This window comes from Curtobacterium sp. NPDC086286, assembly GCF_044746255.1.
In the GTDB taxonomy this organism is placed as follows: Bacteria; Actinomycetota; Actinomycetes; order Actinomycetales; family Microbacteriaceae; genus Curtobacterium.
Window position 1 is genome coordinate 90593 of record NZ_JBIVBW010000006.1, and the last position, 57671, is coordinate 148263.

Here is a 57671-nt window from a genome sequence, read left to right on the forward strand (position 1 = left end):
GCGCGCGCCTCGCGGCGCCCCCCGCCCCTCCCGGGGGCTGTTCTGCGAGCGCGCCCCCCCCCCGCCCGCGCCCGCCCCCGCCCCCGCCCCCCCCCCCCCCCGCCTCCTGGCACGCGTCGCGGACCTAGCCCCGGCGGCGGCGACCCTCGACGACGGGCGTCGCGGTGGTCTGCACCTTCGACCCCGAGTAGATGTGCTCGACGTCGGCAGCGAAGTCCTTCAGGACGACCGCGCGCTTGATCGTCAGCTTCGGCGTGAGGTGCCCCGATGCCTCGGTGAGGTCGGTGTCGAGCACCGTGAACGACCGGACCGACTCGGCACGTGACACGCGCTGGTTGGCGGCGTCGATCGCCTCCTGCACGGCCTGGTGGACCCGCTCGTCGTAGGCGGCTTCGTGCGCGGTGAGCGCCGGGGTGATCCCGCGCGTCTCGCACCATCCGGCGAGCATGTCCCGGTCGAGCGTGACGAGGGCGGCGACGAAGGGCTTGCCCTCGCCGACGACGACGACCTGGCCGATGAGCGGGTGCTCGCGGATGCCGTCCTCGAGCGGTGCCGGTGCGACGTTCTTGCCGCTGGCGGTGACGATGAGCTCCTTGGCGCGGCCGGTCACGGTGAGGACGCCGTCGGTGTCGAGCCGGCCGAGGTCGCCGGTCCGGAACCAGCCGTCGACGAGGGCCTTCGCGGTGGCCTCGTCGTTCCGCCAGTAGCGGTCGAAGACGTCGACGCCGCGGATGAGGATCTCGTCGTCCTCGGCGATCCGGATCTCGACGCCCGGGAGCGCACGGCCGACACTGCCGATCCGGAGCTCCCCGGCTCGGTTCACGGTCGCGGGGGCGGTCGTCTCGGTGAGGCCGTACCCCTCGAGGATGAGCACCCCGATCGACCGGAAGAAGTGCGACAGCCGCGGGGAGAGCGGTGCCGAGCCGCTCACGGCGTAGCGGACGCGGCCGCCCATCGCGTCGCGGAGCTTGGCGTAGACGAGCCGGTCGAAGAGCTTGAACCGGAGGGCGAGTCCGAGCGGGACCTTCCCGCTCGCGAGGGCCTCGGAGTGCGCGACCGCGGTCTTCGCGGCGGCGCGGAAGATCCGACCCTTGCCCCCGAGGTCGGCCTTCTGCTCGGCGGAGTTGTAGATCTTCTCGAACACGCGCGGGACGGCGAGCAGGAACGACGGCTTGAACGTCGACACCGCGTGCATGAGGTCCTTCGTGTCCGGCTCGTGGCCGACGAGGACGCCCGCGGAGACGGACATCACCGCGATGAACCGGGCGAAGACGTGGGCCATCGGGATGAACAGCAGCGTCGAGGCGTCGTCGGCGACGACCTCGGGCATCGCCTCCGACGCGCCCTCCACGGTGGCGGTGAAGTTGTCGTGCCGGAGCACGCAGCCCTTCGGCCGGCCCGTCGTCCCCGAGGTGTAGATGATCGTGGCGTCGTCGTGGCCGTGCACGTCGACGGTGCGGGCGTCGAGCTCGGCGTCGGTGACGTCCTCGCCGAGGCGGACGAGGTCGTCGAGCCCGCCGCCGTCGATCGTCCAGTGCTGGCCGAGGTGCGGCAGGTCCGGTGCGATCGACGCGACACGGCGGGCGTGCTCCTCCTGCTCGACGACGATCGCGACGGCCTCGGAGTCGGAGAGGATCCAGCGCACCTGGTCGGGGGAGCTGGTCTCGTAGACCGGGATCGACACGAGGCCGGCGGTCCACACGGCGAAGTCGACGAGCGTCCACTCGAGGCGGGTGCGCGACAGGATCGCCACGTGCGCGCCGGGCTCGAGGCCCGCGGCGACGAAGCCCTTCGCGATCCCGCGGACCCGACGTTCGACGTCGGCCGCGCTGATCGGGGTCCAGGTGTCGCCGCGGCGCTCGGCGAGGATCGGACGGTCCGGTGTCGCCCGCGCCCGCTCGGAGAGCAGTCGGGCAGCCGAACCGTGGTCGGGTGCGGTGATCGGGGTTGGGTGCCGCTGATCGTTCACGGTGACTCCCTTGTCGGCCGGTTCGATTCGAGTGCGCCTCATCGTCGAGGCGACACCGCCAGCATAGGGCGCGGTGTCGAGCGTTCCGTGTGGACGCAGGGAACCGGTAGGCTCGTTCCTCGTGCACGCCATCGGAATCGACATCGGGGGCACCAAGATCGCGGGAGCGGTCGTCACGGAACTGGGCGAGATCGTCGCCGAGGACCGGGTGGCCACCAACGCTGCGGACCCGGACGCCATGCTCGACGACGTGGTCGCGATGGTCTCGCGACTGCGCGCCGCGAACGAGGTCAGCGCGGTGGGCGTCGCCGCGCCGGGCTTCATCGACGCCTCGCAGTCGATCGTCTACTACACGCCGAACATCCGGTGGCGGAACGAGCCGCTGCGCCAGAAGCTGCAGCAGCGCATCGGTGACCTGCACATCACCGTCGACAACGACGCCAACGCGGCGGGCTGGGCGGAGTTCCGCTTCGGTGCCGGTCGGCTCGTGTCCGACATGACCATGCTCACGATCGGGACCGGCGTCGGCGGTGCGATCGTCACCGAGGACCGCCTCTTCCGCGGGGGCTTCGGCACCGGTGGCGAGATCGGCCACCTCCGGATCGTGCCGAACGGCCTCCCGTGCGGCTGCGGCGCCCGCGGCTGCATCGAGCAGTACGGCTCCGGTCGTGCCCTGCAGCGCATGGCGAACGACGTCGCGGACGCCGGCGGTATCGGTTCCGCCCTCGCCGACGCCCGTGCGGCCAACGGCGGGGAGCTCGACGGGCACATCGTCGGCGACCTGATCCTGGCCGACGACCCGGGTGCCCTCGCGGCCCTGCGGCGGCTCGGTCGGCACCTCGGCGAGGCCTGCGCCTCGCTGTCCGCCGTGCTCGACCCGCAGCTCTTCGTCTTCGGCGGCGGCGTCGCGAGCGCGGGGGACCGGCTGCTCGACCCGATCAAGCAGGCCTACCTCAACAACCTGCCGGCCCGGGGCTACCACCCGGAGCCGGACTTCGTGATCGCCGAGCTCGTCAACGACGCCGGTGTCGTCGGCGCGGCCGACCTCGCTCGGATCCACGCCCGCACGGCGTAGGGTCGCACCACCCCACCGTCTCGGAGTCGACGATGACCTACTGGCTGCTGAAGAACTTCCTGCTCGGGCCGCTCATCCTCACGCTCTTCCGGCCGTGGGTCGTCGGTCGTGAGCACGTCCCCGCGAAGGGACCGGTGATCTTCGCGTCCAACCACATCTCGTTCATCGACTCGGTGATCCTGCCGGCCGTGCTCGACCGCCGGCTGTCGTTCCTGGCGAAGAGCGACTACTTCACGGGTCGTGGGCTCAAGGGCTGGGCGACGAAGACGTTCTTCAACGCCATCGGCCAGCTCCCCATCGACCGCTCCGGCGGCAAGGCGTCCGAGGCGTCGCTCCGGACCGGCCTGCAGGTCCTCGCCCGGGGTGAGCAGCTCGGCATCTACCCCGAGGGCACCCGCAGCCCGGACGGCAAGCTCTACCGGGGCCGCACCGGCATCGCCCGCATGATCCTCGAGGGGCGCGTCACCGTCGTCCCGGTCGCAATGGTCGGCACGCGCGAGGTGCAGCAGATCGGGCAGCGCTTCCCGAAGTTCAAGCGCGTGGGCGTCGTCTTCGGCAAGCCCCTCGACTTCTCCCGCTTCGAGGGCTTCGAGACCGACCGCTTCATCCTCCGCAGCGTCACCGACGAGGTCATGCACGAGCTCGCCGGGCTGAGCCGCCAGGAGTACGTCGACGTCTACGCGACGAGTGTCAAGGAGCGTGCGAGCACGGCGCGCGAGCAGGTCCTCCGCGGCAAGGTCACGCGGAATGGGCGGGGCACCTCGGCACGTTAGGATTCGATGGTTCCGGCATCCGCCCGGACGGCCATCCCTTCGAGAGGTACCACCCTTGTTCGAGTCGACCGACTTCGTCGCCCTGCAGGATCCGGACGTGATCGAGGGCCTCGACTATTGGCGGACGCTCCCGATCAAGCAGCAGCCCACGTGGCCGGACGCCAGCGCGGCCGAGGCCGCCTCGGCCGAGATCGCCACGCTGCCCCCGCTCGTCTTCGCGGGCGAGGTCGACAAGCTGCGTGAACGGCTCGCGTCGGCGGCCCAGGGCAAGGCGTTCCTGCTGCAGGGCGGCGATTGCGCCGAGACGTTCGCCGGTGCCACGGCGGACTCGATCCGCGACCGTGTGAAGACCATCCTCCAGATGGCCGTCGTGCTCACCTACGGTGCGTCGATGCCCGTCATCAAGATGGGCCGCATGGCCGGGCAGTTCGCCAAGCCGCGCTCGAGCGACTTCGAGACCCGCGGCGACGTCACGCTGCCCGCCTACCGCGGCGACATCGTGAACGGCTACGACTTCACGCCGGAGAGCCGCCAGGCCGACCCCCGACGCCTCGTGCAGGGCTACCACACCGCTGCGTCGACCCTGAACCTCGTCCGCGCCTTCACGCAGGGCGGGTTCGCCGACCTGCGCCAGGTGCACTCGTGGAACAAGGGCTTCGCGTCGAACCCGGCGAACGCCCGGTACGAGCACCTCGCGAAGGAGATCGACCGCGCGATCCGCTTCATGGACGCCTGCGGTGCGGACTTCGACGAGCTGAAGCACGTCGAGTTCTACGCCTCGCACGAGGGGCTGCTCATGGACTACGAGCGCCCGATGACCCGGATCGACTCGCGGTCCGGGCTCGCCTACGACACCTCCGGACACTTCATCTGGATCGGTGAGCGCACCCGCGACCTCGACGGCGCCCACGTGGACTTCCTGTCCCGCGTGCGGAACCCGATCGGCGTCAAGCTCGGCCCGACGACCTCGGTCGACGACATGAAGGCCCTGGTCGACAAGCTCGACCCGAACCGCGAGCCGGGGCGCCTGACGTTCATCACCCGCATGGGCGCCGGCAAGATCCGCGACGAGCTGCCGAAGCTGCTCGAGGCGATCAAGGGCATGGACGCCAACCCGCTGTGGGTGACGGACCCGATGCACGGCAACGGCCTGACGACGCCGACCGGGTACAAGACCCGCCGGTTCGACGACGTCGTGGACGAGGTCCTCGGCTTCTTCGAGGCCCACCGCGAGGTCGGCACGTACCCGGGCGGCATGCACGTCGAGCTCACCGGTGACGACGTCACGGAGTGCCTGGGTGGCTCGGAGCAGATCGACGAGGCCACCCTCGCGACCCGCTACGAGTCCCTGTGCGACCCGCGACTGAACCACATGCAGTCGCTCGAGCTGGCGTTCCTGGTCGCCGAGGAGCTCGGCGCCCACCCGCACGTGCGCGCGTAGCGCGGTCGCGATCCGCGAAAGCGACAGGGTCCTGCGGAGTCTCCGCGGGACCCTGTCGCTTCGGCGGCACGGGCTGCGTCGCGATGCGCACGTCCGTCGCTTCCGCGCAGTGGTAGCCACGACCGTGGGACGGGAGGCGCGGTGCCAGCCCGCACCGTGCCTCCCGTCCGTCGCGCGCTCGTGACACCGTCGTGCGGGCCGAGTCTCGCAGCGCCGCCGACGGCCGCGGCGTGCGAAAGCGACAGGGTCCTGCGGAATCTCCGCGGGACCCTGTCGCCTCGGCGGCACGGGCCGCATCGCGTCGCGCGAGCCTGTCGCTTTCGCGCCGTGGTCGCCACGACCGACGGACGGGAGGCGCGGTGCCAGCCCGCTCCGCGCCTCCCGTCCGTCACGCGCTTGCGGCCTGGCCCGAGACTCGGCCCGGCGGGCAGTGCGGGCCGTAGGAGGGCGCGGAACTGTCCGCGGGGCCGAGACTCGCCGCCGCGCGGTGCGCCTACTGCTTGTAGGCGAGCGTGATCGTGTCGCCGCGGTGCACGGTCGTGCCCGCCGCCGGGTCTGTGGACTCGACGGGGAGCGAGGCCTTCCAGTCGTAGAAGCCGCACAGGATGTTCGTGCAGTCCGGCACCGAGACCTTGAGCCCGAGCGCGTCGAGCGTCGAGGTGGCGTCGTTGATCGTCTTCCCGTGGACGTCCGGCAGCGTGATGGGCGCCGGACCCTTGGAGACGACGACGTCGATCGCGGAGCCGCGCACGACGGGGTCGTCCTGGGCCTTCGCGGACATGATCTGTCCCTCGGGCACGTCGTCGCTGAACTGGCCGTCCTGCGAGCCGAGCGTGAGCCCCACCGTGTCGAGCGTCGCCGTGGCGTCGCTCACGGACTTGCCGACCACGTCCGGGACCGCGCCGAGGGAGACCGTGAGCGTCACCGGGCCGCGTTCGCCGTAGGTCTCGACCGTCGAGAGGTCGATCGTCTGGCCGTCGGTGCCGAGACCCGTCGCGGCGATGACGGTGTCCTTCGGGGCGTCGGCGGAGAACTGGTACTGGTCGTCCTGCAGCTGGAAGTCGTCGTCGAGCGCCGCGGTGACGGTGGAGAGCGGCTGCCCGACGATGGCCGGCAGGGCGATCATCTTCGGCCCGTTCGACACGACGATCTGCACCGAGGTGCCCTTGCGGACCTCGCGCTCGGCGGCGGGCTTGGTCGTGGACACCTGGCCCTTCGCGACGACGGCGTCGAAGCGGGTCGCGGTCGACGACGCCGTGTGGAGGCCCTGCGCCTCGAGGAGCTGTCGTGCCTGCGAGACGGACTTGCCGGTGACCTCGGGGATGCGGACGTTGCCCCACGGCCCGGGGCCGAGCGCCCAGCCGATCGAGCCGCCGATCGCCATGAGCACGAGGACGACGACGAGGATGATCCACCCGCGCTTGCGACGCTTGGTCGACTTGTCGGCGAGCCGCTGTCCGGCGGGGGAGAGGGCTCCTGGCTGCGACCCGGTCCGGCGGGGACCCGGAGCGTTCCGGCCACCGCGGCCACCGGGCTGCTGGGCCGACGAGCGCTGGGCCGGTTCGAGGATGGTGGTGGCGTCACCCGAGTCCGCCGAGGTCGGCGTCGCGGACCCGGCGGGGATGATCGCGGTCGCGTTCTCGGGCCGCAGCACGGCGGTGCGGTACTGACCGGTGGCGCGCTGCTGGTCGCCCGACATGTGGTCGAGCATCTCGCGGGCGTCGCGCGGCCGGTCGTCCGGGTTGCGGGCGGTGGACCAGGCGACGAGGTCGTCGAGCTCCGGCGGGACCCCGGCGACGGCGGCGCTCGGCGCGGGGACCGAGTCGTTGGCGTGCTGGTAGGCGATCTGCATCGGCTGCTCGCCCTTGTAGGGCTGCTCGCCGGTGAGCATCTCGTAGAGCATGATGCCGAGCGCGTAGATGTCGCTGCGGGAGTCGGCGGCGCCGCGCGTGACGAGCTCGGGGGAGAGGTACGCGATCGTCCCGAGCAGGGCCGCTCCGGTCGCGGTGTTCGCCGTGGTCGCACGGGCGAGACCGAAGTCTCCGAGCTTGATGCGGCCGTCGTCGGCGAGCAGGACGTTCTCGGGCTTGAGGTCGCGGTGGACGATGCCGGCGCGGTGGGCCGAGGCGAGCCCGGCGAGGACGGCCCGGAGGATGTCGGTCGCCTGCTCCGGCGTCAGTGCGTGGTGTTCCTGCAGGAGGTCGCGGAGCGTGATCCCCGGGATGTACTCCATGACGATGTACGCCGTGTCGTCCTCGGCGCCCTGGTCGTACACGCCGACGAGGTTCGGGTGGGAGAGCCGGGCGGCTGACCGGGCCTCTTGGATGAAGCGCTCCCGGAAGGCCTGGTCGTCCGCCAGGTGGCCGTGCATGATCTTGATCGCGACGCGCCGCTCGAGCCGCACGTCGGTCGCCAGGTACACGGTCGCCATGCCCCCGCGCGCGATGCGGGAGCGTACGCGGTACCGGTGATCGATCATGCGACCGATCATCGGATCCGTGGCGGCGTTGGTGGTCATCGGCGGCATTCTACGAATCGGGACTGCACGGACCCGCACTGACGCTCCGGTCGTGACCGAATCTCGATCTTGCGGATGACTCGGTTCCGCCGAGCGGCCAGGCGTGCGAGCGCGCGTGACGGCCCGGCGGACGGGCGTGCGAGCGCGCGCGACGGCCCGATGGACGGGCGTGCGAGCGCGCGCGACGGCCCGGCGGCCAGGCTCAGAGCGACGCCAGCAGGCTCTGCGCGGTCTTCTCCCACTGCGCGTACGCCTTCGGGTACGCCGACACCTGCACGGCCTGCGCCGCCGTCGTGACGTTCATCGACGACCAGCCGGCGATGTCGAGCAGCCCGCGGGTGTGCCCGGGGTTGCCCGTGAAGAACCGCTTCGCCGCCGTCGCCGGGTCCTGGAGGGCCGCAGCGGACCCCCAGCCCTGGCTCGGCCGCTGCTGGAACAGCCCGACCGAGTCGCGGTCCCCGTGGGAGAGGTTGCGCAGGCTCGACTCCTGCATCGCCGCGGCGAGGGCGATGACGATCCCGTGGTCGGACACCCCGAGGGACCGGCCGACCGCCACGATCGTCGCCGCGTTGCCCCGCTGCTCGACGGAGAGCGAGGGGCCCGACGACGGCAGGACGAGCGTCTTGCCGGCGTAGATCGTGCTCGTGTAGGTGAGTCCGTTCGCCGAGAGGAGCGCCGAGACCGTCACGCCGTGCGAGGCCGCGATCGAGGCGATGGTGTCACCCGTCCCGATCTTCACGCTGCCGGCCCGGGCCGACGACGCACTGCCGGAGGTGGAGGCCGGAGCGGACGTGACCGCCGCCACCGGCGCTGCCGTCGCACCCGCGGTCGGCACCCGCAGCGTCTGCCCGGGGTAGATCACCGAGCGCTGGGAGAGCCTGTTCGCACTGAGGAGCGCCGTGGTCGACACACCGACGCGCGAGGCGATGCCGGACACCGTGTCGCCCTGCTTGACGTGGTAGCTGCCCGTGGCCGAGGTCGTCGCCGACGCCGTGCTGACCGCCGGCGTCGAGGAGAGGTGCAGGGTCTGCCCGGGGTGGATGATCGTGTTCCAGCCGAGGCCGTTGCGCACGAGGACCTCCTGCGCGGACAGGCCGTAGCGGGCGGCGATGCCCGACACGGTGTCGCCCTGACGGACGGTGTAGGTGGTGGGCGCCTTCGTCGAGACGGCGGCGACCGTGGTCACGGTGGTCTGCGACGGACGGGCGACCGCGGTCTCGAAGACCGGTCGATCGGTCACCGTGCGGTCCTCGTCGACGTGCCGCTTGTTGCGGTTGTCGTCGTCGTGGCGCGGTTCGGCGTGGGCGACCGGGCCGGTGAGTCCGGCGGTCACCGCGATCGTCCCCGCGAGGACGATGGGCATGGTCGCGAACCGGGCGGATCGTGCGCGCCGGGCGTCTTCGTCTGCAGCGTTGTCCACGGTGTCTCCTGTTCGAGCGGTGAGCCGGTGCACGTGCGTGCGCACTCACAGGTGTTCCCACGCTGGCATGGCGTGATTCCCAAGTCAACCAGAGAGTCGGATGTTGCGTGTGTGACGAATGTGACGAACGAGTCGGTGTGACGCCCCGTCGCACTCTGGCAACATGGGGCCTGTGAGTGCTGCACCCATCGACGACACGACCCTTTCCGAGCGATGGCTGACCGTCCCCGACCTGGTGGACCTGCTCGGGGTGAGCCCCGGACGCGTCCACCGGCTCTTCGAGCAGAAGACGCTGCTGGCCGCGCGCATCGACGGTGTCCTGCGTGTGCCGAGCGAGTTCCTCGACGACACCGAGCCCCTGCCGGAACTGCGCGGGACGCTCATCGTCCTGTCCGACAACGGCTTCACCGATGACGAAGCCGTCCGCTGGATGCTCTCCGTCGACGACGCGATGGGCACCTCGCCGATCGCCGCGCTGCGCGCCGGCCGCAAGGCCGAGGTGCGTCGCGTCGCCCAGTCGCTGCTCTAGCGGTTCCCACCTCGGGTCCAGGAGGCGCGGTGCCAGCCGGCACCGTCCCTCCTGGCATGCAGGTGGGGGCGTCTACGCGGAGCGGCGGCTGACCGTGTCGGCCAGCGCGACGAGCTGCTCGCGCGCCGACGGGGTCAGCGGTGCCGCCTCGATCGCGGCCTTCGCGCGCTGCACGTGCCGCTCGATCGACCGCTCGACGGCGGCGACCGCACCGGACTCGGTGAGCGTCGCGCGGAGCATCTGCACCTGCGCCTCGTCGAGGTCCGGGTCGCCCAGGAGCTCGTCGAGCAACTGCCGGGGACCACTCGGCAACGCCTTGCGGGCCGAGGCGATGAGGACGGTGCGCTTGCCCTCGCGCAGGTCGTCGCCGGCGGGCTTGCCGGTGACCTCGGGGTCGCCGAAGACGCCGAGCATGTCGTCGCGGAGCTGGTACGCCACGCCGAGGGGGAGGCCGAACGCCCGGAGCCCCTCGAGCTGCGCGTCCGACGCCCCGGCCACGAGGGCACCGATCACGAGCGGGGCCTCGATCGAGTACTTCGCGGACTTGAAGACGATGACGCGCTGGGCCCGGACGAGGTGTTCGTCCTCGTCGATGGTCGGCCAGGCGGTCTCCTCGTGCACGTCGAGGTACTGCCCCGCCGTGACGTCGAGGCGCATGGTGTGGAACTCCTGGCGGACGATGCGGCCCCGCGCGGGGTCGAGCAGGGCGAGCCCCTCGTCGAAGACCGAGTCGCTCAGGGAGAGCAGGAGGTCGCCGAGCAGCAGGGCCGAGTTCGTGCCGTAGAGCGCCCGGTCGCCGACCCAGCCCGACTCCTCGTGGAGGGACTCGAACCGGCGGTGCGCTGCCGGACGCCCGCGGCGGGTGTCCGAGCGGTCCATGATGTCGTCGTGGACGAGCGCCGCAGCGTGGAAGATCTCGAGCGCGGCCGCGACCGTGACGATCGCCTCGGCCGTGGTCTGCCGGGACCCCTCGCCGAGCGGGTCGAACGAGCCCGACCGCCCCGCGACGGACTGCCAGCCCCAGTAGCAGAACAGGGCCCGGAACCGCTTGCCCCCGGAGAGCAGATCCCGCGCGTACTGGTCGAACGGAGCCAGGTCCGGACTGATCGCGGCGAGCCGTTCCCGTTGGTCGTCCAGCGCCCGATCGATCCGCGCCGACACGAGGTCCACTAATCGCGTACTCTCAGCCACACTCCCTACCCTAGTGGAGCGGTCGAGTCGTAGACTCGGTCCACCTCAACCACGCGTCGATCCCAGGAACAGAGGGAACAAAGATGCCACTCTCGGAGCAAGAGCAGCGCCTCCTCGAAGAGATGGAGCGCAGCCTCTACCAGAATGACTCCGACTTCGTCGCGCGTGTCACGCGTCGCCAGGGTCGTCCGACGTACACGTCGATCACGCTCGGGGTGCTCGGAGCACTCGCAGGCGTCGCCATCGTCATCGTCGGGTTGGTCATGCGCCAGCCGCTCATCGGGATCCTCGGCTTCGTTGTGATGCTGGCCGGAGTCCTCTTCGCGCTGCGTCCCGGTATGCGAGCCCCCAAGGCGAAGGCGCCACGGGCCGGCAAGCCGTCGACGGGCGGAGCCTCGCGGCCGAGTCAGGGCGGCGGCGGGTCCTTCATGGACCGGATGAACGACCGCTGGGACAAGCGGAACGACAACCAGGGCTAGCGGCCCTCCACACTCCTCCACGGGGTCGGTCCTTCGGGGCCGGCCCCGTTTCGTGCGTCCGGGGTGGGTCGGGGTGCGCCGGGTCGGCGGGCGCCGCGCCGACTGTGCGGAACACGCCGCGACCCGTTCGGCGACCGGGCGAAATCGGTCCCGCTCAAGCCGGCGCAGCGGCCGATCGTGCCCGCTCGGCGGTCCGCATGCGGCGGGTAGCGACCGCTCGGTGAGCGGGTGAAACACGTCCCACTCGAGGCCGCGCAGCGGCCGATCGTGCCCGCTCGGGGGTCCGCGCGCGGCGGGTCGTGACCGCTGGGGCGAGGCGGTGCGTGCCATCGGACGGGAGGCGCGGGTCGGCGCCGCACCGCGCCTCCCGTCCCGCAGGTGCCGGCTCAACGGGCGCAACACGCCGCCGGCCAGTCGCCGAGCGGGCGCGAAACGGCCCGCTCGGCGCCGCCGAGCAACCGGTTCCGCCCGCTCGACGACCGGCACGGGCCACGGGAGCCGCCGCCGCGCCGCGGGAGTGCGCCCCGGAGCTGTGGAAGTCCTCCACTTCCCTCCACGCGCTCCACATCCCTCCACCGGGTCCTCGATCCCCGTGGATTCGGGCCTCTCCGCGCTCGAGCGCGCCGGAACTGAGCCTCCATCGACCCCAAAACAGGGCACGACGGCGATTTCGGGAATGATTTCCGCACCGTGGGGAGGGGAGTGGAGTAAAGTGGGGGACACAACGGTCCGGTGGAGCGGAGGGGAGGCCCGACGTGCTGCTCGGTACCCATGCCCCGAAGCTCGACGAGAAGGGTCGCGTGATCCTCCCCGCCAAGTTCCGGGACGAACTGTCCGGGGGCCTCGTGATGACCCGCGGGCAGGAGCGCTGCGTCGTCGTCTTCAGCGCGGACACGTTCGAGCAACTGCACGAGCGCATCCGCACCGCACCGATGACCTCGAAGCGCACCCGGGACTACATGCGCCTGTTCCTCTCCGGAGCGAGCGCGGAACAGCCCGACAAGCAGAACCGCGTCACCATCCCGCAGAACCTCCGCGAGTACGCGGGGCTCGAGCGGGACCTGACGGTCATCGGCTCCGGTGACCGTGCCGAGATCTGGTCGACCCCCGCGTGGGAGGCCTACTACGCAGAAGTCGAAGAGGGCTTCGCCGACAACGACGAGGAGGTGATCCCGGGGATCTTCTGATCCGTGGATCGGGACTCCCAGCCGTGCATCCCTGACACCCCTTCCCCGGTGTCAGGTCGCATGGATGGGGATCCGGACCCGCGGCCCGGAGGACGAGGGGCTGCACATGGCCGAGAACGAGACGGGCGCACAGCGCTTCCCCCACACCCCGGTGATGCTCGAGCGCATCGTCGACCTCTTCACGCCCACCCTCGAGGGGCCGGGCAAGGTCGTGGTCGACGCGACGCTCGGCATGGGCGGCCACTCCGAGGGGCTGCTCGAGCGCTTCCCGGAGCTGACGCTCATCGGCCTCGACCGCGACACCGACGCGCTCGGCATCGCGGGGGAGCGGCTCGCCCGCTTCGGTGACCGCGTCCGCCTGGTGCACACGGTCTACGACGGCATCGTCGACGCGATCGAGGGCGAGGGCTTCGACGAGGTCGACGGCGTCCTGTTCGACCTCGGTGTCAGCTCCCTGCAGCTCGACCGGGCCGAGCGTGGCTTCGCGTACAGCCAGGACGCACCGCTCGACATGCGGATGGACCGGACCGAGGGGCAGACCGCCGCCGACGTCCTCGCCACCTACGACGAGGGCGAGCTGCGCCGGATCTTCCAGCGCTACGGCGAGGAGAAGCTCGCCGGTCGCTACGCCCGGGCGATCGTCGAGCGACGGGTGACCGCCCCGTTCGAGATGTCCGGCGACCTCGTGCAGGTCCTGCACGACGCGACCCCGGTGGCCATCCAGCGCCAGGGACACCCCGCGAAGCGCGTGTTCCAGGCGCTGCGCATCGAGGTGAACGCCGAACTGAGCGTCCTCGAACGGGCGATCCCGGCAGCGCTCGACGCCATCGCGGTCGGTGGCCGCATCGTCGTCGAGTCGTACCAGTCGCTCGAGGACCGCATCGTCAAGCGGGCGCTGACCGCACGGACGAAGTCGAGCGCACCCGCCGGCCTGCCGGTCGAACTGCCCGAGCACCGGCCGACGTACGAACTGGTCGTCAAGGGCGCCGAGCAGGCCGACGAGGCCGAACGCGCCGCCAACCCACGAGCAACGCCCGTGCGCCTGCGCGCGGCCGAGCGGATCCGGAAGTGACATGAGCACGAACCTCGCACTCGTCGACCCCGCCGTCGTCCCGTCCCGCGCCCCGCGTCCGACGCGGCAGAACCGGCCGGAGCTCGTCGAGGTCACCCCGACGAAGGCCCAGCGCCGTGCCCGCCCGCGCATCGCGTACGCCGTGGTGGCGGTGGCCGCCCTCGGCATCCTGCTCCTCGCGCAGCTCGGCATCAGCATGGTGCTCAGCCAGGGCGCGTACACGCTGAACTCCCTCAGCGCGGAGCAGACGAACCTCTCCCGCACGCAGCAGTCGCTGTCCGAGGAGCTGCGGGTCCTCGACTCGCCGCAGAACCTGGCCCGCAACGCGCAGGCACTCGGCATGATCGCGAACTCGACGCCGGTGTACCTCGACCCGAAGACCGGCCGGGTGTACGGCACGCCGACCCCGGCGGTCGCGGACCAGGCCACGGCGGCGACCTCGAACCAGGTCCCGAACTCGCTGCTGGACGAGGTGCCGCTCGCCGCGAAGCAGGGCGACACCTCCACCAGCAAGGAGAGCGGGCCCACGGCGGGCAGCGACGCCGCCGCGGCGGACGCTGGGAAGACCGCAGGCGCCAGCGCGTCGGCCGGGGCTTCCTCGACGGCCGACGTAGAGTCCGACCCGAACCAGCTCCAGGCCCCGTCCACGCGGTGACCTGCGGGCCGGGGGCCCTGCCGCACGACCGCTCCACCCCGGGAAGGACCGCACCGCGTGACGAAGACGATCCGCAGCCGACGACTCCGCTACAGCGTCGTGATGATCGCCGTGATCGCCCTCGTGGCGGTCTTCGTGATCCGCCTCGTCGACATCCAGGTGGTCCAGGCCGCCGCGCTCAACGAGCTGTCGAAGGAGAAGCGGAGCATCCCCGTCACGATCTACGGCACCCGCGGGTCGATCGTGGACCGCAACGGGACCGAGCTCGCCGACAGCGTCACCCGGTACAACATCACGACCGCGCCACGGCTGGTCAAGAAGTTCGAGGGCAAGCTCGGCGGCACGCGGGTGAAGGACGTCTCGGTCGACCAGGCACTGACGGCACTGGCGAAGGCGTCGGGCGGTGACGTCGCCACCATGCAGAAGAACATCGCGGCCAACCCGCGGTCCGACTTCGCCTACCTCGTCAAGGGCCTCGACGTGAAGCACTACGAGGCGGTGACCGCGCTCGACATCCCCTGGATCTACAAGGAGCAGCAGGCGTCACGGGTGTACCCGACGGGTGCGACGGCCGGCAACATCACCGGCTTCATGGGCACCGACGGCGCCCAGGCCGGCCTCGAGTACGCCTACGACAAGTGCCTGGCCGGGTCGAACGGCTCCGAGACGTACGAGCGCGGGTCCGACGGTGTCCAGCTCCCGGGCAGCACCGTGACCACGAAGGAAGCCAAGGACGGCGGGACCGTCGAGACCACGATCGACAGCGACCTGCAGTACATGGCCGAGCAGACGATCGCGTCCGCTGCGAAGTCCCTGCAGGCCGAGTCGGCGACGGCGACCGTCACGAGCGTGAAGACCGGCGAACTCCTGGCCGTCGCGGACTACCCGACGGTCGACCCGAACAACGTCGACGGCACGACCGACAAGGGCGCGTTCGGCTCCCGGGCCCTCACGGCCACGTACGAGCCCGGGTCAACGATCAAGGCCGCCATCGCCGCCGCCCTCATCGACCAGGGCAAGTCGAGTCCGACCGACCAGGCCGTCGTGCCGTACACGCGCTCGTTCCCGTGGGGCGGGTCGATCCACGACTCCGAGTTCCACGACACCGAGAACCTCACGCTCACGGGGATCCTCCAGAACTCCTCGAACGTCGGGATCACCGAGCTCGGCGAGCGACTGACCGCCCAGCAGCGGTACGACTACATGCAGAAGTTCGGCCTGTTCGAGCCCGAGTCGGCGATCGACTACCCGGGCCAACCGTCGATGGACTACGGCACGAGCCCGAACTGGGACCAGCAGACGAACATCAACTCGATGTTCGGCCAGGGCATCTCGACGACCGCGATCCAGGTCGCGAGCATCTTCCAGACCCTGGCGAACGACGGCGTCCGGATCCCGCTGCACCTCGTCAAGGGCTGCGAGACCGCCGACGGCAAGACGATCGACGCGCCCGACGTGCAGCCGACGCGCGTCGTGTCCGCGAACGCCGCGACGCAGGTCACGGACATGCTGCAGAGCGTGGTCACCGGCGGCACCCTCGTGGGGATGAAGCCGATCTCCGGCTACAACATCGCCGCGAAGACCGGTACCGCCGAGGTCGCCGAGGGGTCGAAGGGCTACGGCGGCCAGCGCATCACCTCGGTGGCCGGAATGGCACCCGCCGAGGACCCCCAGTATGTTGTCACGGTGACGTTCACGAAGCCGCAGGCCAACAAGTGGTCCAGCGGAGCGGCTCCGGCGTTCCGAACTCTCATGTCCCAGGTGCTCGAGAAGTACCGAGTAGCCCCCTCCACGACGCCGGCGAAGACCTACCCGACCACGTGGTGAGGAAGAAGGAGCACTTGTCCGCACGGATCCCCCCGGTCCTCCGACCCGAACACCCGACCCCGAGGGCCGTGGCCGAACTCGCGAACGCGTTCGGTCTGCGAGTCGTCGGCTCGGTCGACGCCGTCGAGACGACCGGCGTCACCCTGAGCGCCGCCGAGGTGCAGCCGGGTGACCTCTTCGTCGGCGTGCACGGTGCGAACCGGCACGGCGCGGAGTTCTCCGCCGAGGCCGCCGAGCGCGGCGCGGTCGCGGTCCTGACCGACGACGCCGGCGTGGAGCACGCCCAGGCGGCCGGTCTGCCGGTGCTCGTCGTCGACGACCCCCGTGCGGCCCTCGGCGACGTGTCGGCGTGGGTGTACCGCACCCACCCGGACGAGGCCACCGACCTGCCGCAGCTGTTCGCCGTCACCGGCACGAACGGCAAGACGAGCACGTCCTACATCCTCGAGGGGATCCTCAAGCAGCTCGGCCTCGTCACGGGCCTCAGCTCCACCGCCGAGCGGCACATCGGCGCGCTCAGCGTCACGAGCCGCCTCACCACGCCCGAGGCGAGCGAGATGCACGCCCTGCTCGCCCGGATGCGCGAGAGCGAGGTCCGCGCGGTCGCCGTCGAGGTGAGCGCCCAGGCCCTCAGCCGCCACCGCGTCGACGGCATCGTCTTCGACGTCGCGGCGTTCACGAACCTGTCGCACGACCACCTCGACGACTACGCCGACATGGAGGAGTACTACCAGGCGAAGCTCCCGCTGTTCCAGCCCGAACACGCCCGTCGCGGCGTCGTCTCGCTGGACACGGACTGGGGCCACCGCGTGGTGCAGGACTCCCGGATCCCGGTCACGACCATCACGGTCCACCCCGACGTCGAGGCCGAGTGGCACGTCGACATCGTCGAGGCGCACGCCGCCTACACCGAGTTCCGACTGACCGGTCCCGAGGGCCGTGCGCTCACCACCCGTGTGCCGCTGATCGGCTGGCACATGGCCGCGAACGCCGCGCTGGCGATCGTGATGCTGGTCGAGGGCGGGTTCGAGCTCGGCGCCATCGCGCACGCGCTCGAGACGAACCACCGCCGCTACCCGGACGAGGACGAGCGCGAGCAGCGCGGCGAGCGGACGAGCGCCATCGAGTGCTACCTGCCCGGCCGGACCGAGCGCGTCTCGGGCGACCGCGGCCCGAGCGTCTACGTCGACTTCGGCCACAGCGCCGACGCCTTCGAGAACACCCTCGCGGCCGTCCGGCAGTTCACCCCCGGCAAGGTCCTCATGCTCTTCGGCGCCGACGGCGACCGCGACAAGACCAAGCGCGGCGACATGGCCCGCGTGGCTGCTGCGGGGAGCGACATCCTCGTCGTCACCGACCACCACCCGCGCTTCGAGGACGCCGCATCGATCCGGAAGACCCTCGTCGACGCCGCGCGCGAGGCGTTCCCCGAGCACGAGCTCCACGAGGTCAGCCCGCCCGAGGCCGCGATCCGCACCGCGGTGGGCCTCGTCGGCGAGGGGGACTCGATCCTCTGGGCCGGCCCCGGCCACCAGGACTACCGCGACATCCAGGGCGTCCGCACGCCGTACTCGGCACGCGACGAAGCCCGCCAGGCCCTCCGCGAGGCCGGTTGGGAACCGAACTCCGGCCCCACCGAGGAACTCCGATGATCGCCATGACCCTCGCCGAGATCGCGACAGCGGTCGACGGCGAGCTGATCCCGGGTGCCCAGGCGACCGACGTCGCCGACCAGGGCGACCTGGTCGTCGACGGCACCGTCGAGACCGACTCCCGCCTCGTGACGCCGGGCAGCGTGTTCTTCGCACTCCCGGGCGAGGTCACTGACGGACGACGCTTCGTCCCCGCGGCGACCGAGGCCGGCGCCGCGCTCGTCATCACGCCCGAGCGCGTCGAGACCACGGCACCGCAGATCGTCGTGACGGATGGCTACGACGCCCTCGCCGCGCTCGCGCACGAGGTCGTCACGCGCGTCCGGATGGCGACCGCCGACCGCGTCGACGCCGACGGACGCCCGGCGCCGCTCAAGGTCGTCGGGATCACCGGCTCGAACGGCAAGACGAGCACGAAGAACATGCTCCGCACGATCCTCGAGCAGCACGGCGAGACCGTCGCGCCCGAGGGGTCGTTCAACAACCACGTCGGTGCGCCGATCTCGATGCTCCGCATCACCGAGGACACCCGGTACCTGGTCGTCGAGATGGGCGCGAGCGGCATCGGCCACATCGCCAAGCTCGTCGCGATCGCCGAGCCGGACGTCGGCGTCGTCCTCAAGGTGGGCCTCGCGCACGCCGGCGAGTTCGGCGGGATCGAGGCGACCCAGCGCGCCAAGTCCGAGATGGTCACCGACCTGCCCGGGAGCGCGACTGCGCTCCTCAACGTCGACGACGACCGTGTCGCGTCGATGCGCGCCCTGACGGCCGCCCACGTCGTCGGCTTCGGCACGTCCGACGACGCCGACTACCGCATCACCGGCATCGAGACGGACCGCAACGGCACCCGTTTCACGCTCACCGCGCCTCCCGTCCGCCAGGAAGGCGACCCGTCTGCGGACGGACGGCCAGGAGGCACGGATCGCGTCGACGTGCAGCTCGCGATCCTGGGTGAGCACCACGCCATGAACGCGTCCGCCGCGCTCACGGTCGCCCACCTGTGGGGCGTCCCGCTCGCCGCCGGCGCCGCCGCGCTCGCGTCGATGACGCGCGCCGAGCGCTGGCGCATGGAGCTCCTCCCCGGCGGCCCCGACGGCGTCACCGTGATCAACGACGCCTACAACGCGTCGCCCGACTCGACCGCAGCGGCGCTGCGGACCCTGGCGCAGATCGTGCGCCCGGGGGAGCGGACCGTCGCCGTGCTCGGCGAGATGGCCGAGCTCGGCGAGTTCTCGACGGAGGAGCACGACCGCATCGGTCGGCTCGTCGTCCGTCTCGGCATCGGACAGCTCGTGGTCGTCGGCCGCGGCGCGATGCCCATCCACCAGGCCGCCACCCTCGAGGGATCGTGGGACGGCGAGTCCGTGTTCATCGAGGACGTCGACGACGCCGTCCACTCACTGCAGGACATGCTCCGCCCCGGCGACGTCGTCCTCGTCAAGTCCTCGAAGTCCGCCGAACTGCGATTCCTCGGCGACCGCCTCGGAGGTGTCACCGAATGATCGCCCTCCTGATCGCCGGCGCCGTGTCGCTGGTGTTCACACTGCTGCTCACGCCGCTGTTCATCAAGCTGTTCCACCGCCTCGGCTGGGGACAGTTCATCCGCGACGACGGCCCGCAGTCGCACCACACCAAGCGCGGCACGGCGACGATGGGCGGCATCGTCCTCATCATCGGCGCGGTGCTCGGCTACTTCGTCGGACACCTGGTCGGCCGAGACTCGGTCACGCTGTCCGGCCTGCTCGTGCTGTTCCTCATGGTCGGCCTCGGGTTCGTCGGGTTCATCGACGACTTCCTCAAGGTCCGTCGTCAGCGCAGTCTCGGGCTCGGCGGCTGGGCGAAGGTCCTCGGGCAGGTCATCGTCGGCGTCATCTTCGCGACCGTGGCGCTCGTCGTCCCGTCCGGCAACGGCAAGCCGCCGGCGTCGACGATGGTGTCGGCCATCCGGGACATCCCGTGGCTCGACTTCATGGCGCTCGGTACCGTGATCGGCACCGTGCTGTTCCTGGCGTGGATCGTCCTGCTGACGGTCTCGACGTCGAACGGCGTGAACGTGGCGGACGGGCTCGACGGTCTCGCGACCGGCTCGAGCATCCTGGCCATCGGCTCGTACGTGATCATCGGCTTCTGGCAGTCGAACCAGATCTGCGGCGGTGCCCGGCTCGACGCCAGCACCGAGCACGCCTGCTACACCGTGACCAACCCGCTGGACCTCGCGGTCGTGGCGGCAGCGGTCTGCGGCGGCCTGATCGGCTTCCTCTGGTACAACACGTCGCCGGCGCAGATCTTCCTCGGCGACACCGGTTCGCTCGGGCTCGGCGGCGCACTGGCCGGCCTCGCGATCCTCAGCCGCACGGAGCTCCTGCTCATCCTCATCGGTGGCCTGTTCTTCATCGTCACCGGTTCGGTCATCCTGCAGCGGGCGTACTTCAAGATCACGCACGGCAAGCGCATCTTCCGGATGAGTCCGCTGCACCACCACTTCGAGTTGAAGGGGTGGGCCGAGGTGACCGTCGTCGTCCGGTTCTGGATCATCGCGGGACTCTGCGTCGCCGCGGGTGTCGGACTCTTCTACCTCGAATGGATCGCACGAGTTGGTTGACGCCGTGTCCTCGTCCCGCCTGGAGTCCCTGGACAGCTGGTACGCCGAGGGCTGGACGGGGCTGAACGTCGCCGTGCTCGGCCTCGGCGCCACCGGGTTCTCGGTCGCCGACACCCTCGTCGAGCTCGGCAGCGCGGTGACGGTCTACTCGACCGACGCCCCGTCGGACAGCGTGGAGCTGCTCGACGTGATCGGTGCGCAGTTCGTGCAGGTGCCCCTCGACTCGGTCCCCGCCGCCCTCGAGGCCCAGGCGCCGGACGTCGTCGTCGTGTCGCCGGGCCTGCCGCCGCACAACGCGACCGTGCAGTGGGCCGTGGCGAACAGCGTCGTGTGGGGTGACATCGAGCTCGCCTGGCGTGTCCGTGACAAGGTCGTGCGCGGCCCCATCGCTGCGCCCTGGGTGACCATCACGGGCACGAACGGCAAGACCACCACGACGCAGCTCGCGACCGCGATGTTCGAGGCCGGCGGGCTCCGCGCGGTGGCGTGCGGCAACATCGGCGTGCCCGTCCTCGACGTCGTGCGCGATCCTGACGGCTACGACGTCCTCGTCGTCGAACTCTCCAGCCACCAGCTGCACTACATGCCGACGACCGGCGACGGTGCCGTGGTGCCCCTCGCCAGCGCCTGCCTGAACATCGCGGACGACCACCTCGAGTGGCACGGCTCCGCCGAGGCCTACCGGGCCGCGAAGGCCAAGGTCTACGAGCGCACGGTCCTCGCCTGCGTGTACAACACCACGGACGACGTCACCCGGCACATGGTCGAGGACGCCGACGTCGTCGAGGGGTGCCGTGCCGTGGGCTTCGGCCCGGGGATCCCCGCGCCCGGCGACGTCGGGGTGGTCGAGGACGTCCTCTGCGACCGGGCCTTCACCGACGACCGACGGAACAGCGCGCTCGAGCTCGCGACCGTCGCCGACCTCGAGGCCGCCGGGCTCGCCAGCCCGCACATGACGATGAACGTCCTCGCCGCGGCCGCACTCGCCCGTGCGGCCTCCGTGCAGCCGAGCGCGATCCGCACCGCCGTGCAGGGCTTCCGCGCCGACCACCACCGCACCGAGCTGGTGGCCTCCGCCGAGGGCGTCACCTGGGTGGACGACTCGAAGGCGACGAACCCGCACGCAGCCACGGCGTCGCTCGCGGCGTTCGACAAGGTGGTCTGGATCGTCGGGGGCCTGTTCAAGGGCGTCGACATCGACGGACTCGTCGAGCGCTTCGGGCCGGACGTCCGCGGCGTCGTCGTGATCGGGACCGATCGCGGTCCCGTGCTCGAGGCATTCGCGCGACACGCGCCCGGGGTGCCGGTGCTGCAGGTCGAGGCAGCGGACACTGATCAGGTCATGCCCGAGGCGGTCCGGCATGCCGCATCGGTCGCGAGGCCGGGCGACACGGTCCTCCTCGCCCCGGCTGCGGCGTCGTTCGACCAGTTCGGCTCCTACGCGGACCGGGGGCGTCGATTCGCGGCGGCGGTCCACGAGCACCTGGGAGGAAACGCCGATGGCGACGACGGATCTCCCGAGCGGCCGTAGCGGCGGAGCGGCCCCCGGCCGACCGCACGCACCCGCACGCCGCCACAACGGGGCGGTCGTCGCCGTCAAGAACGTCTTCGTCGCCGAGTCGAGCACCTTCTACACGATCCTGGGCGTCACGCTCTTCCTCGTCGTCTTCGGCGTGGTCATGGTGCTGTCCTCGTCGAGCGTGGAGCAGTACGCCGCGACGCACGACTTCTTCGGCGCGGCCTCCCGCCAGGGCCTCTACGCCGTGCTCGGTGTCCCGCTCATGCTCATCGCCTCCCGCCTGCCCGCGCGGTTCTGGCGGAAGTGGGCGATGTGGATCGTCGGGGTCGGCCTCGTCGTGCAGGCGCTCGTCGTCCTGACCCCGCTCGGCTACTCGATCCAGGGCAACCGGAACTGGATCCGCCTCGGGTCGTTCACCGCGCAGCCGTCCGAGATCCTCAAGCTCGCGCTCGTGCTGGGCATCGGCGCGATCATGTACGTCAAGCGGGAGAAGCTCGACGACTGGAAAGAGGTCTTCATCCCGATCGGCATCGCGTCGCTCGGGTCGATCGGCCTCGTCCTCGTCGGCGGCGACCAGGGCACCGCGATGATCATGCTCATCCTGGTGTTCGGCGCGCTCTACGTCGGCGGCGCCCGGGCGAAGCACCTGCTCGTCGGGGTGCTCGGCCTGGCCGTGCTGCTGCCGTTCGTCACGATGGCGTCGAGCTCCCGGTCGCACCGCATCAGCGCTTGGCTCTCCGGCTGCACCGACACGAGCCAGTACCAGGACCTCTGCTGGCAGCCGACCCACGGCATGTGGGCGCTGGCCTCCGGCGGCGTCTTCGGGGTGGGTCTCGGCAACTCCAAGGCGAAGTGGTCGTGGCTCCCGGAGGCCGACAACGACTACATCTTCGCGATCATCGGCGAGGAGCTCGGGCTCGTCGGCGCCGTCGTCGTGCTCGCCCTGTTCGTGGTCCTCGCGGTCGGCATGATCAAGATCATCCGCCAGTCGAACGACCCCTTCGTGAAGACCGTCACCGGTGGCGTGCTCGCGTGGATCATCGGCCAGGCGCTCGTCAACATCGCCGTGGTCCTCGGCCTCCTGCCGGTCCTCGGCGTCCCCCTCCCACTCATCTCGGCCGGTGGCTCCGCGCTGATCATGACCCTCGTCGCCATCGGCGTCGTCCTGTCCTTCGCGCGCGACCTCCCGGGCAAGAGCGACCTCCCGGGCAGGAACAGCGTCGGCCGCACCACCACGAACGGAACCCTCCGGTGAACACGTACCTCTTCGCGGGCGGCGGCACCGCCGGCCACGTGAACCCGCTGCTCGCGGTCGCCGACCGGCTGACCGAGCGCGAGCCCGACGCCGAGGTCCTCGTCCTCGGCACCGCAGAGGGCCTCGAGTCCCGGCTCGTCCCGATGCGCGGGTACGAGCTGCTGACGATCCCGCGCCTGCCGTTCCCGCGCAAGCCGAACGCCGCCGCGCTGCGCTTCCCCGGCGGGTTCCTCGGCGCCGTCCGTCGGGTCGAGCAGATCATCCGCGAGCGCGAGGTCGACGTCGTCCTCGGTGTCGGGGGCTACGCGGCCGCACCGGCGTACATCGCCGCACGCCGTACCGGCACCCCGATCGTCGTGCACGAGCAGAACGCCAAGCCCGGCCTGGCGAACCGCCTGGCAGCGTTCCTCACCGACCACGTGGGCGTGACCTTCTCGAACACGCGGCTCCGCCACGGCCGGGTCGTCGGCATGCCGCTCCGGCGCGAGATCGAGTCGCTCGACCGTCGTGCGAGCCGCGCAGAGGGCCTCGCCGAGTTCGGGCTCGACCCCGCGCGACCGGTCCTGCTCGTCACGGGCGGGTCCTCCGGCGCGCGGAGCATCAACCGCACCGTGAACCGGAGCGCCGCGACGATCGTCGGTGCCGGCTGGCAGGTCCTGCACGTCGTCGGCGGGAAGTCCGACATCGGCCCGAGCGACCTCGACGGCTACCACGTGCTGCCCTACTGCGACCGGATGGACCTGGCGTACGCCGCGAGCGACTTCGTGGTCTCGCGCGCGGGCGCCGGCATGGTCTGCGAGCTGACCGCCGTCGGGCTGCCGAGCGTCCTCGTGCCGTACCCTGTCGGCAACGGCGAGCAGCGGCACAACGCGAAGGACGTCGTCGACGCCGGGGGAGCGGTCCTCGTGGCCGACGCGGAATTCGACGAGGACTGGGTGACGTTCCAGCTGCTGAACACCCTGCAGGACCGGGCCCGCATCGCCGACATGACCGTCCGTGCCGGCAGCGTCGGACACCGCGACGGCGCCGACCGCATGACGGACCTCGTCCTCGACGCCGCGAAGCGCGCGACCGATGCGACGCGCGACGCGCACGACAGCACCACGGAGGAACGATGACCATCAAGCCGGACCTGACGCAGCCGATCCCCGATGACCTCGGCACGGTCCACTTCGTCGGCATCGGCGGCTCCGGCATGAGCGGCATCGCCCGGCTCTTCCTCGCCGCCGGCCACCGCGTGACCGGCAGCGACTCCCGCGAGACCGCCACCACCGGCACCATGCGTGACCTCGGTGCCGAGGTGCACATCGGCCACGACGCCGCGAACGTCGGCGACGCGGACACCATCGTCGTCACGAGCGCGCTCTGGCCGGACAACCCGGAACTCCTCGAGGCCCAGCGCCGCGGCCTGCCGGTCCTGCACCGGTCGCAGGCCCTCGCCGCCCTCATCGCCGAGCACCGCCTCGTCGCGGTCGCCGGCGCGCACGGCAAGACCACCTCGACCGGCATGATCGTCACCGCGCTCGTCGAGCTCGGCCTGGACCCGAGCTTCGTCAACGGCGGGGTCATCCAGTCCCTCGGCACGAGCTCGGCGCCCGGCTCGAGCGACCTGTTCGTCGTCGAGGCCGACGAGTCCGACGGCTCGTTCCTGCTCTACGACGTCGCGGTCGCCCTCATCACGAACGTCGACGCCGACCACCTCGACCACTACGGCAGCGAGGAGGCCTTCACCGAGGCCTTCGTCGAGTTCGCCGCGAAGGCGAGCGAGCGCGTCGTGATCTCGAGCGACGACGCCGGCGCGAAGGCGGTCACGGCCGGGATCCGTGCCCGCGAGGACGCCCCCGAGATCGTCACCTTCGGCGAGGCCGTCGACGCCGACGTCCGGATCGAGGGGATCACCGAGTCCGCCGGGGTCGAGGTCGACTTCCGCGCCTCGGGCGAGGCGCACCACCTGACGCTCCGGGTCCCCGGCCGCCACAACGCGATCAACGCGGTCGGCGCCTTCGCCGTCCTGACCGGACTCGGCGTCGCCGCCGAGGACGCGATCCGTGGCATCGAGGCCTTCGGCGGGACCCAGCGGCGCTTCGAGCTGCACGGCGTCGAGCGCGGGGTCTCGGTCTACGACGACTACGCGCACCACCCGACCGAGGTGGCGGCGGCGCTCAAGGCCGCACGGAACGTCGTGGGCGACGGCCGGATCATCGCGATCCACCAGCCGCACCTGTACTCGCGGACGCGCCTGATGGCCGGTGACTTCGCCAAGGTCTACGAGGAGCTCGCCGACCACACCGTCGTCCTCGACGTCTACGGCGCCCGCGAGGACCCGGAGCCCGGCGTCACCGGCGCCCTCGTGCAGGAGCGCTTCGCCGACCAGTCCCGCGTCGAGTTCCTGCCCGACTGGGACGAGGCCTCGGCGCGCGCGGCCGCGGTCGCGCGCGACGGCGACATCATCATGACCCTGAGCTGCGGCGACGTGTACCGCATCATCCCGCAGGTGCTCAGCGCCCTCCACGACGACGGGGCGCTGTCCCGGTGAAGCGTCCCGAGGGGTTCGACGAGCGGCCGGCCCGTCCGGACGCACCTGCCGACGGCGCGGGCGCGCCCCGGCAGCGTCGTGCCCCGCTGATCCCGCGGCGTCCGTCCCGCGAGCCCGAGCCGGTGGTCCAGGAGGCGCGGCTCGAGTCAGCCGCCGAGGAACCGGTCGTCGAGACGGCAGACCCCACCGCCGCCGACACGTCGAACGGGTCGGCTCGCGACCGCGCTGGTGCCCTCGCCGGCGCCGCCGGCCGTCGCCTCGGCGCCGGACTGTCGTCCGTCGCCGGCCGGCTGCGCGAGTACACCCCCGACGAGGACCACCACGACCCCGAGGCCGAGCGCCTCGCCCGGGAGCGGCAGGAGACCGAGCGCCGCGACGCCGAGCGGCTCGCCCACCTGACCGACCTGCACGGCCCGGACGAGGACGGCCACCAGCGCCCGATCGGCGCCGGCGTCCGCGCTGCCGAGACCGCGCGGGAGGCCCGGGTGGCCAAGCGCCGTCGTCGCCTCCTCGAGCGCGCCGAGGTCCGCCGCTTCACCCGACGCAGCCGGCACCGCCGCGCCGCCTGGATCACCGCCGCGAGCATCGTCCTCGTGTTCGGGATCTCGATCCTCGTCGCGGTGTTCTCGCCGTTGATGGCGCTCCAGACCATCGAGGTCAAGGGGACGAACCGCGTCGACGAGACCCAGCTCCGCCAGGCGCTCTCCGACCAGATCGGCACCCCGCTGGCCCGGCTCGACTTCGACGCCATCAAGAAGGACATCGCCGGCTTCCCGCTCATCGAGAGCTACGTGACGGAGGAGGCCCCGCCGCACACCCTCGTGGTCACCGTGACCGAGCGCACCCCGGTCGTCGCGGTGCGGTCGGGGAAGTCCTTCGACCTGGTCGACCCGGCCGGCATCGTCGTGCAGTCGTCGCCGAAGCAGCCCGCGAACATGCCCGTCGCCGACATCGGCAACGCGAAGCTCGGCTCGTCGGAGTTCCGCACGATGACCGAGGTCGTGCTCGCGCTCCCGTCGACCGTCCGTCAGCAGGTGACGAGCGTGAAGGGCTCGACCGCCGACGACGTCACGCTCACCCTCAAGGACGGCTCGAGCGTCGTCTGGGGGAACCCGGAGCAGTCGGACGCGAAGGCGGCCCTGCTCGCGGCCCTCGTGAAGGACCACGCGGCGCGGAACCCCGGCGTCGTCGTCGAGTACGACGTCAGCGCTCCGGACAACGGCATCATCCGCGCGAAGAAGTAGCGGAAGTCGTCGCGGAATCGCGCGACACGCGGCGTGGCGGGGCGACAGTGCCCGGAGCGCACCCGTAGCGTCGAAGCCAGCACCACATCTACCAGCAATGCCCCTGAACTTCAAGTAGAGGTTGAGGGTTCGACCGGAGGCCTGACTGACGTGACCACGAACCACAACTACCTCGCCGTCATCAAGGTCGTCGGCGTCGGCGGCGGCGGCGTGAACGCCGTCAACCGGATGATCGAGCTCGGCCTCCGCGGGGTGGAGTTCATCGCGATCAACACCGACGCGCAGGCGCTGCTCCTGAGCGACGCCGACGTCAAGCTCGACGTGGGCCGCGAGATCACCCGCGGCCTCGGCGCCGGAGCGGACCCCGAGGTCGGCCGTCGTGCCGCCGAGGACCACGCCGAGGAGATCGAAGAGGCCCTCGCCGGTGCCGACATGGTCTTCGTCACCGCCGGTGAGGGTGGTGGGACCGGCACGGGTGGTGCGCCCGTGGTCGCCCGCATCGCGAAGTCGATCGGCGCGCTCACCATCGGTGTCGTCACGAAGCCGTTCAGCTTCGAGGGCAAGCGTCGTCAGTCGCAGGCCGAGAACGGTGTCGCCGGCCTCAAGGACGAGGTCGACACGCTCATCGTCGTGCCGAACGACCGCCTGCTCGAGATCAGCGACCGCGGCATCTCGATGGTCGAGGCGTTCGCCACGGCCGACCAGGTGCTCCTCGCCGGCGTCCAGGGCATCACCGACCTCATCACCACGCCCGGCCTGATCAACCTCGACTTCGCCGACGTGAAGTCCGTCATGCAGGGTGCGGGTTCCGCGCTCATGGGCATCGGTTCCTCGCGGGGTGCCGACCGGGCGATCAAGGCGGCCGAACTGGCCGTCGCGAGCCCGCTGCTCGAGGCCTCGATCGACGGTGCGCACGGCGTGCTGCTCTCGATCCAGGGTGGTTCGAACCTCGGCATCTTCGAGATCAACGACGCGGCCCGTCTCGTGCAAGAGGCAGTCCACCCCGAGGCGAACATCATCTTCGGTGCCGTCATCGACGACACGCTCGGCGACGAGGTCCGCGTGACCGTCATCGCCGCGGGCTTCGACGGCGGCGAGCCCACCTCGCAGCAGAAGGAGCGCCGCTCCAGCTGGGTCGACCCCGAGGCCGGCGCGACGGTCCCCGTGGCGTCCGCCGGTGCGACCGGCGCGATCGAGGACTCGTCCTCGTCGGCTCCGTCGTGGGCGTCGCAGGAGCACGAGGCGCCCGCGCAGCGTGCCGCCGACCCGGCGTTCGACGACGATGACGACGAGCTCGACGTCCCCGACTTCCTGAAGTAACGAGCGTTGTCAGACGACCCGCGCCTCCCGTCCCCGTCAGCAGACGACGGACTGGAGGCGCGTCTCGCGTCCGTCAGGAGCGGCATCTCCGATGCGGCGCGCGCCGCAGGGCGCTCGGCCGACGAGCTCACGCTCGTCGTCGTCACGAAGTTCCACCCGGCGTCGCTCGTCCGCGACCTCGCCGCGCTCGGCGTCACCGACGTGGGGGAGAACCGGCACCAGGAGGCGCAGGCGAAGGCCGCCGAGCTCGCCGACCTCCCGCTGACCTGGCACTTCGTCGGACAGCTGCAGTCGAAGAAGGCCCGACAGGTCCGGCGGTACGCACACGTCGTGCAGTCGCTCGACCGCGAGTCCGTGGTGGACGCGTTCGCGCCGACCGAAGCCGAACCCGAACCGCCGGTGATCGACGGCTTCGTGCAGGTCAACCTGACCGACGACCCCGACCGCGGTGGCGTCCGACCCGACGCCGTCGAGGCCATGGTGTCGCGGGTGCTCGCGACCGGCACGATCCGGCTCCGCGGGGTGATGGCCGTCGCACCGCTCGACGAGGAGCCGCGCGCGGCCTTCGCCCGGCTCCGTGGGGTCTCCGAGCGCGTGGTGTCCCTCGCCCCCGCCGCGACGGACATCTCGGCCGGGATGAGCGGTGACTACGCCGACGCCGTGCTCGAGGGCGCGACACACCTGCGGATCGGGACCGCAATCACGGGAAATCGGCCGGTCGCGCCCTAGCCTCGTTGCAAGGGCATCCACGAGCACCGACCTCCGGAGGAACCATGGCCAACCCGCTGAAGAAGACGATGGTCTACCTGGGCCTCGCCGACGAGGAACTCGAGTACGAGGACGAGCAGCCGCAGCAGCAGCCCGCGCGGCAGCAGTCCGCTCCGGCCCCTGCCCCCGCGCCCGCTCCGGTCGCCGACGAGACCCCCGCGCCCGCCGCGGCACCGGTGGCGCCCGTCGCCGCCGAGCCCAAGGCGCACACCCACCAGCGCGGCGCCCAGGTCACCCCGCTCCGCCGCTCGCACACGTCCGCACAGAAGGCAGCACCGGTCCAGGAAATGAACGAGATCCTCACCGTCCACCCCCGCGAGTACAAGGACGCCCAGTCCATCGCCGAGAGCTTCCGCGACGGCATCCCCGTCATCATCAACCTCTCGCAGATGACCGAGGCCGACGCCCGCCGCATGATCGACTTCGCCTCCGGGCTGTCGCTCGGCCTCTACGGCAAGATCGAGCGCGTCACCAACAAGGTGTTCCTGCTGTCGCCGGCGCACGTCGCGGTGAGCGGTGAGGCGCCTGAGGTAGAGTCCGACATCGAGGCGTCCTTCTTCGCCCAGTCCTGAGTTCCTCAGGCCCACCCGCCCCGTGCGGCTCGTCGCATGACGGTCCGCACCCGAGCTGAGCGAGCCCCATCGTGACCGCGATCCTCACGATCCTGTACTACCTCCTCCTGCTGTACATCCTCGTGCTGTGGGGGCGGTTCGTCCTCGACATCGTCCAGCAGTTCAACCGGTCCTGGCGGCCGCGCGGAGCACTCCTTGTCGTCGCCGACGTGGTCTACACCGTGACGGACCCGCCGATCCGGGCGGTCCGCCGGGTCCTCCCGCCGATGCGCATGGGCCCCGTGGCGCTCGACTTCGGCTGGACGATCGTGCTCCTCCTGGCGATCATCATCCGGTTCGTGATCGCCCTGCTCATCCCCGTGTTCGCCAACTAAGAGGACACGACACGCGCCACGCCCAGTGCGTGGTCACGGTTCACGGCCACCATCGGTGTACGGTGGTCGGGATCCGATGCTCGCCCCGGCGTGGCATCCGCACCGTTCGGCGCGACTGGTAGATTCGGTCGCACCGAGACGGTTCCACACGTTCAGCAGTTCTATTGAGGTGACGGCAATGGCTTTGACGCCGGAAGACGTAGTCAACAAGCGGTTCCAGCCGACGAAGTTCCGCGAGGGCTACGACCAGGACGAGGTCGACGACTTCCTCGACGAGGTCGTCGTCGAGCTCCGTCGCCTGACGGCCGAGAACGACGAGCTCCGCCAGCGTCTGCAGACGGCCGAGTCCGCGCCGAAGCCGGCCGAGGCCGAGCAGTCCGCTCCGACCCCCGAGCCCGAGCCGGAGCCCGCCCCCGTGGCAGCCGCGCCGGAGCCCGCTCCGGTCGCCGCCGCCGCGCCGGCCACCACGGTCCCGGCCGACGAGGACACCGAGGGCACCACGAACCTCCTGACGCTCGCACGTCGTCTCCACGAGGAGCACGTCCGCGAAGGCGTCGAGAAGCGCGACGCGCTCATCGCCGAGGGCACCGCGCAGGCCGCCCGCCTCGTCTCCGAGGCCGAGGCCAAGCAGCGCCAGATCATCGCCGACACCGAGAACACGAACCGTCAGCGTGTCGCGGTGCTCGAGCAGGAGCAGCGCCAGCTCGAGGGCAAGATCGACGAGCTCCGCACGTTCGAGCGTGACTACCGTGCACAGCTCAAGAGCTACATCCAGGGTCAGCTCAACGAGCTGGACGGCTCGGGCACCGAGCAGTCCGGGCTCACCCCGGCGCCGGCATCGGCGCAGGGCTTCGGCAACTGACGTTGTCGCGACCAGCATCACGAGCTAAGGTCAGTGTCCGCGCGATCGCGGCACTGGCCTTCGCCGCTGTCGTCGTGGTGGCGCTCGACCAGGGCGTGAAGGCGCTCGTCGTCGCCAACCTGCCGTACGGCACCGTCGTCCCGGTCCTCGGGAACGCCCTGCAGCTGCTCTACGTCCGGAACCCCGGCGCCGCGTTCTCGTTCGCGGTGAACATGACGTGGGTGTTCTCGATCGTCTCGACCGCCGTCGTGGTCGCGATCATCGTGTTCGCCCGGCGGATCCGGTCGATGTGGTGGGCACTCGTGCTCGGAATGCTGCTCGGCGGGGCGCTCGGCAACCTGCTCGACCGGCTCTTCCGTGAGCCAGGCTTCGGTCGCGGCCACGTGGTGGACTTCATCTCGACCCCGTGGATGATGCCCGCGATCTACAACATCGCCGACTCGTTCATCTGCATCAGCATGGTGGTCTTCGTCCTGCTGGTGATCCTCGGGGTGAACCTCGACGGCACCCGTGCCCTCTCCGCGAAGCAGCAGCGCGCGGTGGACGCGGCGCGTGCGCAGTCGGACGCCTCCGAGGCGGACGAGCACCGCGCCTCCCGGCCCCTGGTCGAGGACCCGCGCGCGCCGCGTGACGGGCGGGACACCCTCGGGCACGACGCGACGTGACCGAGAGCCGTTCCCTGCCGGTCCCGGACGGGCTCGCCGGTGAGCGTGTCGACGCCGCCATCGCGAAGCTCCTCGGGTTCAGCCGTTCCTTCGCTGCCGAGGTCGTCTCGGCCGGCGGCGTGACCGTCGACGGGGTCACCGTGGACAAGTCCGACCGGTTGCACGCCGACTCCTGGCTGCAGGTCGAGTGGACGCCGAAGGAAGCCCCCCGGATCATCCCGGTCGAGGTCCCCGGCATGACGGTCGTGCACGACGACGACGACATCGTCGTGGTGGACAAGCCGATCGGCGTCGCCGCACACCCCTCGCCCGGCTGGGACGGGCCGACGGTCCCCGGTGGCCTCGCCGCGGCCGGCTTCACGATCGCCACCTCCGGTGCCGCCGAACGCGCGGGCATCGTGCACCGGCTCGACGTCGGCACCTCGGGACTGATGGTCGTGGCCAAGACCGAGCTGGCGTACACGCACCTCAAGCGCGCGTTCAAGGACCGCACGGTCGAGAAGGTCTACCACGCGCTCGCGCAGGGGCACCCCGACCCGACCTCCGGCACGATCGACGCGCCCATCGGTCGACACCCCTCGAGCGACTGGAAGTTCGCGGTCACGGCCGACGGCAAGCCGAGCGTGACGCACTACGAGACCCTCGAGGCGTTCCGCTCCGCGACCCTGCTCGAGGTGCACCTCGAGACCGGTCGGACGCACCAGATCCGGGTGCACATGGCGGCGACCCGGCACCCGCTCGTGGGCGACACGATGTACGGAGCCGACCCGGTGCTCGCCGAGGAGCTCGGGCTCACGCGGCAGTGGCTCGACGCCGTCCGGCTCGGGTTCGAGCACCCGCGCACGGGGTCGTGGGTGTCGTACTCGGCGGAGTACCCCGACGACCTGCAGCGGGCGCTGGACCGCATCCGCGCCGCATAGGCCGCGCGCCGGGCGCGCGCCGGGCGCGCGCCGGGCGCGTGCCTGGCCCGCGAGCGGGCACGTTCCGTCCCGCTCGGCGCGCCCAGGCGGCCGATCCCGCCCGCTCGGCGCCGCGCGCGCGGCGTGTCCCGCCCGCTCGGCGTGGGCGGCGGGCGCGGCCGGCCGAGGTCGCACGAAGTGCCGCACTCGGCGCTGCGGAGCGACACTTCGTGCGCTCTCGGCGGGACGCGCGCGGCGTGTTGCGCGCCCTCGACGGCGCGACCCGCGCGTGGCGCGACCGCCTGCCGGACGGGAGGCGCGGGTCGGGCCCGCACCGCGCCTCCCGTCCGTCTCGACGCGCCCGGCCGTGCCCGCCGAGATCGCGAAATCGGTCGCTCTCGGCGCCGCGGAGCGGCACTTCGTGCGCTCTCGACGGCACGCGCGCGGCGTGTTGCGCGCCCTCGGCGCCGCGCCCCGCGCGTGCCGCGACCCCCTGACGGACGGGAGGCGCGGGTCGGCCCCGCACCGCGCCTCCCATCCGTCTCGACGCGCCCGGCCGCGCCCGCCGAGGTCGCGAAATCTGCCGCTCTCGGGGCTGCGGAGCGGCACTTCGTGCGCTCTCGACGGCACGCGCGCGGCGTGTTGCGCGCCCTCGACGTCGCGCCCCGCGCGTGGCGCGACCCCCTGCCGGGCGGGAGGCGCGGGTCGGGCCCGCACCGCGCCTCCCGTCCGGCGGAGGACGCGCCCGGGTTTGTCCCCGGTCGCGGTTAGGCTGTTCCCAGACCGCAGCAGCTCCCGCGAACCGGAGGTTCCGTGTCGGATTCCGACTCCTTCGTCCACCTGCACGTGCACAGTGAGTACTCGATGCTCGACGGCGCCGCCAGGCTCGGCGACCTCGTAGCCGAGACCGCTGCGCAGGGCATGCCCGCCGTTGCCGTGACCGACCACGGCAACATGTTCGGCGCGTTCGAGTTCTGGAAGGCCGCCAAGGCCGGCGGCGTCAAGCCGATCATCGGGACCGAGGCGTACATCACGCCGCGCACCCACCGGACCGACAAGACCCGTGTGCGCTGGGGCGACGGCGGCGGGGACGACGTGTCCGGCTCCGGCGCGTACACGCACATGACGATGTTCGCCGAGAACACGACGGGCATGCACAACCTGTTCCGGCTCTCGAGCAAGGCGTCGATCGAGGGGTACTACTTCAAGCCCCGCATGGACATCGAGCTGCTCGAGGAGTACCACGAGGGCATCATCGCCACGACGGGCTGCCCCTCGGGGGAGATCCAGACCCGGCTGCGGCTCGGCCAGTACGACGAAGCCGTCAAGGCCGCGGCGGACTACCGCGACATCTTCGGCAAGGAGAACTACTTCGCCGAGGTCATGGACCACGGGCTCGAGATCGAACGTCGGATCATGAGCGACCTGATCCGGCTGGCGAAGGACCTCGACATCCCGCTGGTCGGCACGAACGACCTGCACTACACGCATTCGCACGACGCCAAGTCGCACGCGGCCCTGCTGTGCGTGCAGTCCGGCTCGACCCTGAACGACCCGAACCGCTTCAAGTTCGACGCCGACGAGTTCTACCTGAAGACCCCGCAGCAGATGCGGCACCTCTTCCGCGACAACCCCGAGGCCTGCGACAACACGCTGCTCATCGCCGAGCGGTGCAACGTCGAGTTCGACACCGCGGCCAACTACATGCCGAAGTTCCCCGTGCCCGAGGGGGAGACCGAGCACTCGTGGTTCGAGAAAGAGGTGGCGAAGGGCCTCGAGTACCGGTACCCCGACGGCATCACGCGCGAGGTCCAGGAACGCGCCGACTACGAGGTCGGCATCATCAACCAGATGGGCTTCCCGGGGTACTTCCTCGTCGTCGCCGACTTCATCAACTGGTCGAAGAACAACGGCATCCGCGTCGGTCCCGGCCGTGGTTCCGGTGCCGGCTCGATGGTGGCGTACGCGATGCGCATCACCGACCTCGACCCGATCCGGCACGGCCTGATCTTCGAGCGCTTCCTCAACCCGGACCGCGTCTCGATGCCCGACTTCGACGTCGACTTCGACGACCGGCGCCGCGGTGAGGCGATCAAGTACGTCACCGAGAAGTACGGGTCGGCGCGCGTCGCGCAGATCGTCACGTACGGCACGATCAAGGCGAAGCAGGCGCTCAAGGACTCCTCGCGTGTCCTGGGCTTCCCGTTCGGCATGGGCGAGAAGCTCACCAAGGCGATGCCGCCGCCCGTGATGGGCAAGGACATCCCGCTCACCGGGATCTTCGACAAGGACCACCCGCGCTACAAGGAGGCAGTCGACGTCCGCACGGTCGTCGAGACCGACCCCGAGGCGAAGACGGTGTTCGACACCGCCCTCGGGCTCGAGGGGCTGAAGCGCCAGTGGGGCGTGCACGCCGCCGGCGTCATCATGTCGAGCGACCCGCTGATCGACATCATCCCCGTGATGAAGCGCGAGCAGGACGGCCAGATCGTCACGCAGTTCGACTACCCGGCAGCGGAGTCGCTCGGCCTGATCAAGATGGACTTCCTGGGGCTCCGCAACCTCACGATCATCAGTGACGCCCTCGACAACATCAAGACGAACCGTGGGATCGAGCTCGACCTCGAGAACATGGGGCTCGAGGACCCCGAGGCGTACGCGCTCCTGCAGCGTGGCGACACCCTCGGTGTGTTCCAGCTCGACGGCGGACCGATGCGTGGGCTGCTGCGCCTGATGAAGCCCGACAACTTCGAGGACATCTCCGCGCTCATCGCCCTGTACCGTCCGGGCCCCATGGGTGCGAACTCGCACACGAACTACGCGCTCCGCAAGAACGGCGAGCAGCCGATCACGCCGATCCACCCGGAGCTCGAGGAGCCCCTGCAGGACATCATCGGCACGACCTACGGCCTGATCATCTACCAGGAGCAGGTCATGGCCATCGCGCAGAAGGTGGCCGGGTTCTCCCTCGGCCAAGCGGACATCCTCCGCCGCGCGATGGGCAAGAAGAAGAAGTCCGAGCTGGACAAGCAGTACGCCGGCTTCGAGAAGGGTATGCAGGACAACGGCTACTCGGCCGCTGCCATCAAGACCCTCTGGGACATCCTGCTGCCGTTCTCCGACTACGCGTTCAACAAGGCGCACTCGGCGGCGTACGGCGTGGTGTCGTTCTGGACCGCGTACCTCAAGGCGCACTACCCGGCCGAGTACATGGCGGCCCTGCTGACGAGCGTCGGCGACGCCCGCGACAAGCTCGCGCTGTACCTCAACGAGTGCCGCCGGATGGGCATCAAGGTCATGCCGCCGGACGTCAACGAGTCGATCGGCTTCTTCGCCGCCGTCGGCGAGGACATCCGTTTCGGCATGGGCGCGATCCGCAACGTCGGCTTCAACGTCGTCGACGACATCGTCCAGGCCCGCACCGAGAAGGGCGCGTTCGAGTCCTTCCACGACTTCCTCCGCAAGATCCCGATCTCGTCGGCGAACAAGCGGACGGTCGAGTCGCTCATCAAGGCCGGTGCGTTCGACGAGTTCGGCGATTCCCGCCGTGCACTCGTCGAGATCCACGAGGGCGCCGTCGAAGGTGCGGTGAAGGTCAAGCGCGACGAGGCCCACGGCAACGTCGGGTTCGACTTCGACTCGCTCTTCGCCGAGGTCGCCGAGGAACAGCCGTCGGCCGCCGTCGTGTCCCAGGTGCCCGACCGTCCGGAGTGGTCCAAGCGCGACAAGCTCGCGTTCGAACGGGACATGCTCGGCCTGTACGTCTCCGACCACCCGCTCGCCGGGCTCGAGATCGAGCTGGCGAAGCACCAGTCGATCACCATCGCCGACCTCATCGCGGCCGACGACTCGGTCGAGGGTGAGACGGTCACCGTCGCGGGGCTCCTGACGAGCGTGCAGCACCGGGTGGCGAAGTCCAGCGGCAACCCGTACGGCATCGTCGACATCGAGGACTTCGGCGGCCAGATCGGCGTGATGTTCCTGGGCAAGACCTACCAGGAGTTCGGGCCGTCGCTCGTCGCCGACTCGATCGTGGTCCTGCGCGGCCGTGTCAACGTGCGCGACGACGGCAAGGCCCTGCACGCGGTGAGCATGTTCCAGCCGAACGTCGGCGACGCCATGGGGTCCGGCCCGCTCACGCTGAGCCTGCCCGAGCGGCAGGCGACGACCACGACGGTGACCGAACTCGCCGCCGTCCTCGGTCGGCACAGCGGCGAGACCGAGGTCCGGTTGAAGCTCATCAAGGACGACGTCGCGCGCACGTTCGAGCTGCCGTTCCCGGTGAACCTGACGCCCGACCTCTTCGGCGAGCTGAAGAGCCTGCTCGGGCCGCGCTGCCTGGTCTGACGATGGCCGGGCACCGCATCTTCGGCACGCCGTTCGCGGCGGTGTACCCGCACTACCTCGCGAAGGTGGAGCGCAAGGGGCACACCAAGGCCGAGCTCGACGCGGTGATCGAGTGGCTCACGGGGTTCGACGACGCCGCGCTCGAGCAGCACCTCGCCGACGAGACCACGTTCGAGGACTTCTTCGCGGCTGCGCACCTCCATCCCAACGCACCGCTCATCACCGGCGTGATCTGCGGCGTCCGGATCGAGGAACTCGACGACCCGCTCATGCGGCAGATCCGGTACCTGGACAAGCTCGTCGACGAGGTCGCGAATGGCCGTCCGATGTCGAAGGTGCTCCGGACCGCGTGAACACCGTGGCGGGCGGTCCGGACGCCGGCACCCTGCGTGCCTTCGGCGTGGGCGACCAGCGGCTCGAACGGCTCGCGGGCGGGCGCGGGCTGACCTGGCGCGCCGGCGACGTCGTCCTCCGACCGCACGACGGCGCGACGGTGACGGACTGGCGGGCGGGCGTCCTCGCCGAGCTGGCGCACACCTCGACGTTCCGCACACCTCGACCCGTCCGGACGGTCGACGGCCCCTGGCGCGCCGGCGCATGGGAGGCGTGGGAGTGGCTCCCCGGCCGCGCCGACGAGACCCGGGTCGCCGACGTCATCCGCGTCGGGAACGCCTTCCACCGAGCGATCGCACACCTCGATCGCCCCGCGTTCCTCGCCCCGTCCGCGCCGCGCCCCGAGGACCCGTGGGGCCGCGCCGACCGGATGGCCTGGGGAGAAGCACGCCTGCCGGACGAGCCCACGCTCGACCGCCTCGCCGCGGCCTTCCGGCCCGTCCGAACGCCGTCGCAGCTCGTCCACGGCGACCTGCTCGGCAACGTCCTCTTCGCCGATGCCGCCGATGCCGCCGTCCCCGCCGTCCCCGCCGTCCCCGCGGTCATCGACTGGCCGCCGTCCTGGCGACCTGCCGGGTTCGGCGCGGCCGTCGCCGCAGTGGACGCCGTGTGCTGGCACGGCGTCCCGGTCACGCAGCTCGGCGCACTCGGTGCCGACGTCGCGGAGTGGGACCAACTGCTCGTCCGCGCGCTCGCGTTCCGCATCGCGACGCTCCACCTGCTCGGCGCCTGGGACGCGGCAGCCGCCGCCCGACACCGCCCTGTCGTCGACGCGCTGGCCTGACGACGCGGGCCCCGGGCCCCGTCAGCGCCGGCCAGGAGGCGCGGTGCCGGCCCGCCACCGACCTCCCGTCCGCGCTCGGTAGGCTTGACCACCTGATGATGCAGCGAATCGACCTCCGTGGTGGCCTCCCCGCCCGTGCCGAACTCCTCCGACTCATGCCGCGCGCCGCCGGTGACGTCTCGCACGCGGTGGACGCCGCCCGCGAGCTCGTCGACGCCGTCCGCGAGCACGGGGCGTCGGCGCTGCACGACCAGGCCGAACGGTTCGACGGGGGAGCGCCCGAGCACGTGCGGGTCCCCGCTGCCGAGATCGCCGCGGCCGTCGCCGGCCTCACGCCCGAGCTCCGGGAAGCGCTCGACGAGGCCATCCGCCGCGTCCGGGCAGCGAGTGCGGCCCAGGTTCCCGCCGCGTCCGTGACCACCCTGGCCGACGGCGCCGAGGTGCACCAGCGCTGGCAGCCGATGCGCCGCGTGGGCCTCTACGTGCCCGGTGGCAAGGCGGTGTACCCGTCGAGCGTCGTCATGAACGTCGTCCCCGCCCAGGTCGCCGGCGTGCGGTCGATCGCGCTCGTGTCGCCCCCGCAGCGTGACCACGGGGGAGCGGTGCACCCGACGATCCTCGCGGCGGCCGGCCTGCTCGGCATCGACGAGGTCTACGCCATGGGCGGCGCCGGAGCCGTCGGTGCGCTGGCGTACGGCGTCCCGTCGATCGGCCTCGAGCCCGTCGACCTCGTCACGGGTCCCGGCAACAACTACGTCGCAGCGGCCAAGCGCCTCGTGCGCGGTGTCGTCGGCATCGACGCCGAGGCCGGCGCGACGGAGATCCTCGTGATCGCCGACGACACCGCGGACCCCGGGTACGTGGCCGCCGACCTCATCAGCCAGGCCGAGCACGACGAGCAGGCCGGCAGCGTGCTGGTGACGACGTCGGCGGCGTTCGCCGACGCGGTGGAGGCGGCCATCCCGGAACGTGCTGCGCGTGTCGGGACCGCGTCGCGCCTCCAGGTCGCCCTGGACGGACCGCAGTCCGCGATCGTGCTCGTGGACTCGCTCGCCGACGCGGCGACCGTGAGCAACGCCTACGGACCGGAGCACCTCGAGATCCAGACCACCGACGACGACGCGGTCCTCGCCGACATCGACGCCGCGGGCGCGGTGTTCGTCGGGCCGAGCACGCCGGTCAGCCTCGGCGACTACCTGGCCGGGTCGAACCACGTCCTGCCGACCGGCGGGCAGGCGCGCTTCGGCTCCGGGCTGTCCGCGTCGACGTTCCTCCGCCCGCAGCAGGTCATCCGCTACTCGCCCGAGGCCCTGGCCGAGGTCGCGCCGCACATCGTCGCCCTCGCGACCGAGGAGCAGCTCCCCGCGCACGGCGCCGCCGTGACGGAGCGCACGAACCGGTAGCCTGGGGTCGACATGTTCTGCCCCTTCTGCCGCCACCCGGACTCCCGCGTCGTCGACTCCCGGACGAGCGACGACGGAACCTCCATCCGTCGCCGTCGTCAGTGCCCGAACTGCGGCCGCCGTTTCTCGACCACCGAGACCGCTTCGCTCAACGTGGTGAAGCGCAACGGGGTGACCGAGCCGTTCAGCCGCGACAAGATCGTGTCCGGCGTGCGCAAGGCCTGCCAGGGACGCCCGGTGACCGACGGCGACCTGGCGATCCTCGCGCAGCGCGTCGAGGAGACCGTGCGGTCATCGGGGTCGAGCCAGATCGACGCGAACGACATCGGGCTCGCGATCCTCGCGCCGCTCCGCGAACTCGACGAGGTCGCCTACCTCCGGTTCGCCAGCGTCTACCAGGCCTTCGACTCGCTCGAGGACTTCGAGGACGCCATCGGCCATCTCCGCCGCGACCACCACGGCGCGGCCGACCCGGTCGCCGGATCGTCCCCGGCCGGGGCCGGCGCGTGAGCGGCATCGCGGAACGGATCGTCCGCGGCGGGTACTCCGTCGTGTTCCGCTCGGTGTTCGCCAACATGGACCCCGAGCGGGCGCACCACATCGCGTTCGCGGTGATCAAGTGGCTGCCGCACGTGCCCGTCGTCGGACGGCTCGTCGAGCGCTACTCGCGGCCCTCCGCCGCCGACGGCGTGACGACGATGGGGATCCACTTCCCGTCCCGCTTCGGTCTGGCCGCCGGGTTCGACAAGGACGCCCGGGGGATCGCCGGACTCGGTGTCCTCGGGTTCGGGCACGTCGAGGTCGGCACCATCACCGCCAAGCCGCAGCCCGGCAACGAGCGCCCGCGGCTCTTCCGGCTCATCCCCGACCGCGCCCTCATCAACCGCATGGGCTTCAACAACCACGGTGCCGCCGCAGCAGCACGTCGGTTGGAGCGTGCCCGCCGCAACCCCGGGCGGCCCGTCATCGGCGTGAACATCGGCAAGAGCCGGGTCGTCGCCGTCGAGGACGCCGTCGACGACTACCTCGAGTCGACGCGCAGGCTCGCGCCGTTCGCGGACTACCTCGCGGTCAACGTCAGCTCGCCGAACACGCCCGGGCTGCGCGGTCTGCAGGAGCTCGACCAGCTCCGACCGCTGCTCACCGCCGTGCGCGACGCCGCCGGCAAGGTGCCTGTGCTGGTGAAGATCGCGCCGGACCTCACGGACGAGCAGATCGACGCGATCGCCGGGCTCGCCGTCTCCCTCGGGCTGGCCGGTGTCATCGCGAACAACACCACGATCTCCCGCTCGGGACTCCGCACGCCGGCGGCGGACGTCGAGGCGATGGGTGCCGGGGGACTGTCCGGCGCGCCGGTCGCGGCTCGGTCGCTCGAGGTCCTGCGGCGGGTCCGGGCCGCGGTGCCGTCGGACTTCTGCGTGATCGCGGTCGGCGGCGTCACGACCGAGCAGGACGTGCAGGACCGCATCGACGCCGGGGCGACCCTGGTGCAGGGCTACACGGCGTTCCTCTACGAGGGGCCGACCTGGGCGACGCGGATCAACCGGCTCCGGCGGCGGCGGTTGGGGCGCGCGGCGCGCTGACGTCGCGTGCGCGTCGTCGAGCGGGCGCGCTGGCGTCGCGTGCGCGTCGTCGAGCGGGCGAAGTACGTCACGCTCGACGCGTCGTGGCGGTGCGTTCTGCCCGCTCGGGGAGTCGTACGCGGCGAGTCGTGACCGGTCAGGGTCGCGCGTCCGGGTCTGCGTGTCCGTCGTCGGGTCCGGGTGTCCGTCGTCGAGGTCGCACGACACGCCGCGTGTGCTGTGGCGAGGTCGCGCAATGCGCCGTCGCACGCGCCGCGGAGCGGCACTTCCTGCGACCTCGGCCATGCGTACCGGGCGGGTCGCATGGCCGCGTCGAGCACCTGACGGACTGGAGGCGCGGGTCGGGCCCGCACAGCGCCTCCCGTCCGGTGGGCGGTCGGCGGGCGGGCCGGCGAGTGGGCGCGACGCGCCGCTCGCGTTCGGCGAGCGGGCGGAATGTGCCGTGCGGAGCCCGCGAGCGTGACGGATACTGCCCGCTCGGCGGGGCCGCCGGGGACGGCGGGGACGGCAGGGACGGCGGGGCCGGCGGGGCCAGCGGGGCCGGCGGGGGTCGGGCCGCGCGCCGGGAACGACGCAGCGCCGCCCGGCGGACCGGACGGCGCTGCGATGGGGAGCGATCAGACGGTGGGGTACTGCCCGCGCCTGACCTGCGGCTTCGGCAGGCGCAGGAAGCGCAGCTGCCACGCCCGCGTGAGGATGTAGAGGAACGTCCCGCGCTGCATCGAGCCGAACTTGGCCGTCAGCTTCTTGCGGAACGACAGCCAGAGCACGATGCAGTCGAGCACGAAGAGCGCCACGAACGCCCACACGAGCAGCAGCGAGTACGACGCGATCACGGTCTGCGACGCGGCGAACCCGACGATGAGGAACAGCACGAGCACCGGCATCATGATCTCGCCGACGTTCCAGCGGGCGTCGATCCAGTCGCGCACGAACTTGCGCTGCTCGCCCTTGTCCTTCGCGGGGAGGTAGCGCTCCTCGCCGTTGGCCATGCCGACGCGGGCCTTCTCGCGCTCGTTCGTGAGTCGTGCACGAGCCGCCTTCTTGTCCTCGGCGGAGCCGCCGACGATGGGACGGCGGTTCGCCGCCTCGCGCTCACGACGGGTCGGCGTCGGACGGCCCTTCCCCTGTTCGAGGAGCTCGGCCTCGGACGGGTTGACGGTCGTGTTGGTCTTGGGGGCTGCCTTCGCCACGATGCGTTCCTGACTGCGGTCTGCGTGCTGGATCGTCCTCTAGATTACGGGACATGACCGACACCGACCAGCACGCCGCCGCCACCGACCCCGCACTCCTCGACGCCCTCCGCGAACACGTGCAGGGTTCGCTGCCCTCGACGATCGCCGACCTGTCCGACCTGGTGCGGATCCCGTCGGTGTCGTGGTCGGCGTACGACGAGTCGAACGTGCTCGCGAGCGCCCGTGCCGTGGCGGACTTGGCCCGGAGCACCGGCGTCTTCGCGGACGACCAGGTCGAGATCATCCGGTCGGCGATCAGTGACGCGGACCCGCACGAGCTCGGTCAGCCCGCGGTCCTCGCGGTCCGCCCGGCCCGCAACGGCAAGCCGACCGTGATGCTCTACGCCCACCACGACGTCCAGCCGCAGGGCGACGACGCGCTCTGGGAGACCCCGCCCTTCGAGCCGACGCTGCGTGGCGACCGCCTGTACGGCCGCGGTGCCTCGGACGACAAGGCCGGCGTGATGACCCACATCGCGTCGCTCCGGGCGCTGCACGCGCAGTTCGGCGACGACCTGGAGCTCGGCGTGGTCCTGTTCATCGAGGGCGAGGAGGAGTTCGGCTCCCGGTCGTTCCGCACGTTCCTCCGCGAGCAGCAGGAGCACCTCGCCGCCGACGTCATCGTCGTCGCGGACAGCGACAACTGGTCGACCGAGGTCCCGTCGATCACCGTCTCCCTGCGCGGCAACGTCACCTTCAAGCTGACCCTGACGACCCTCGAGCACGCGAGCCACAGCGGCATGTTCGGGGGAGCGGCGCCGGACGCCATGATCCCGATGGTCCGCCTGCTCGCCTCGCTGCACGACGACGACGGCGCCGTCGCTGTCGAGGGCCTCTCCTCGTACGAGGCCGACGTGCCCGAGCGCACCGAGGAGCAGCTCGCCGGCGACGCGGCACTGCTCCCGGGCGTGCGTCCGGTCGGCCGTGGCGACGTGCTCTCGCGGATGTGGTTCCAGCCGTCGATCACCGTGACGGGCATGGACGTCCCGAGCGTCGCGAACGCGTCGAACACCCTGCTGCCGACGGTCTCCGCCCGGGTCTCGGTGCGGGTCGCGCCGGGGCAGGCCGCGACGGACGCGTACGCCGCGGTCGAGCGGCACCTGCGGGCGCACGTGCCGTTCGGCGCCCGGATGGAGATCAGCGAGCCGGACGCCGGCGACGGGTTCCTCGTGGACACCGCCGGTTGGGCCGTCCAGGAAGCGCGGACCGCGATGGCCGAGGGCTGGGGCGAGTCGCCCGTCGAGCAGGGCATCGGCGGCTCGATCCCGTTCGTCTCGGACCTCGCCGCCCAGTTCCCGGAGGCGCAGATCCTCGTGACCGGCGTCGAGGACCCGGACACCCGCGCGCACAGCCCGAACGAGTCGCAGCACCTCGGCGTCCTGCACCGCGCCATCGCATCGGAGACGATCCTGCTCGCGCGTCTCGCGACTCGCGGCTGACGGTGCTTACAATCGGTCCAAGCGCGGTGAACGACACCGCACGGAGGGAGACGCGCGGATGAGCGACACCATCACCGACCACGCACCGACGACCGAGGCGCCGTCGCACGGCGTCCTGCTCAGCGACGCGGCCGCGGCGAAGGTGGCGAGCCTCCTCGAACAGGAAGGCCGCGACGACCTCCGCCTGCGCCTCGCCGTCCAGCCCGGCGGGTGCTCCGGCCTGATCTACCAGCTCTACTTCGACGAGCGCCTGCTCGACGGCGACGCCACGGCCGAGTTCGGCGACGGCGTCGAGGTCGTCGTCGACAAGATGAGCGTCCCGTACCTCGACGGCGCCTCGATCGACTTCGAGGACACCATCCAGAAGCAAGGCTTCACCATCGACAACCCCAACGCGCAGGGCAGCTGCGCGTGCGGTGACAGCTTCCACTGATCTCCGTCGAGCCGACACGAGCGGGGAGTGACCGACACGGTCGCTCCCCGCTCGTTCGTTCCCGGGCCTGGCATCCCGCACGACCAGGGAAAACCCGCCCGGACGGAGTGCGGATCGCGGCCCGAGGTGTGTCGCGTGTGCGCGAGCGGTCCCGAGCTGCGAGTAAGCTAGGAGTGTTCCAACCAAGCTGGGAGCGAGCCATGCGCGACCTTCACGTCGCGGCCTGCTCCGGTTTCACGTTCTTCCGAGAGGTAACAGTGCGTTCGAATCGCCGTATACGTTGGGCGGCCGTCCCGGTGGCCGTCGGTCTGGTCATCGCACTGGCTGGTTGCACGCAGCAGCAGCTGAACGGATGGCTCCCCGGCACGGAGGAGACGAAGGACGTCACCAACCACACGAGCCGCATCGTCGGCCTGTGGACCACCAGCTGGGTCGTGCTGCTCGCGGTCGGTCTGATCGTGTGGGGCCTCATCATCTGGGCAGCGATCGTCTACCGCCGCCGCAAGGGCCAGACCGGCCTGCCGGTGCAGATGCGCTACAACATGCCGCTCGAGATCTTCTACACGATCGTGCCGCTGATCCTCGTGCTCGGCTTCTTCGCCTTCACCGCCAAGGACCAGGCCGCGATCGAGCAGCCGTTCAAGAACGCCGACGCGACGATCCACGTCTACGGCAAGCGCTGGGCGTGGGACTTCAACTACATCAACGAGGACGACAAGTCCAAGAGCGTCTACTACCAGGGCATCCAGGCCCAGGAAGAAGAGAACGCCAACGGCGCGATCGACGAGTCGCAGCTCCCGACCCTCTACCTGCCCAAGGGCAAGAAGGTCCACATCGAGCTCTCGTCCCGCGACGTCGACCACTCGTTCTGGATCATCGACTTCCTCTACAAGAAGGACATGCTCCCGGGCAAGACGAACGACGAGTACTTCATCCCGCAGAAGCTCGGTACCTACCAGGGCAAGTGCGCGGAGCTGTGCGGTGAGTACCACTCGCTCATGCTCTTCCAGGTGAAGGTCGTCACCCCGGCCGAGTACCAGAAGTACCTCGACTCGCTCGAGGAGCAGGGCAAGGTCGGTCTGCTCGGCAACGAGTACAACACCAACACGAACGAACCCAACGACAAGACGCCCGTCACGGCGTCGAGCGACAACAAGTAGGGGCTCCGTCAGATGACCACGTCACTCGTCGGCCAGCCGGCTGCAGGGACCACGACACTGGACTTCCAGGCGTCGAAGGTCGGCCGGAAGGGCAACATCATCGTCCGGTGGATCACCTCCACGGACCACAAGACCATCGGGTACATGTACCTGATCGCCTCGTTCATCTTCTTCCTGCTCGCGGGTGTGATGGCGCTCGTCATCCGTGCCCAGCTCTTCGAGCCCGGCCTGCACGTGGTCGCGACGAAGGAGCAGTACAACCAGCTCTTCACGATGCACGGCACGATCATGCTGCTGATGTTCGCGACCCCGCTCTTCTCGGGCTTCGCGAACGCGATCATGCCGCTGCAGATCGGTGCGCCGGACGTCGCCTTCCCGCGTCTGAACGGGTTCGCCTTCTGGCTCTACCTGTTCGGCTCGCTCATCGCCGTCGGTGGCTTCCTCACCCCGCAGGGCGCCGCGTCGTTCGGGTGGTTCGCCTACGCGCCACTGAGTGACACGACGTTCACACCAGGGCTCGGTGGCACCCTCTGGGTCTTCGGCCTCGGCATGACGGGCTTCTCGACGATCCTCGGTGCGGTGAACTTCATCACCACGATCATCACGATGCGTGCCCCGGGTCTGACCATGTTCCGCATGTCGATCTTCACGTGGAACACCCTCGTGACCGCGCTGCTCGTGCTGATGGCCTTCCCGGTCCTCGCCGCCGCGCTGTTCGGCCTCGGTCTCGACCGCGTGTTCGACGCGCAGATCTTCAACCCGGCGAACGGGGGAGCCCTGCTCTGGCAGCACCTCTTCTGGTTCTTCGGCCACCCCGAGGTGTACATCATCGCGCTGCCGTTCTTCGGCATCGTCTCCGAGGTCTTCCCGGTGTTCAGCCGCAAGCCGATCTTCGGGTACAAGACCCTCGTCTACGCGACCATCGCCATCGCGGCCCTCTCGGTCACGGTGTGGGCGCACCACATGTACGTCACCGGTGGCGTCCTGCTCCCGTGGTTCTCGCTCATGACGATGCTCATCGCGGTCCCGACCGGCGTGAAGATCTTCAACTGGGTCGGCACGATGTGGCGCGGTTCGGTCACGTTCGAGACGCCACTGCTCTGGGCCGTCGGCTTCCTCATCACCTTCACGTTCGGTGGTCTCACCGGTGTGATCCTGGCGTCGCCGCCGCTCGACTTCCACGTGTCCGACTCGTACTTCGTCGTCGCGCACTTCCACTACGTGGTCTTCGGAACCGTCGTGTTCGCGATGTTCTCCGGCTTCTACTTCTGGTGGCCGAAGTGGACGGGCAAGATGCTCAACGAGCGTCTCGGCAAGATCCACTTCTGGCTCCTGTTCATCGGCTTCCACACGACGTTCCTCATCCAGCACTGGCTGGGCGTCATCGGCATGCCGCGTCGCTACGCGACCTACCTGCCGAACGACGGGTTCACCTGGATGAACCAGCTGTCGACGATCGGCTCGATGATCCTCGCGATCTCGTTCCTGCCGTTCATCTTCAACGTCTACGTGACCGCCCGGAACGCGCCGAAGGTCGCGGTGAACGACCCGTGGGGCTACGGCCGCTCGCTCGAGTGGGCGACCAGCTGCCCGCCGCCGCGGCACAACTTCACGTCGATCCCGCGCATCCGTTCGGAGTCGCCGGCGTTCGACCTCAACCACCCCGAAGCGGGTGTGCCGATCGGTGTGGGTCCGGCCAAGGACGCCCCCGACGCTCCGACCTACGACGCCGCGAAGGGCGAGGTGAAGTAAGGCGATGCGCGCCAACACCAACCTGTTCTGGATCCTCTTCGGGTTCTTCATCCTCGCGGACGCCGCGTACACCATCTGGTCGCTGCTCTACTACGGTCACCCGGAGTGGGTCGGCACGGTGGCCATCGGCCTCACCGGGATCATGTCCGCGTTCATCGCGTTCTACCTCGGCAAGGTCATGTCCTCCCAGGGCGGCGTCCTCCCCGAGGACCGCCCCGACGCCAACATCGAGGACGGCGACGCCGAGCTCGGGCACTTCAGCCCGTGGTCGTGGTGGCCCATCCTGCTCGCGGGTGCCACGGCGCTCTGCTTCCTCGGTGTCGCAGCCGGGCTGTGGATCGTCCCGATCGGGCTCGCCTGCGTGGCGATCACCCTCGTCGGCTGGGTCTACGAGTACTACCGCGGCAACTTCGGTCACTGACCTGGACCTCCAGCGCACCTGACTTCGGGCGGCACCACACCGGTGCCGCCCGAAGTGCGTCCAGCACCACACCGGAACCGCAGCACGACCTCCGGAACGCAGGCACACCAACGAACCTGCTCGTCCGGGAATCAACCGGTCCGCCCACGGCTTGGCCTCAAGCGGACCACCCCCACCACAGCGAAAGGAGTCACCTCCGGTGACCGACAAGCGCACTCTCATCATCTTCGGCGCGACGGGCGACCTCGCCTCCCGCCTGCTGCTGCCGGGCCTCGGCACGTTCCTGCAGAGCGGTCGAGCGGTGCCCGTCCAGCTCATCGGCACGGGCCGCAGCGCCCGCAGCGAGGAGCAGTGGAAGGACGTCGTCACGAAGTCCTTCGCGTCGCAGGACGTGAAGGGCCCGGAGGTCGACGCCACCCTCGCGTCGACGCAGTTCATCCAGGGTGACCCGACCGACCCCGAGCACCTCAAGGCGCTCTTCGCCGCGGCCGACGCCGACGCCGAGCCGATCCTCTACTTCGCGCTCCCGCCGCAGATCGCCTCCGACATCTGCGAGGCGCTCCAGCAGGTCGAGCTGCCCGAGGGCACGACCCTCGCGTTCGAGAAGCCCTTCGGCACGGACGTCGCCAGCGCGAAGGCCCTCAACGAGACGGTCCTCAAGCTCGTCCCCGAGGAGCGCGTGCACCGCACCGACCACTTCCTCGGTCGCACCACGGTCCTGAACATCATCGGTCTGCGCTTCGCGAACCGCCTGTTCGAGCCGATCTGGAACGCCGACAACATCGAGAAGGTCGACATCTTCTACGACGAGACCCTCGGTCTCGAGAACCGCGCCCAGTACTACGACGAGGCCGGCGCGATGGTCGACATGATCCAGTCGCACCTGCTGCAGATCCTCGGCATCGTGACGATGGACGCCCCCGCGGACATCGACGCCGTCGAGTTCCGCTCGTCCCTGGCCCGGGTGCTCCGTTCGACCGAGCTCAAGGGCGGCGACCCGAAGATCGCGTCGCGTCGTGCGGTCTACACGGCCGGCACCATCGACGGCAAGGAACTGCCGTCGTACCAGGACGAGGACGGCGTCGACAAGTCGCGCGGCACCGAGACGCTCGCCGAGATCTCGGTCGAGGTGGACACCGCCCGTTGGAAGGGCGTGCCGTTCACGCTCCGTTCCGGCAAGGCACTCGGCAACAGCCGCAAGGAGGTGCTGATCACCTTCAAGCCCGTGACGCGCCTGCCCTCCGGCCTGTCCGGTCGGCCGAAGACGGACACGCTCCGCATCGTGCTCAACCCCGACGAGATCGAGCTGACGGTGTCGGCCAACGGCGGCGGCAACCCGTTCGAGATGGGCCAGGTCACCCTGTCGTCCTCCTTCGCGGACGGCGAGCTCACCCCCTACGGCGAGGTCCTCAACGGGATCTTCCACGACGACCCGCTGCTCTCGATCCGCGGCGACGTGGCCGAGCGCTGCTGGGAGATCGTCGAGCCGGTCGTCGACGCCTGGAAGGCGGACGAGGTCCCGCTCGAGGAGTACCGCGCGGGGTCGCGCGGCCCGGCGGACTGGGAGTCCTCGTCCTGACGGACGTGACGGTGACGCCCTGATCGGGCGGTGACGACGGACGGGAGGCACGGTGCCAGCTGGCACCGTGCCTCCCGTCCGTCTGCGGTCACGACCACCGCGTCAGGCGGGTGTGCCGGCCCGCTCGCCCTCTCCGGTCCACGAGCGGGTGCCGCCGTCGTGGACGGCGAGTCGCGTCCGGTGGCCGGCCGCCGTGCCGCGCGCCCGCGCGATCGCGTCCGCGGCGGACACGAGCGTGAGGTGCGACAACGCCTGCGGGGTGTTCCCGATGTGGTGGCCGGTCGCGACGTCGATCTCCTCGGAGAGCATGCCGACGTCGTTCGCGTACCCGACGAGCACGTCCATCAGCCGCTCAGCGTCCTCGACGCGCCCGGACGCGGCGTACTGCTCGACGAGCCAGAAGGAGCACGCGAGGAACGGGTGCTCGCTGCCGGAGAGCCCGTCGAAGCCGGACGAGGTGCGGTACCGGAGCACGAGGCCGTCGTCGCCGGTCCGGAGGTCCTGCTCGATCGCGGTGACGGTCCCGGTCATCCGCGGGTCACCGGGCTTCACGTAGCCGATCTGCGGCAGGACGAGCAGGCTGGCGTCGACCTCGTCGGTGTCGTAGTGCTGGCGGTAGCTGCCGCGCTCGGCGTTCCACCCGTGCTCCTCGATCTCGGCGCGCACCTCGGCGCGGAGGGTCCGCCAGCGGTCGACGGGGCCCTCGAGGCCGAACTCCTCGACGGCTGCGACGCCGCGGTCGAAGGCGGCCCAGATCATCGCGCGCGAGTGCGTGAAGTGTCGACGGGGCCCGCGCATCTCCCAGATGCCGTTGTCGGGCTCCTGCCAGTGCTCCTCGACGTACCCGAGCAGGGCGCGCTGGAGTGCCCACGAGTCGGCGTTCTCCTCGACGCCGAGCTCGCGGGCGTCGTGGAGCGCGGCGAGGACCTCGCCGAAGACGTCCCCCTGGTACTGCGTGTAGGCGCCGTTGCCGATCCGGACCGGCGTGGAGCCCGCGTACCCGGGCAGGTTCGGCAGTTCGCGTTCGGGGAGCTCGCGCTCCCCGGCGATGCCGTACATGATCTGCACGTCGGCGGGGTCGCCGGCGATCGCGCGGAGGAGCCAGCCGCGCCAGTGCATCGCCTCGTCGCGGTACCCGTGCGCGATGAGGGATGCGAGGGCGAGCGAGGCGTCGCGGAGCCAGACGTAGCGGTAGTCCCAGTTGCGTTCGCCGCCGGGGTCCTCGGGCAGGCTGGTCGTCGCGGCCGCCACGACACCGCCGGTCTCGGCGTGGGTCATCGCACGGAGCAGGAGGAGCGACCGGCGGGCCGCCTCGGCGTACCGGCCCTCGGTCCGGGCGGTGGCCATCCAGTCCCGCCACCAGCGCACGGTGCGGTGCAGGGCCTCGTCGACGTCGAGGGGCTCCGGCGGCTCGCGGTGCGACGGGTACCAGGTGAGGACGGTGTCGAGCACGTCGCCGTCGTGCACGGTGGTGGTGGCGGTGTGCCGGTGGTCATCGGCGCGGAAGCGGACGCCGCGGACGATCACGGACCCGGGTCCCGCCGTGGCCAGCAGTGCGGGGTCCTCGTCGCCGCCGATCTGCCGGACCCAGGGGAGTGCGAGGGCGTAGTCGAACCGGATGCGCAGCGTCTGTCGGAGCTCCACGCTGCCGCGGAGCCCCCGCACCCGCCGGACGATCGTCGCCCGGTGCGCGCCGATCGGCATGAACTCGGTGACCTCGACCACGCCGGTGCTCGTCGTCCACACGGTCGCGAGCACGAGCGTGTCGTGGTCGTACCGGCGGGTGGCGGTCGCGTCCGGGTCCGTGGGGCGGAGGGTCCAGTGCCCGTGGTCCTCGGTGCCGAGGATCGAGGCGAAGGTCGACGGGCTGTCGAAGCGGGGCAGGCACGCCCAGTCGACGGTGCCGTCGCGCCCGACGAGCGCGGCGGTGTAGGTGTCGCCGATCAGCGCGTGGTCCTCGATGCGGTTGGTCGGTGTGTCAGCCGGGCTCATGGGCCGATCCAACCACCGCCGCCTCGGGAGGCCGGGGTGGTTGCTGAGGGATGGCTCAGGCCGGGTCGTCCGGGTCGGCGCGGGTGATGCCGACCCGTGCCAGCTCGGACCACATGCCGGCGCCGTCCGGGGCGTAGACCCAGGGGGCCGAGGACTCGCGCGAGCGTTCCTGGGCGCGGGACCGCCCACCGGCGAGGACGGCCTCGCTCGTGGAGAGCTGGCGGATGGCGACGCCCGCGACGTTCTCGGGGTGGGCCCGAGCGAACTCGCCGTAGAGGGACTCGTCGTGCTGCCCGTCGTCGCCGACGAGGAGCCACTGCACGTGCGGGAAGTCCTGGGCGAGTCGTTCGAGGTTCTGCTGCTTGTGGAGCTGGCCGCTGCGGAAGAACCGGTCGTGCGTGGGACCCCAGTCGGTGAGCAGCAGGGTGCCGGAGGGGTAGAGGTTCCGGCTGAGGAAGCGCTGCAGCGTCGGCGCGACGTTCCAGGCGCCGGTGGAGAGGTAGACCGTCGGGGCACCGGGGTGCTGCGCGAGGACGCGTTCGTACAGCACCGACATGCCCGGGACGGGCCGGCGCCCGTGCTCCGTGAGCACGAAGGAGTTCCAGGCCGCGAGCATCGGGCGAGGGAGCGAGGTCACCATGACGGTGTCGTCGATGTCCGACAGCAGCCCGAAGCGCGTGTCCGGGTGCACGATGAAGACGTCGGCCTCGACGTCGCGCATGCCCCCGGCGGACAGCTTGATGGTGCGCCAGCCCGGCTCGAGGTCGATCGGCACGATGGTGTCGACCACGCCGCCGCGGTCGGACTGCACCACGTGCGAGGTCCCGCCGGCGGTGATCGTGACCTCGGCGTCGTCGACCGCGACGCTCGTGAAGCTCCGCCAGCCGCGCACACCGTAGAAGGAGGCGTCGGATGCGAGACCCCGACGCGTGAGGAGGACCCGGCAGAGGACGCGGACCCACCCGGGTGCGCCGTAGCCGGTGTACGGGATGACGGTCGGCACCAGCCCCCGGCGGCGCGCCCGGTGCTCGCGGAACTCCTGGACGGCGTCCTCGATGCGGGCCGCCCGGTGGAGGATCGGCTCGGCCAACGACGGCTCGTGGGGCGTCGGGTCGGGCATCGCCCCATCATTCCACGTCCGACCTGGCACACGTACGACCTCACACGTGTACTGGGAGAGTCGCAGCGATATTCCAGCCGGTCTCTGCGACAGTTGTGACCGTCACACCCACATGAGTCGCGCTGTCGGCGCAAGAGGAGAACACGTGCTCGTCACCGAGGTATCGAACGCACTGCCGGGGGGATCATCACTGCTCAGGAACGAGCCGGTCCAAGCCCGCAGTTCGGCGCGCCTCGCCGGCCTCCTCGACGCCGCGGCCGCGGTGATCGACGAGATCGGGTTCGAGCGCCTGACCACCGCGATGGTGGCCGAGCGGGCGGGGGCGTCCATCGGCACCGTCTACCGCTACTTCCCGGACCGCATCGCCGTGGTCGAGGCACTCGCGATCCGGAGCACCCAGCGCCTGGCCGAGCGGTTCATCACCGCCCTCGACACCAGCGAGGCGACGACCTGGCAGGCCGCCTGCGACGCGCTCATCGACGTCACCGCCGAGATGTACCGCACCGAGCCGGGGTTCCGGGCGATCCGCTTCGGCGACGCGGCGGACACCGGCACGGGCGACGCCGAGGACCGGATGGCGGCACTGGGGAGCGCCGTCGCCCACATCATGCACGAGCGGTTCGGCGTGCCGACGGGGGAGCGCATCGAGCGGACCTGGGTGGTCCTCGCCGAGTCGTCGCACGCCGTCCTCGCGCGGGCGCACCGTGACCCGGCGAACCCCGAGACCGCACTGATCGAGGAGTACCGGGCGATGAGTCGCGGGCACCTCGAAGCGGTGATCGCGGCCTCCTGACACGCCGAGCGGCAATCCGACGACGCCCGTCCTCCGAACAGGAGAGACGGGCGTCGTCGCGTCCGGACACTGCGCACGTGCTGTCCGGGACGCGACACACGCCGTCACGGCTGAACGGGTGTCACACCCGACGGGTACTCTCACTCGGAGTCGGGCTACCTCCGAACAGAAGGGCACCCATGATCGAGTTCCGCTCGGTGCGCAAGACCTACCCGGACGGCACCAACGCGGTCGACGACTTCAGCCTCGTCATCCCCTCGAGGACCACGACGGTCTTCGTCGGGTCGAGCGGCTGCGGCAAGACCACGCTGCTCCGGATGATCAACCGCATGGTCGACCCCAGCGCAGGTGCCGTCGAGATCGACGGGGAGGACGTCGCGGGCGTCGACCCGGTCAAGCTCCGTCGCAGCATCGGCTACGTGATGCAGAACGCCGGGCTGCTGCCGCACCGCAAGGTCGTCGACAACATCGCCACGGTGCCGCTGCTGACGGGGGTCCCGAAGGCCGACGCGCGCCAGCGTGCCCTCGAACTCATGGACACGGTCGGGCTCGACCGTGCCTTCGCGAACCGGTACCCCTCGCAGCTCTCCGGCGGACAGCAGCAGCGCGTCGGCGTCGCCCGCGGACTCGCGGTCGACCCGAACATCCTGCTCATGGACGAGCCCTTCGGTGCCGTCGACCCGCTCGTGCGGAACGACCTGCAGGACGAGCTCATCAGGCTGCAGCGCGAGCTCGGCAAGACCGTGGTGTTCGTCACGCACGACATCGACGAGGCCTTCAAGCTCGGCGACCAGGTCGTCATCCTCAAGAAGGGCGGCGAGATCGCCCAGCTCGGCACCCCCGCCGAGATCCTCGCCGAGCCCGCCGACGACTTCGTCGCGAACTTCATCGGCGCCGGTCGCGGCCGCCGTGCGCTCCGCGTCGAGCAGACGCCGACGGGGCCGATCGTCGTCGACGGTGAAGGACGTGCCGCCGGTGTGCTCACCGGTCCGGTGCAGGTCGTGGACGCGGCCGAGGCAGTGCCCCAGGAGCAGCGGGGCGACGCGTGAACTGGGTCCTCGGCAACACGGACACGATCAGCGACAACCTGATCGCGCACGTCTGGCTGGCGATCCCGCCGATCGTCATCAGCTTCCTGCTGTCCGTCCCGATCGGACTGCTCGTCTCGCGCCTGCGGAAGCGCAACGGCGTGGCCCGGGGGACAGCCTCGACGATCGTCGTCGTCGCGAGCCTCTTCTACACGATCCCGGCGCTGCCCCTCTTCCTGGTGCTGCCCGCGATCATCGGCACGAGCACCCTCGACCCGGTGAACGTCGTGATCGCGATGACCATCTTCGGCGTGGCCCTGATGGCCCGGTCCGCCGCCGACGCCATCGACGCGGTCGACCAGGACGTCGTGGGGGCGTCCGAGGCGCTCGGGTACTCGCCCGCACAGCGGTTCTTCAAGGTGGAGCTGCCGCTCGCCGGTCCGGTCCTCCTCGCGGGCATCCGGGTGGTGTCGGTGTCCACGATCAGCCTCATCACGGTCGGTGCGCTCATCGGCGTGCCGAACCTCGGGTTCCTGCTCACCGACGGCCTCAAGCGCGGCATCAGCGCCGAGATCCTCACCGGCATCGTCCTGACCATCGTGCTCGCGCTCGTGTTCGACGCGCTGCTCGTGGCCGCGGGTCGGCTCGCGATGCCGTGGACACGGGGGAGCGGCCGCAACGCCCGTGCCGTCCGACGCCGCGCCGCTGACGACGTCCGAGCGAACGAGGTCTCCGCGTGAACCTCTTCGCCCAGGGCATCGCCTGGATCTTCGACCCGGCGAACAACGTCGGGTCCGACGCCGTCGGAATCCGACTCTGGGAGCACGTGTGGATCACGTTGCTCACGGTCGCCATCGCCGTCGCGATCGCCGTGCCGGTCGGCCTGCTGATCGGGCACACCGGCAAGGGACGCTCGATCGCAGTGGGCGTCTCCGGCGGCATCCGTGCGCTGCCGACCCTCGGCGTGCTGACGCTGCTCGCACTCTCGATCGGCCTCGGACTCGGGGCCCCGCTCATCGCACTCGTCATCCTCGCGATCCCGTCGGTGCTCGCCGGCGCGTACTCCGGCGTCGAGGCGATCGACCGCGTCGTGATCGACGCCGCCAAGGCGCAGGGCATGACCGGGTGGCAGATCCTCGGCAAGGTCGAGATCCCGCTCGCCCTGCCGCTCATCGTCGGCGGCATCCGTGCCGCCGTGCTGCAGGTCGTCGCCACCGCGACCCTCGTCGGCTACATCAACGCCGGCGGACTCGGCGGCTACGCCTTCTCCGGCATCGCCAACTCGGACTACGCGGAGGTGCTCGGCGGTTCCCTCCTGGTGATCGCCCTCGCCATCGCGTTCGAGATCGTCTTCGCCGCGCTGCAGCGGCTCGCCGTCCCCGCGGGTGTCTCCGCCGGGTCGGCGCGTCTGTCGCGTCGGAGCACCCGCAGCTCAGCACCACGAGCATCAACCCCTGTGGAAGGAACCCACCCGTGATCACAGCAACGACCCGGCGTCTCGCCGCGACGATCGCCGTCGCGTCCGCGGCCGCCATCGCCCTCGCGGGCTGCTCGTCGAGCGACCCGCTCTCCTCCGGCTCCGGCGGTGGGGACTCCAAGACCATCGTCGTCGGCTCGCAGGCGTACCCGTCGAACGAGATCATCGCCGAGCTCTACGCGCAGGAGCTCGAGCACGAGGGCTTCACCGTCACCAAGAAGCTCAACATCGGTCAGCGCAAGGCGTACTGGCCCGAGGTCGCGAAGGGGAGCATCAACGTCTTCCCGGAGTACAACGGCAACCTGCTCAACTACCTCCTGCAGGAGGACGGCAAGTCCACCACGACCGAGACGACGACGGACGGCATCAACACCGCACTGAAGTCGGCACTGCCGTCGGACGTCAAGGCGCTGCCGTCGGCCGACGCCTCGGACGCCGACACCTACACGGTGACCCAGGCGACGGCGGACAAGTACGGCTTGAAGTCGATCGCCGACCTCTCGAAGATCGGCGGGACGATCTCGATCGCCGCCAACCCGGAGTTCGCCACCGCCGCCTACGGTCCGAAGGGCCTCAAGGAGAAGTACGGCATCACCGGCGAGGTCAACCAGCAGAACGACTCCGGTGGCCCGCTCACGATCAAGGCGATCCAGGACGGTGACTCGCAGGTCGCGGACATCTACTCCGCCAGCGCCTCGATCAAGACCGAGAAGCTCGTCACGCTCGAGGACCCGGAGCACCTCGTGCCGGCGAACAACGTGACCCCGATCGTGTCGAAGGACCTCGACTCGAAGGCCGCGGACGCCATCGAGAAGGTGAACAAGCTCCTCACGACCGACGCGCTCATCGAGCTCAACCGTCAGAACTCGGTGGACCAGAAGTCGGCGGCCTCGGTCGCCAAGGCGTTCCTGCAGGACAACGACCTGCTGTAGCACTCAGTCAGCACAAAACGACAGGTGTCGGGCAACTGCCCGGCACCTGTCGTCGTTCCGAGATCTGGTACCCGCACCGTTGTTCCGCACGGTTGTGCCGTGCAATCCCGCTGCACATCCGTGCACTGAGGGTTCTACAACTTGTCGAACCATGTGTCCGCGAGGTAACGTGTTCGTGTCCCAACGGTTGTGACAGCAGAAGTTCCCCTCCACAGGAAGCAACTGACGTGCACCAACAGCGCGCGGCGAACCGGCTCGGAAACGCCGCATGAACGACATCCTCGATCCGCTCCTCCTGTCGCGGTGGCAGTTCGGTCTGACGACGATCTACCACTTCCTCTTCGTCCCGTTGACGATCGGCATGGCCGTCGTCGTGGCCGTGTTCCAGACGGCCTGGTACCGGACGGGGCGCGCGCACTACCTCCAGCTGACCCGGTTCTTCGGGCGCATCTTCCTCATCAACTTCGCGATGGGCGTCGTGACGGGGATCGTGCAGGAGTTCCAGTTCGGCATGAACTGGTCGAACTACTCCCGGTTCGTCGGTGACGTGTTCGGCGCCCCGCTCGCGCTCGAGGGCATCCTCGCGTTCTTCTTCGAGGCGGCGTTCATCGGCATCTGGATCTTCGGGTGGGACCGCCTGCCGAAGGGCCTGCACCTCGCGAGCATCTGGTGCGTCAGCGCCGGCACGATCATGTCGGCGTACTTCATCATCGCCGCGAACGCGTTCATGCAGCACCCGGTCGGCTTCTCCATGAACGAGGCCAAGGGGCGTGCGGAGCTCACGGACATCTGGGCCGTGCTCGGCAACAAGGTCGCGCTGGCCGCCTTCCCGCACACTCTGTTCGCGTGCTTCATGGTCGCCGCCGCGGTGATCATCTCTGTCGCCGCGTACCACCTGGCGCGCAACCAGAACCTCGAGACGATGATGCCGGCGCTGAAGTTCGGCATGTGGACGATGCTGGCCGCGGGGGCGCTCACGGTGCTCACCGGCGACCAGCTCGGCCTCACGATGGTCGACACCCAGCCGATGAAGATGGCCGCTGCCGAGGCGCTGTACAACACCGCCACCGGCAAGGACGCCTCGTTCTCGATCTTCACGCTCGGCACCCCGGACGGCGTGCACGAGCTGTTCTCGATCCGTGTGCCGTACCTGCTCTCGTTCCTGTCGACGCACACCTTCAACGGCACGGTCGAGGGCATCAACGACCTCCAGGCGCAGTACTCGCAGGTCTACGGCCCCGGCGACTACAAGCCGATCATCTGGGTGACCTACTGGTCGTTCCGCTGGATGATCGCGCTCGGTGTCGGCGCGGTGCTGGTCTCGCTCGTCGGGCTCTGGCTGACCCGCAAGGGCCGGTTCCCGACCCAGCGGTGGGTCTGGCGCATCGCCACCTGG

49 protein-coding genes (1 of these 49 cut by a window edge) are annotated in these 57671 nt (G+C 70.6%); 42 read left to right on the forward strand and 7 right to left on the reverse strand.

Annotated elements, in window-relative coordinates; all coding sequences use genetic code 11:
* Positions 1–124 precede the first annotated feature (124 nt).
* Positions 125–1969 carry a long-chain fatty acid--CoA ligase gene (locus ACIPKM_RS12215; RefSeq protein ID WP_229087078.1) on the reverse strand — a complete coding sequence of 615 codons (1845 nt, stop codon included), beginning with the start codon at positions 1967–1969 and terminating at the stop codon, positions 125–127.
* Between the two features lie 121 nt (positions 1970–2090).
* Between ACIPKM_RS12215 and ACIPKM_RS12220 the strand changes: the two genes are divergently transcribed.
* The 3 genes from ACIPKM_RS12220 to ACIPKM_RS12230 all read left to right on the forward strand — a co-directional run bounded on the left by ACIPKM_RS12220 (position 2091) and on the right by ACIPKM_RS12230 (position 5258).
* Positions 2091–3044, forward strand: coding sequence for an ROK family glucokinase (locus tag ACIPKM_RS12220; protein ID WP_070418641.1), 954 nt, complete (start codon positions 2091–2093; stop codon positions 3042–3044).
* A gap of 32 nt (positions 3045–3076) precedes the next feature.
* The gene (locus tag ACIPKM_RS12225; RefSeq protein ID WP_070418642.1) at positions 3077–3817 is read left to right on the forward strand and encodes a 1-acyl-sn-glycerol-3-phosphate acyltransferase; all 741 of its coding nucleotides are present in this window, start codon (positions 3077–3079) and stop codon (positions 3815–3817) included.
* Positions 3818–3914: 97 nt separating this feature from the next.
* Positions 3915–5258, forward strand: coding sequence for a class II 3-deoxy-7-phosphoheptulonate synthase (locus tag ACIPKM_RS12230; protein ID WP_092387865.1), 1344 nt, complete (start codon positions 3915–3917; stop codon positions 5256–5258).
* 493 nt (positions 5259–5751) lie between these two features.
* Here the strand turns inward: ACIPKM_RS12230 and pknB are convergent, their stop codons facing one another.
* Both pknB and ACIPKM_RS12240 read right to left on the reverse strand, forming a co-directional pair.
* A complete protein-coding gene (gene pknB / locus ACIPKM_RS12235) occupies positions 5752–7776 on the reverse strand; it encodes a Stk1 family PASTA domain-containing Ser/Thr kinase (protein ID WP_402736821.1) in 2025 nt (674 codons plus the stop codon).
* A gap of 202 nt (positions 7777–7978) precedes the next feature.
* Complete coding sequence (locus ACIPKM_RS12240; RefSeq protein ID WP_261647517.1) at positions 7979–9196, reverse strand: LysM peptidoglycan-binding domain-containing protein; 1218 nt, start codon at positions 9194–9196, stop codon at positions 7979–7981.
* A 163-nt stretch (positions 9197–9359) separates the two neighbouring features.
* Here ACIPKM_RS12240 and ACIPKM_RS12245 point away from each other — a divergent pair, with 163 nt between their 5' ends.
* The gene (locus ACIPKM_RS12245; protein ID WP_071294950.1) at positions 9360–9725 is read left to right on the forward strand and encodes an Rv2175c family DNA-binding protein; all 366 of its coding nucleotides are present in this window, start codon (positions 9360–9362) and stop codon (positions 9723–9725) included.
* Positions 9726–9797: 72 nt separating this feature from the next.
* On the opposite strand, the gene ACIPKM_RS12250 is transcribed toward ACIPKM_RS12245, so the two are convergent.
* Positions 9798–10916 carry a polyprenyl synthetase family protein gene (locus tag ACIPKM_RS12250; RefSeq protein ID WP_070418645.1) on the reverse strand — a complete coding sequence of 373 codons (1119 nt, stop codon included), beginning with the start codon at positions 10914–10916 and terminating at the stop codon, positions 9798–9800.
* An 83-nt stretch (positions 10917–10999) separates the two neighbouring features.
* Here ACIPKM_RS12250 and ACIPKM_RS12255 point away from each other — a divergent pair, with 83 nt between their 5' ends.
* The 26 genes from ACIPKM_RS12255 (at position 11000) to ACIPKM_RS12380 (ending at position 40914) form a co-directional block, all read left to right on the forward strand.
* The gene (locus ACIPKM_RS12255) at positions 11000–11395 is read left to right on the forward strand and encodes a DUF3040 domain-containing protein (RefSeq protein ID WP_070418646.1); all 396 of its coding nucleotides are present in this window, start codon (positions 11000–11002) and stop codon (positions 11393–11395) included.
* Between the two features lie 755 nt (positions 11396–12150).
* Positions 12151–12582 (forward strand): division/cell wall cluster transcriptional repressor MraZ, encoded by a 432-nt coding sequence (mraZ, locus tag ACIPKM_RS12260; protein ID WP_022906684.1) that lies wholly within the window; start codon positions 12151–12153, stop codon positions 12580–12582.
* A 106-nt stretch (positions 12583–12688) separates the two neighbouring features.
* Positions 12689–13654 (forward strand): 16S rRNA (cytosine(1402)-N(4))-methyltransferase RsmH, encoded by a 966-nt coding sequence (gene rsmH / locus ACIPKM_RS12265; RefSeq protein WP_175475733.1) that lies wholly within the window; start codon positions 12689–12691, stop codon positions 13652–13654.
* Position 13655: 1 nt separating this feature from the next.
* Positions 13656–14309, forward strand: coding sequence for a hypothetical protein (locus tag ACIPKM_RS12270; protein WP_070418648.1), 654 nt, complete (start codon positions 13656–13658; stop codon positions 14307–14309).
* Between the two features lie 57 nt (positions 14310–14366).
* Positions 14367–16136 carry a penicillin-binding protein 2 gene (locus tag ACIPKM_RS12275; protein ID WP_083295312.1) on the forward strand — a complete coding sequence of 590 codons (1770 nt, stop codon included), beginning with the start codon at positions 14367–14369 and terminating at the stop codon, positions 16134–16136.
* A gap of 14 nt (positions 16137–16150) precedes the next feature.
* Complete coding sequence (locus ACIPKM_RS12280; RefSeq protein WP_071294968.1) at positions 16151–17788, forward strand: Mur ligase family protein; 1638 nt, start codon at positions 16151–16153, stop codon at positions 17786–17788.
* Complete coding sequence (gene murF, locus ACIPKM_RS12285) at positions 17785–19290, forward strand: UDP-N-acetylmuramoyl-tripeptide--D-alanyl-D-alanine ligase (RefSeq protein ID WP_071294948.1); 1506 nt, start codon at positions 17785–17787, stop codon at positions 19288–19290. Before ACIPKM_RS12280 ends, murF begins: the two co-directional genes overlap by 4 nt.
* Complete coding sequence (mraY, locus tag ACIPKM_RS12290) at positions 19287–20390, forward strand: phospho-N-acetylmuramoyl-pentapeptide-transferase (protein WP_071294947.1); 1104 nt, start codon at positions 19287–19289, stop codon at positions 20388–20390. Before murF ends, mraY begins: the two co-directional genes overlap by 4 nt.
* Before the next feature lie 4 nt (positions 20391–20394).
* Positions 20395–21921 (forward strand): UDP-N-acetylmuramoyl-L-alanine--D-glutamate ligase, encoded by a 1527-nt coding sequence (gene murD / locus ACIPKM_RS12295; RefSeq protein ID WP_175475727.1) that lies wholly within the window; start codon positions 20395–20397, stop codon positions 21919–21921.
* Positions 21890–23164, forward strand: a complete 1275-nt coding sequence (gene ftsW / locus ACIPKM_RS12300; protein WP_070418652.1) for a putative lipid II flippase FtsW — start codon at positions 21890–21892, stop codon at positions 23162–23164. The genes murD and ftsW overlap by 32 nt, the downstream gene beginning before the upstream one ends.
* Positions 23161–24282 carry an undecaprenyldiphospho-muramoylpentapeptide beta-N-acetylglucosaminyltransferase gene (murG, locus tag ACIPKM_RS12305; RefSeq protein ID WP_402736822.1) on the forward strand — a complete coding sequence of 374 codons (1122 nt, stop codon included), beginning with the start codon at positions 23161–23163 and terminating at the stop codon, positions 24280–24282. Before ftsW ends, murG begins: the two co-directional genes overlap by 4 nt.
* Positions 24279–25700: a UDP-N-acetylmuramate--L-alanine ligase gene (murC, locus tag ACIPKM_RS12310; RefSeq protein WP_402736823.1), complete on the forward strand. Its 1422-nt coding sequence runs from the start codon at positions 24279–24281 to the stop codon at positions 25698–25700. Before murG ends, murC begins: the two co-directional genes overlap by 4 nt.
* Positions 25697–26944 (forward strand): FtsQ-type POTRA domain-containing protein, encoded by a 1248-nt coding sequence (locus tag ACIPKM_RS12315; RefSeq protein WP_402736824.1) that lies wholly within the window; start codon positions 25697–25699, stop codon positions 26942–26944. Before murC ends, ACIPKM_RS12315 begins: the two co-directional genes overlap by 4 nt.
* A gap of 150 nt (positions 26945–27094) precedes the next feature.
* Positions 27095–28264 (forward strand): cell division protein FtsZ, encoded by a 1170-nt coding sequence (gene ftsZ / locus ACIPKM_RS12320; protein ID WP_070418655.1) that lies wholly within the window; start codon positions 27095–27097, stop codon positions 28262–28264.
* A gap of 6 nt (positions 28265–28270) precedes the next feature.
* Entirely contained in the window at positions 28271–28993 is a 723-nt protein-coding gene (locus tag ACIPKM_RS12325; protein ID WP_083403219.1) for a YggS family pyridoxal phosphate-dependent enzyme, read from the forward strand.
* Positions 28994–29037: 44 nt separating this feature from the next.
* Complete coding sequence (locus ACIPKM_RS12330; RefSeq protein WP_070418656.1) at positions 29038–29604, forward strand: cell division protein SepF; 567 nt, start codon at positions 29038–29040, stop codon at positions 29602–29604.
* 71 nt (positions 29605–29675) lie between these two features.
* Positions 29676–29978: a YggT family protein gene (locus tag ACIPKM_RS12335; protein ID WP_083295315.1), complete on the forward strand. Its 303-nt coding sequence runs from the start codon at positions 29676–29678 to the stop codon at positions 29976–29978.
* 178 nt (positions 29979–30156) lie between these two features.
* A complete protein-coding gene (locus tag ACIPKM_RS12340; protein WP_070418658.1) occupies positions 30157–30840 on the forward strand; it encodes a DivIVA domain-containing protein in 684 nt (227 codons plus the stop codon).
* A gap of 2 nt (positions 30841–30842) precedes the next feature.
* Positions 30843–31505 (forward strand): signal peptidase II, encoded by a 663-nt coding sequence (gene lspA / locus ACIPKM_RS12345; protein WP_254789629.1) that lies wholly within the window; start codon positions 30843–30845, stop codon positions 31503–31505.
* Positions 31502–32425: an RluA family pseudouridine synthase gene (locus tag ACIPKM_RS12350; protein WP_092387622.1), complete on the forward strand. Its 924-nt coding sequence runs from the start codon at positions 31502–31504 to the stop codon at positions 32423–32425. Before lspA ends, ACIPKM_RS12350 begins: the two co-directional genes overlap by 4 nt.
* Before the next feature lie 843 nt (positions 32426–33268).
* On the forward strand, positions 33269–36751 hold the full coding sequence (gene dnaE, locus ACIPKM_RS12355; RefSeq protein ID WP_070419540.1) for a DNA polymerase III subunit alpha: 3483 nt from the start codon (positions 33269–33271) through the stop codon (positions 36749–36751).
* A 2-nt stretch (positions 36752–36753) separates the two neighbouring features.
* The gene (locus tag ACIPKM_RS12360; protein ID WP_336697065.1) at positions 36754–37104 is read left to right on the forward strand and encodes a DUF2200 domain-containing protein; all 351 of its coding nucleotides are present in this window, start codon (positions 36754–36756) and stop codon (positions 37102–37104) included.
* Entirely contained in the window at positions 37101–37928 is an 828-nt protein-coding gene (locus tag ACIPKM_RS12365) for a hypothetical protein (protein ID WP_402736825.1), read from the forward strand. Before ACIPKM_RS12360 ends, ACIPKM_RS12365 begins: the two co-directional genes overlap by 4 nt.
* Positions 37929–38023: 95 nt before the next feature.
* Positions 38024–39331 (forward strand): histidinol dehydrogenase, encoded by a 1308-nt coding sequence (gene hisD / locus ACIPKM_RS12370; protein ID WP_261647544.1) that lies wholly within the window; start codon positions 38024–38026, stop codon positions 39329–39331.
* Between the two features lie 12 nt (positions 39332–39343).
* Positions 39344–39841: a transcriptional regulator NrdR gene (nrdR, locus tag ACIPKM_RS12375; protein ID WP_402736826.1), complete on the forward strand. Its 498-nt coding sequence runs from the start codon at positions 39344–39346 to the stop codon at positions 39839–39841.
* Positions 39838–40914 carry a quinone-dependent dihydroorotate dehydrogenase gene (locus tag ACIPKM_RS12380; protein WP_308061608.1) on the forward strand — a complete coding sequence of 359 codons (1077 nt, stop codon included), beginning with the start codon at positions 39838–39840 and terminating at the stop codon, positions 40912–40914. Before nrdR ends, ACIPKM_RS12380 begins: the two co-directional genes overlap by 4 nt.
* Before the next feature lie 617 nt (positions 40915–41531).
* On the opposite strand, the gene ACIPKM_RS12385 is transcribed toward ACIPKM_RS12380, so the two are convergent.
* Entirely contained in the window at positions 41532–42107 is a 576-nt protein-coding gene (locus ACIPKM_RS12385; protein WP_071294805.1) for a DUF3043 domain-containing protein, read from the reverse strand.
* A 53-nt stretch (positions 42108–42160) separates the two neighbouring features.
* On the opposite strand from ACIPKM_RS12385, the gene ACIPKM_RS12390 reads away from it, so the two are divergent.
* The 6 genes from ACIPKM_RS12390 to ACIPKM_RS12415 all read left to right on the forward strand — a co-directional run bounded on the left by ACIPKM_RS12390 (position 42161) and on the right by ACIPKM_RS12415 (position 48933).
* On the forward strand, positions 42161–43588 hold the full coding sequence (locus ACIPKM_RS12390) for a dipeptidase (protein ID WP_402736827.1): 1428 nt from the start codon (positions 42161–42163) through the stop codon (positions 43586–43588).
* Positions 43589–43646: 58 nt separating this feature from the next.
* Entirely contained in the window at positions 43647–44021 is a 375-nt protein-coding gene (locus ACIPKM_RS12395; RefSeq protein WP_092387612.1) for an iron-sulfur cluster assembly accessory protein, read from the forward strand.
* A 257-nt stretch (positions 44022–44278) separates the two neighbouring features.
* Positions 44279–45181, forward strand: coding sequence for a cytochrome c oxidase subunit II (coxB, locus tag ACIPKM_RS12400; RefSeq protein WP_070418664.1), 903 nt, complete (start codon positions 44279–44281; stop codon positions 45179–45181).
* A gap of 12 nt (positions 45182–45193) precedes the next feature.
* Positions 45194–46933, forward strand: coding sequence for a cytochrome c oxidase subunit I (ctaD, locus tag ACIPKM_RS12405; RefSeq protein WP_070418665.1), 1740 nt, complete (start codon positions 45194–45196; stop codon positions 46931–46933).
* A 4-nt stretch (positions 46934–46937) separates the two neighbouring features.
* The gene (locus tag ACIPKM_RS12410) at positions 46938–47354 is read left to right on the forward strand and encodes a cytochrome c oxidase subunit 4 (RefSeq protein WP_070418666.1); all 417 of its coding nucleotides are present in this window, start codon (positions 46938–46940) and stop codon (positions 47352–47354) included.
* Between the two features lie 199 nt (positions 47355–47553).
* Positions 47554–48933 (forward strand): glucose-6-phosphate dehydrogenase, encoded by a 1380-nt coding sequence (locus ACIPKM_RS12415; RefSeq protein ID WP_070418667.1) that lies wholly within the window; start codon positions 47554–47556, stop codon positions 48931–48933.
* Between the two features lie 102 nt (positions 48934–49035).
* On the opposite strand, the gene ACIPKM_RS12420 is transcribed toward ACIPKM_RS12415, so the two are convergent.
* Positions 49036–50925 (reverse strand): glycoside hydrolase family 15 protein, encoded by a 1890-nt coding sequence (locus ACIPKM_RS12420; protein ID WP_070418668.1) that lies wholly within the window; start codon positions 50923–50925, stop codon positions 49036–49038.
* 55 nt (positions 50926–50980) lie between these two features.
* Positions 50981–52045: an App1 family protein gene (locus ACIPKM_RS12425; RefSeq protein WP_071294809.1), complete on the reverse strand. Its 1065-nt coding sequence runs from the start codon at positions 52043–52045 to the stop codon at positions 50981–50983.
* A 145-nt stretch (positions 52046–52190) separates the two neighbouring features.
* On the opposite strand from ACIPKM_RS12425, the gene ACIPKM_RS12430 reads away from it, so the two are divergent.
* The 6 genes from ACIPKM_RS12430 to ACIPKM_RS12455 form a co-directional block, all read left to right on the forward strand.
* Entirely contained in the window at positions 52191–52838 is a 648-nt protein-coding gene (locus ACIPKM_RS12430; protein ID WP_175496097.1) for a TetR/AcrR family transcriptional regulator, read from the forward strand.
* A gap of 179 nt (positions 52839–53017) precedes the next feature.
* Complete coding sequence (locus ACIPKM_RS12435; RefSeq protein WP_070418671.1) at positions 53018–53887, forward strand: ABC transporter ATP-binding protein; 870 nt, start codon at positions 53018–53020, stop codon at positions 53885–53887.
* Entirely contained in the window at positions 53884–54606 is a 723-nt protein-coding gene (locus ACIPKM_RS12440; RefSeq protein ID WP_071301874.1) for an ABC transporter permease, read from the forward strand. The genes ACIPKM_RS12435 and ACIPKM_RS12440 overlap by 4 nt, the downstream gene beginning before the upstream one ends.
* The gene (locus tag ACIPKM_RS12445; protein ID WP_071301875.1) at positions 54603–55343 is read left to right on the forward strand and encodes an ABC transporter permease; all 741 of its coding nucleotides are present in this window, start codon (positions 54603–54605) and stop codon (positions 55341–55343) included. Before ACIPKM_RS12440 ends, ACIPKM_RS12445 begins: the two co-directional genes overlap by 4 nt.
* A complete protein-coding gene (locus ACIPKM_RS12450) occupies positions 55340–56275 on the forward strand; it encodes an ABC transporter substrate-binding protein (protein WP_070418674.1) in 936 nt (311 codons plus the stop codon). The genes ACIPKM_RS12445 and ACIPKM_RS12450 overlap by 4 nt, the downstream gene beginning before the upstream one ends.
* 268 nt (positions 56276–56543) lie before the next feature.
* A protein-coding gene (locus tag ACIPKM_RS12455; protein WP_070418675.1) for a cytochrome ubiquinol oxidase subunit I crosses the window boundary here: on the forward strand, positions 56544–57671 show its 5' portion. The gene runs 285 nt beyond the window's last position; only the first 1128 of its 1413 coding nucleotides appear in the window; it begins with the start codon at positions 56544–56546; its stop codon lies beyond the right edge, outside the window.

What these genes read in the sequence shown, in the direction of transcription:
- ACIPKM_RS12225 (WP_070418642.1), top strand. Translation starts at nt 3,077, where the DNA reads ATGACCTACTGGCTGCTGAAGAACTTCCTGCTCGGGCCGCTCATCCTC.
- pknB (WP_402736821.1), bottom strand. Translation starts at nt 7,776, where the DNA reads ATGACCACCAACGCCGCCACGGATCCGATGATCGGTCGCATGATCGAT.
- ACIPKM_RS12245 (WP_071294950.1), top strand. Translation starts at nt 9,360, where the DNA reads ATGGGGCCTGTGAGTGCTGCACCCATCGACGACACGACCCTTTCCGAG.
- ACIPKM_RS12255 (WP_070418646.1), top strand. Translation starts at nt 11,000, where the DNA reads ATGCCACTCTCGGAGCAAGAGCAGCGCCTCCTCGAAGAGATGGAGCGC.
- rsmH (WP_175475733.1), top strand. Translation starts at nt 12,689, where the DNA reads ATGGCCGAGAACGAGACGGGCGCACAGCGCTTCCCCCACACCCCGGTG.
- ACIPKM_RS12270 (WP_070418648.1), top strand. Translation starts at nt 13,656, where the DNA reads ATGAGCACGAACCTCGCACTCGTCGACCCCGCCGTCGTCCCGTCCCGC.
- murF (WP_071294948.1), top strand. Translation starts at nt 17,785, where the DNA reads ATGATCGCCATGACCCTCGCCGAGATCGCGACAGCGGTCGACGGCGAG.
- mraY (WP_071294947.1), top strand. Translation starts at nt 19,287, where the DNA reads ATGATCGCCCTCCTGATCGCCGGCGCCGTGTCGCTGGTGTTCACACTG.
- ftsW (WP_070418652.1), top strand. Translation starts at nt 21,890, where the DNA reads ATGGCGACGACGGATCTCCCGAGCGGCCGTAGCGGCGGAGCGGCCCCC.
- murC (WP_402736823.1), top strand. Translation starts at nt 24,279, where the DNA reads ATGACCATCAAGCCGGACCTGACGCAGCCGATCCCCGATGACCTCGGC.
- ACIPKM_RS12330 (WP_070418656.1), top strand. Translation starts at nt 29,038, where the DNA reads ATGGCCAACCCGCTGAAGAAGACGATGGTCTACCTGGGCCTCGCCGAC.
- ACIPKM_RS12340 (WP_070418658.1), top strand. Translation starts at nt 30,157, where the DNA reads ATGGCTTTGACGCCGGAAGACGTAGTCAACAAGCGGTTCCAGCCGACG.
- dnaE (WP_070419540.1), top strand. Translation starts at nt 33,269, where the DNA reads ATGCTCGACGGCGCCGCCAGGCTCGGCGACCTCGTAGCCGAGACCGCT.
- ACIPKM_RS12360 (WP_336697065.1), top strand. Translation starts at nt 36,754, where the DNA reads ATGGCCGGGCACCGCATCTTCGGCACGCCGTTCGCGGCGGTGTACCCG.
- hisD (WP_261647544.1), top strand. Translation starts at nt 38,024, where the DNA reads ATGATGCAGCGAATCGACCTCCGTGGTGGCCTCCCCGCCCGTGCCGAA.
- nrdR (WP_402736826.1), top strand. Translation starts at nt 39,344, where the DNA reads ATGTTCTGCCCCTTCTGCCGCCACCCGGACTCCCGCGTCGTCGACTCC.
- ACIPKM_RS12390 (WP_402736827.1), top strand. Translation starts at nt 42,161, where the DNA reads ATGACCGACACCGACCAGCACGCCGCCGCCACCGACCCCGCACTCCTC.
- ACIPKM_RS12395 (WP_092387612.1), top strand. Translation starts at nt 43,647, where the DNA reads ATGAGCGACACCATCACCGACCACGCACCGACGACCGAGGCGCCGTCG.
- ctaD (WP_070418665.1), top strand. Translation starts at nt 45,194, where the DNA reads ATGACCACGTCACTCGTCGGCCAGCCGGCTGCAGGGACCACGACACTG.
- ACIPKM_RS12410 (WP_070418666.1), top strand. Translation starts at nt 46,938, where the DNA reads ATGCGCGCCAACACCAACCTGTTCTGGATCCTCTTCGGGTTCTTCATC.
- ACIPKM_RS12420 (WP_070418668.1), bottom strand. Translation starts at nt 50,925, where the DNA reads ATGAGCCCGGCTGACACACCGACCAACCGCATCGAGGACCACGCGCTG.
- ACIPKM_RS12425 (WP_071294809.1), bottom strand. Translation starts at nt 52,045, where the DNA reads ATGCCCGACCCGACGCCCCACGAGCCGTCGTTGGCCGAGCCGATCCTC.
- ACIPKM_RS12435 (WP_070418671.1), top strand. Translation starts at nt 53,018, where the DNA reads ATGATCGAGTTCCGCTCGGTGCGCAAGACCTACCCGGACGGCACCAAC.